The 57,671-nt window shown below is 63.0% G+C and carries 48 protein-coding genes (1 of these 48 only partly in view); 13 read left to right on the top strand and 35 right to left on the bottom strand.

The window, feature by feature from the left end; translation table 11 throughout:
* A protein-coding gene (locus IDH44_RS17140; RefSeq protein WP_190919741.1) for an ABC transporter ATP-binding protein crosses the window boundary here: on the bottom strand, positions 1–736 show its beginning. It extends 1,010 nt beyond the left edge of the window; only the first 736 of its 1,746 coding nucleotides appear in the window; it begins with the start codon at positions 734–736; the stop codon falls past the left edge of the window.
* A gap of 64 nt (positions 737–800) precedes the next feature.
* A complete protein-coding gene (locus tag IDH44_RS17135) occupies positions 801–1,268 on the bottom strand; it encodes a MarR family winged helix-turn-helix transcriptional regulator (protein ID WP_190919738.1) in 468 nt (155 codons plus the stop codon).
* Between the two features lie 238 nt (positions 1,269–1,506).
* Here IDH44_RS17135 and IDH44_RS17130 point away from each other — a divergent pair, with 238 nt between their 5' ends.
* The gene (locus IDH44_RS17130) at positions 1,507–2,340 is read left to right on the top strand and encodes an AraC family transcriptional regulator (RefSeq protein WP_190919737.1); all 834 of its coding nucleotides are present in this window, start codon (positions 1,507–1,509) and stop codon (positions 2,338–2,340) included.
* Positions 2,341–2,416: 76 nt separating this feature from the next.
* On the opposite strand, the gene IDH44_RS17125 is transcribed toward IDH44_RS17130, so the two are convergent.
* The 6 genes from IDH44_RS17125 to IDH44_RS17100 form a co-directional block, all read right to left on the bottom strand.
* Positions 2,417–2,650, bottom strand: coding sequence for a hypothetical protein (locus IDH44_RS17125; RefSeq protein ID WP_190919810.1), 234 nt, complete (start codon positions 2,648–2,650; stop codon positions 2,417–2,419).
* A 116-nt stretch (positions 2,651–2,766) separates the two neighbouring features.
* Positions 2,767–4,179: a HEAT repeat domain-containing protein gene (locus IDH44_RS17120; protein WP_190919735.1), complete on the bottom strand. Its 1,413-nt coding sequence runs from the start codon at positions 4,177–4,179 to the stop codon at positions 2,767–2,769.
* A 104-nt stretch (positions 4,180–4,283) separates the two neighbouring features.
* A complete protein-coding gene (gene pdaA, locus IDH44_RS17115; RefSeq protein ID WP_190919806.1) occupies positions 4,284–5,066 on the bottom strand; it encodes a delta-lactam-biosynthetic de-N-acetylase in 783 nt (260 codons plus the stop codon).
* 288 nt (positions 5,067–5,354) lie between these two features.
* The gene (locus tag IDH44_RS17110; protein ID WP_190919733.1) at positions 5,355–6,041 is read right to left on the bottom strand and encodes a Na-translocating system protein MpsC family protein; all 687 of its coding nucleotides are present in this window, start codon (positions 6,039–6,041) and stop codon (positions 5,355–5,357) included.
* A 79-nt stretch (positions 6,042–6,120) separates the two neighbouring features.
* Complete coding sequence (locus tag IDH44_RS17105) at positions 6,121–7,038, bottom strand: ATP-binding protein (RefSeq protein WP_223869775.1); 918 nt, start codon at positions 7,036–7,038, stop codon at positions 6,121–6,123.
* Between the two features lie 336 nt (positions 7,039–7,374).
* The gene (locus tag IDH44_RS17100; RefSeq protein ID WP_190919729.1) at positions 7,375–8,064 is read right to left on the bottom strand and encodes a metal-dependent hydrolase; all 690 of its coding nucleotides are present in this window, start codon (positions 8,062–8,064) and stop codon (positions 7,375–7,377) included.
* Between the two features lie 184 nt (positions 8,065–8,248).
* Between IDH44_RS17100 and add the strand changes: the two genes are divergently transcribed.
* A complete protein-coding gene (gene add, locus IDH44_RS17095; RefSeq protein WP_190919727.1) occupies positions 8,249–9,301 on the top strand; it encodes an adenosine deaminase in 1,053 nt (350 codons plus the stop codon).
* A 154-nt stretch (positions 9,302–9,455) separates the two neighbouring features.
* Here add and IDH44_RS17090 read toward each other — a convergent pair whose 3' ends face one another.
* Both IDH44_RS17090 and IDH44_RS17085 read right to left on the bottom strand, forming a co-directional pair.
* Positions 9,456–9,989 carry a YceI family protein gene (locus IDH44_RS17090; protein ID WP_190919725.1) on the bottom strand — a complete coding sequence of 178 codons (534 nt, stop codon included), beginning with the start codon at positions 9,987–9,989 and terminating at the stop codon, positions 9,456–9,458.
* A gap of 211 nt (positions 9,990–10,200) precedes the next feature.
* A complete protein-coding gene (locus tag IDH44_RS17085) occupies positions 10,201–10,746 on the bottom strand; it encodes a GNAT family N-acetyltransferase (RefSeq protein WP_190919723.1) in 546 nt (181 codons plus the stop codon).
* 154 nt (positions 10,747–10,900) lie between these two features.
* Between IDH44_RS17085 and IDH44_RS17080 the strand changes: the two genes are divergently transcribed.
* A complete protein-coding gene (locus tag IDH44_RS17080; RefSeq protein WP_190919721.1) occupies positions 10,901–12,862 on the top strand; it encodes an ATP-dependent DNA helicase in 1,962 nt (653 codons plus the stop codon).
* A gap of 38 nt (positions 12,863–12,900) precedes the next feature.
* Here the strand turns inward: IDH44_RS17080 and IDH44_RS17075 are convergent, their stop codons facing one another.
* From IDH44_RS17075 to IDH44_RS17065, 3 genes are all read right to left on the bottom strand, one after another.
* Positions 12,901–14,454 (bottom strand): putative bifunctional diguanylate cyclase/phosphodiesterase, encoded by a 1,554-nt coding sequence (locus IDH44_RS17075; protein ID WP_190919719.1) that lies wholly within the window; start codon positions 14,452–14,454, stop codon positions 12,901–12,903.
* A gap of 301 nt (positions 14,455–14,755) precedes the next feature.
* The gene (locus IDH44_RS17070; protein ID WP_190919717.1) at positions 14,756–15,400 is read right to left on the bottom strand and encodes a metal-dependent hydrolase; all 645 of its coding nucleotides are present in this window, start codon (positions 15,398–15,400) and stop codon (positions 14,756–14,758) included.
* A 390-nt stretch (positions 15,401–15,790) separates the two neighbouring features.
* Positions 15,791–16,645 (bottom strand): phytanoyl-CoA dioxygenase family protein, encoded by an 855-nt coding sequence (locus IDH44_RS17065; RefSeq protein WP_190919715.1) that lies wholly within the window; start codon positions 16,643–16,645, stop codon positions 15,791–15,793.
* Positions 16,646–16,878: 233 nt separating this feature from the next.
* Here IDH44_RS17065 and IDH44_RS17060 point away from each other — a divergent pair, with 233 nt between their 5' ends.
* Positions 16,879–17,700 carry a helix-turn-helix transcriptional regulator gene (locus IDH44_RS17060; protein WP_190919713.1) on the top strand — a complete coding sequence of 274 codons (822 nt, stop codon included), beginning with the start codon at positions 16,879–16,881 and terminating at the stop codon, positions 17,698–17,700.
* A gap of 22 nt (positions 17,701–17,722) precedes the next feature.
* Here IDH44_RS17060 and IDH44_RS17055 read toward each other — a convergent pair whose 3' ends face one another.
* Both IDH44_RS17055 and IDH44_RS17050 read right to left on the bottom strand, forming a co-directional pair.
* Positions 17,723–19,510: an ABC transporter ATP-binding protein gene (locus IDH44_RS17055; protein WP_190919710.1), complete on the bottom strand. Its 1,788-nt coding sequence runs from the start codon at positions 19,508–19,510 to the stop codon at positions 17,723–17,725.
* A complete protein-coding gene (locus tag IDH44_RS17050) occupies positions 19,507–21,573 on the bottom strand; it encodes an ABC transporter ATP-binding protein (protein WP_190919708.1) in 2,067 nt (688 codons plus the stop codon). The genes IDH44_RS17055 and IDH44_RS17050 overlap by 4 nt, the downstream gene beginning before the upstream one ends.
* A 196-nt stretch (positions 21,574–21,769) precedes the next feature.
* Here IDH44_RS17050 and IDH44_RS17045 point away from each other — a divergent pair, with 196 nt between their 5' ends.
* Both IDH44_RS17045 and fumC read left to right on the top strand, forming a co-directional pair.
* Entirely contained in the window at positions 21,770–23,515 is a 1,746-nt protein-coding gene (locus tag IDH44_RS17045; RefSeq protein WP_190919706.1) for a hypothetical protein, read from the top strand.
* 141 nt (positions 23,516–23,656) lie between these two features.
* Positions 23,657–25,048, top strand: coding sequence for a class II fumarate hydratase (gene fumC / locus IDH44_RS17040; protein WP_190919705.1), 1,392 nt, complete (start codon positions 23,657–23,659; stop codon positions 25,046–25,048).
* Between the two features lie 95 nt (positions 25,049–25,143).
* Here the strand turns inward: fumC and IDH44_RS17035 are convergent, their stop codons facing one another.
* The 3 genes from IDH44_RS17035 to IDH44_RS17025 all read right to left on the bottom strand — a co-directional run bounded on the left by IDH44_RS17035 (position 25,144) and on the right by IDH44_RS17025 (position 30,606).
* A complete protein-coding gene (locus tag IDH44_RS17035; RefSeq protein ID WP_190919703.1) occupies positions 25,144–26,313 on the bottom strand; it encodes a response regulator in 1,170 nt (389 codons plus the stop codon).
* A complete protein-coding gene (locus tag IDH44_RS17030) occupies positions 26,294–29,464 on the bottom strand; it encodes an ATP-binding protein (protein WP_190919701.1) in 3,171 nt (1,056 codons plus the stop codon). The genes IDH44_RS17035 and IDH44_RS17030 overlap by 20 nt, the downstream gene beginning before the upstream one ends.
* A gap of 140 nt (positions 29,465–29,604) precedes the next feature.
* Entirely contained in the window at positions 29,605–30,606 is a 1,002-nt protein-coding gene (locus IDH44_RS17025; RefSeq protein ID WP_190919699.1) for a GNAT family N-acetyltransferase, read from the bottom strand.
* A 125-nt stretch (positions 30,607–30,731) separates the two neighbouring features.
* Between IDH44_RS17025 and IDH44_RS17020 the strand changes: the two genes are divergently transcribed.
* Entirely contained in the window at positions 30,732–30,980 is a 249-nt protein-coding gene (locus tag IDH44_RS17020; RefSeq protein WP_190919697.1) for a hypothetical protein, read from the top strand.
* 91 nt (positions 30,981–31,071) lie between these two features.
* Here IDH44_RS17020 and IDH44_RS17015 read toward each other — a convergent pair whose 3' ends face one another.
* The 5 genes from IDH44_RS17015 to IDH44_RS16995 form a co-directional block, all read right to left on the bottom strand.
* Positions 31,072–33,105, bottom strand: a complete 2,034-nt coding sequence (locus IDH44_RS17015) for an ABC transporter ATP-binding protein (protein ID WP_190919695.1) — start codon at positions 33,103–33,105, stop codon at positions 31,072–31,074.
* 5 nt (positions 33,106–33,110) lie between these two features.
* Positions 33,111–34,874 (bottom strand): ABC transporter ATP-binding protein, encoded by a 1,764-nt coding sequence (locus IDH44_RS17010; protein ID WP_190919693.1) that lies wholly within the window; start codon positions 34,872–34,874, stop codon positions 33,111–33,113.
* A gap of 504 nt (positions 34,875–35,378) precedes the next feature.
* Positions 35,379–35,558, bottom strand: a complete 180-nt coding sequence (locus tag IDH44_RS17005; protein WP_190919691.1) for a hypothetical protein — start codon at positions 35,556–35,558, stop codon at positions 35,379–35,381.
* Between the two features lie 217 nt (positions 35,559–35,775).
* Entirely contained in the window at positions 35,776–36,606 is an 831-nt protein-coding gene (locus IDH44_RS17000; protein ID WP_190919690.1) for an SDR family oxidoreductase, read from the bottom strand.
* Positions 36,607–36,707: 101 nt separating this feature from the next.
* Positions 36,708–37,127 (bottom strand): MarR family winged helix-turn-helix transcriptional regulator, encoded by a 420-nt coding sequence (locus IDH44_RS16995; RefSeq protein WP_190919804.1) that lies wholly within the window; start codon positions 37,125–37,127, stop codon positions 36,708–36,710.
* 778 nt (positions 37,128–37,905) lie between these two features.
* Here IDH44_RS16995 and IDH44_RS16990 point away from each other — a divergent pair.
* From IDH44_RS16990 to IDH44_RS16980, 3 genes are all read left to right on the top strand, one after another.
* The gene (locus IDH44_RS16990) at positions 37,906–39,480 is read left to right on the top strand and encodes an MDR family MFS transporter (protein WP_190919688.1); all 1,575 of its coding nucleotides are present in this window, start codon (positions 37,906–37,908) and stop codon (positions 39,478–39,480) included.
* 249 nt (positions 39,481–39,729) lie between these two features.
* Positions 39,730–40,128, top strand: coding sequence for a hypothetical protein (locus IDH44_RS16985; RefSeq protein ID WP_190919686.1), 399 nt, complete (start codon positions 39,730–39,732; stop codon positions 40,126–40,128).
* On the top strand, positions 40,068–40,493 hold the full coding sequence (locus tag IDH44_RS16980) for a hypothetical protein (protein ID WP_190919684.1): 426 nt from the start codon (positions 40,068–40,070) through the stop codon (positions 40,491–40,493). Before IDH44_RS16985 ends, IDH44_RS16980 begins: the two co-directional genes overlap by 61 nt.
* A gap of 78 nt (positions 40,494–40,571) precedes the next feature.
* Here IDH44_RS16980 and IDH44_RS16975 read toward each other — a convergent pair whose 3' ends face one another.
* Positions 40,572–41,321 (bottom strand): AAA family ATPase, encoded by a 750-nt coding sequence (locus IDH44_RS16975; RefSeq protein WP_190919682.1) that lies wholly within the window; start codon positions 41,319–41,321, stop codon positions 40,572–40,574.
* Position 41,322: 1 nt separating this feature from the next.
* The gene (locus IDH44_RS16970; RefSeq protein WP_190919681.1) at positions 41,323–41,628 is read right to left on the bottom strand and encodes an antibiotic biosynthesis monooxygenase family protein; all 306 of its coding nucleotides are present in this window, start codon (positions 41,626–41,628) and stop codon (positions 41,323–41,325) included.
* A gap of 526 nt (positions 41,629–42,154) precedes the next feature.
* On the opposite strand from IDH44_RS16970, the gene IDH44_RS27000 reads away from it, so the two are divergent.
* Positions 42,155–42,289, top strand: a complete 135-nt coding sequence (locus IDH44_RS27000; protein WP_263364395.1) for a hypothetical protein — start codon at positions 42,155–42,157, stop codon at positions 42,287–42,289.
* 70 nt (positions 42,290–42,359) lie between these two features.
* Here the strand turns inward: IDH44_RS27000 and IDH44_RS16965 are convergent, their stop codons facing one another.
* The 8 genes from IDH44_RS16965 to IDH44_RS16930 all read right to left on the bottom strand — a co-directional run bounded on the left by IDH44_RS16965 (position 42,360) and on the right by IDH44_RS16930 (position 52,737).
* Entirely contained in the window at positions 42,360–43,607 is a 1,248-nt protein-coding gene (locus IDH44_RS16965; protein WP_190919679.1) for a nitric oxide synthase oxygenase, read from the bottom strand.
* A 433-nt stretch (positions 43,608–44,040) separates the two neighbouring features.
* Positions 44,041–44,424 carry a hypothetical protein gene (locus tag IDH44_RS16960; RefSeq protein WP_190919677.1) on the bottom strand — a complete coding sequence of 128 codons (384 nt, stop codon included), beginning with the start codon at positions 44,422–44,424 and terminating at the stop codon, positions 44,041–44,043.
* A 153-nt stretch (positions 44,425–44,577) separates the two neighbouring features.
* Positions 44,578–46,290, bottom strand: coding sequence for a response regulator (locus IDH44_RS16955; RefSeq protein ID WP_190919675.1), 1,713 nt, complete (start codon positions 46,288–46,290; stop codon positions 44,578–44,580).
* A 15-nt stretch (positions 46,291–46,305) separates the two neighbouring features.
* Entirely contained in the window at positions 46,306–47,649 is a 1,344-nt protein-coding gene (locus IDH44_RS16950; RefSeq protein ID WP_190919673.1) for an ABC transporter substrate-binding protein, read from the bottom strand.
* Entirely contained in the window at positions 47,646–49,334 is a 1,689-nt protein-coding gene (locus IDH44_RS16945; RefSeq protein WP_317890202.1) for a sensor histidine kinase, read from the bottom strand. The genes IDH44_RS16950 and IDH44_RS16945 overlap by 4 nt, the downstream gene beginning before the upstream one ends.
* 133 nt (positions 49,335–49,467) lie before the next feature.
* The gene (locus IDH44_RS16940; protein WP_190919800.1) at positions 49,468–50,277 is read right to left on the bottom strand and encodes a carbohydrate ABC transporter permease; all 810 of its coding nucleotides are present in this window, start codon (positions 50,275–50,277) and stop codon (positions 49,468–49,470) included.
* A 104-nt stretch (positions 50,278–50,381) separates the two neighbouring features.
* Complete coding sequence (locus IDH44_RS16935; RefSeq protein ID WP_190919671.1) at positions 50,382–51,335, bottom strand: carbohydrate ABC transporter permease; 954 nt, start codon at positions 51,333–51,335, stop codon at positions 50,382–50,384.
* Between the two features lie 25 nt (positions 51,336–51,360).
* Entirely contained in the window at positions 51,361–52,737 is a 1,377-nt protein-coding gene (locus tag IDH44_RS16930) for an ABC transporter substrate-binding protein (RefSeq protein ID WP_190919670.1), read from the bottom strand.
* 261 nt (positions 52,738–52,998) lie between these two features.
* Here IDH44_RS16930 and IDH44_RS16925 point away from each other — a divergent pair, with 261 nt between their 5' ends.
* Positions 52,999–54,078: a response regulator transcription factor gene (locus IDH44_RS16925; protein WP_190919668.1), complete on the top strand. Its 1,080-nt coding sequence runs from the start codon at positions 52,999–53,001 to the stop codon at positions 54,076–54,078.
* On the opposite strand, the gene IDH44_RS16920 is transcribed toward IDH44_RS16925, so the two are convergent.
* Both IDH44_RS16920 and IDH44_RS16915 read right to left on the bottom strand, forming a co-directional pair.
* Positions 54,069–55,439 (bottom strand): aldehyde dehydrogenase, encoded by a 1,371-nt coding sequence (locus tag IDH44_RS16920; RefSeq protein WP_190919666.1) that lies wholly within the window; start codon positions 55,437–55,439, stop codon positions 54,069–54,071. The two genes, IDH44_RS16925 and IDH44_RS16920, sit on opposite strands and share 10 nt — an antisense overlap.
* 45 nt (positions 55,440–55,484) lie before the next feature.
* Positions 55,485–56,513 carry a ThiF family adenylyltransferase gene (locus IDH44_RS16915; protein WP_223869768.1) on the bottom strand — a complete coding sequence of 343 codons (1,029 nt, stop codon included), beginning with the start codon at positions 56,511–56,513 and terminating at the stop codon, positions 55,485–55,487.
* Between the two features lie 819 nt (positions 56,514–57,332).
* Here IDH44_RS16915 and IDH44_RS16910 point away from each other — a divergent pair.
* Complete coding sequence (locus tag IDH44_RS16910; RefSeq protein WP_190919664.1) at positions 57,333–57,521, top strand: hypothetical protein; 189 nt, start codon at positions 57,333–57,335, stop codon at positions 57,519–57,521.
* The last annotated feature ends 150 nt before the right edge of the window (positions 57,522–57,671 follow it).

Below are 57,671 nucleotides of genomic sequence, written 5' to 3'. Positions count from 1 at the left end.
TCAGCATCATGACCGGCATCATCGCGGCCATGATCTTGTTGACCTTGATCGCCGTATCGGTCAGATCGCGGTTGGCGTCGTCGAAGCGCCGCTCTTCATGGGTCGTCCGGTTGAAGGAGCGGATGACGCGTATGCCGGTCAGCCCCTCCCGCAGCACGAGATTCAGCTTATCCAGCTTGACCTGCATCACCTTGAAGTACGGGATGCCCTTGCTCGCGATGATCGCGATCGCCGCCGCCAGCACAGGGATGACCGCTACGAGCACCCATGACAGGGAGGCGTCCTGCGAGACGGCCATGATGATGCCGCCGATGCACATCAACGGCGCCATCACCATCATCCGCAGCATCATATTGAGCACCTGCTGGACCTGCGTAATGTCGTTGGTGGTGCGATTGATCAGCGACGCCGTGCCGAGCCGGTCGAATTCATGCAGGGAGAAGTTCTCCACATGCCGGAAGACCCGCGCGCGCACGTCCCGGCCGAATCCCGCCGCCACCTTCGCCGATAGCAGACTGGCCAGCACCGAGAAGGCTGTGCCGCCTGCTGCAACCAACAGCATGAAGCCGCCGATCTTCCAGATATACGGGATGTCCATCCCGACCACCCCGATATCGACGATATCGGCCATCAGCGTCGGCAAGTACAGCTCGGAGAGCGTTTGCAGGAAGGTGAAGAGCAGCACGCAGGCAACCAACGGCCAGAACGCACTCAAAAATCGAAACAGCTTGAGCATGAAGCTTCCTCCTCTGGACGCGCTTGACAAGTGAAGCGGAGCGCATGTGGTATGTGATCGGGCATCATTTATGCGAACGGTCGCGGAAATAGCCGGCCGAGCGGCTCAGCAGTTCAGCCAGCTTGTCGCTGTCGGCTTCGCCCAGATGCTCGACCAGGCCGCCGAATGTGGCGAGCATGACGCGTTCCATCGCGGCGACCTTGCGCTCGCCCTCCGCCGTCAAGCTGACGCGAATGGCCCGCCGATCATGCGGATCGGGCAGACGGCGCACCAGTCCCTCCGCCTCCAGCCCCTTGATCTGCTGGGTAATGGTCGGCGAGGTGACGCCGAGGCGCGCGCCGATCTCCGATACCATCATGCCGGGCGAGCCGGCCTCGCGATGGCGGCGAATGACGAACATGAGCGCCAGGTCGGCGCGCTTGCCGGCGATTTCGGGCGCATCATGCCAATCCATGCGGCGAAAACGGCCAAACGCTTGCATCAGACGGCGCGCGGCAGCCTGGTCCCCTTCGGAGCAAGGGCCTTCTCTCATGCCAAGTCCTCCCTTTTTCATTTAGCACCAAATAATTTGGTTATTAATTTAATAGGCTACCTAATTATATGTCGCATACATTTCCGTTGTCAACCGGCTGTTCACGGCGGAATGCGGCAGCCGCTTTTTTAGACGCGGGCAGGTAGGCGCGCGCCGTATTCTTTGGTACGATAATGGCAACCTGAGAATAGCAATTGAAGCCGTGCGTATAGGGCGGATCATCGGAGGGGCGAGCGGGATGCAGAAGGAAGGCTACGCGTTCTGGAACAAGTACGCCGCGCAGGCGCAACTGGACGTGCTGGTCGCGGCGTATTCCAAGGTGGGTCAGAACTGGCGCGACGAGGACTTCACGCCGGACTACAACAAAATGTATTATATCCGGGAGGGCAGCGGCTACGTCAAGCTCGACGGCCGCACCTACTACCCCCGGCCCGGAGAGCTTTATTTTCTGCCTGCGGGCAGGCAGCAATCGTACGGCACGCTGGAGGGGCGCGAGCCGTTCGGCAAGTACTGGTGCCATTTCCGTGCGAATGTCGGCGGCCTGGAGCTGTTCCAGCTCGTGGAGACGCCGACCTGCGTCTCGCTCGGCGACCGCGCCGACATCAAGCAGCTCTTCGAGCAACTGATCGCGCGTAATCGCGACGCCTCGCTGGCAAGCGAATTCCGCGTGCGCGCCCTGATGTTCGAGCTGCTCGCCAACTACCTCGAAGCAGGGGGGCCGCCCAAGTGGAACACCGGCGTCTCGGCCTCGTTCGAGAAGATGAGCCAGGTGCTGCGCTATATCGAGCTGCATTTGGCGGAGTCCCTCAATGTAGAGACGCTGGCGCGGATCGCCCACTTTCACCCCAATTATTTCATTAATGTGTTCCGCAGCTTCACCGGCTATTCACCGATTCAGTACATCAACCGGATGCGCCTGGAGAAGGCCAAGCATCTCGTCGCCACGACCGAGCTCAGCGTCTCGGCCATCGCCGCTACGATCGGCATGGAGCTGCCGTATTTCTCGCGCATGTTCAAGGAGCATACCGGCCTCGCTCCTACCGCCTACCGGGAGATGGTGCCGCGCGGCTAGAGACGCACAAGCAGGGCCGCCGGTTGCGACCGGCGGCCCTGCTGCGTCTAACGGATCGGATCTGTCGGCCAGCTGCTTAAAAGATGGCCCGCGAGATAATGACCAGCAGAATGAACAGAACCAGGATCATGCCGCACATGTTATATGACGAAGGCCCATAGCCCGCGCCTGCGACCGGCATCGGACCGCATACATAGTTGGCCCCCGCTACCTGTGCCATCGGCTGCATGCCGCACGGCTTCATACCGCTCTCTGCACCCGCCACTCCTGCTTGCATACCCGTTCCCATGACATTGTTGTATCCTGACATTGCATTGCCACTCCCCTTGCTCTCAAGTTGGTGTGCTACACAATGACAGCTTATGTCCCGGGTACGCCTGCCGGACTGGCAAACACCCAGACATCCGCAAAATGGGCCGCTGCGGATCAGGGGTAGAACGTGCTCTCCGGCGTCGTCGTCGGACACCAGCGCGCAGCCAGCAGGTACTCGATGAGCGCATCCTTGGCCTCGGGCGTCGCAATATAATGCAGCGCCTCGGCGGCGTGCGCCCGCACGTAACGATTGTCGTCGTCCAGTGCGCGGCACAGCTGAGGCACGGCCGCGCCGGCGGCGGAACCGAGTCGCGCCAGCGACAGGCCGGCCATGAAGCGCGTCTGCACATCCTCGTCCTGGAGCGCCCGGATCAGGCCGCCTGTCGCCGTATCGGCCGGCACGCCGATCATCGACAGCGCCTCCACGACCGCATGGCGCACGCTCGGCGCCGGATGCTCCATCAGCGCAGCCACCTTCGCTAGCGCCGGAGACGCCAGCTCGCGCAGCTCGCCCAGCGCGAAGACCGCATGGGCCACCGTCTCCTCGCGCTCGCTCGCCAGCGCTGCGCTCAGACCCGGCACCGCGGCTGCGCCCGCTGCCGCGAGTCCGTAGCCGGCGCGGCTGACGACGCGCCCGGCGCCCTGATTCAGGCCGCTCAGCAGCGCCTCTACTCCGGCCGCGCCGTAGCGCGCCAGCCCATAGGCCGCATTCAGCGCGGCCGGCTCATCATCGGATGCCAGCGCCTCGGCCAGCTCGGCTACGCGGCCGGCGTCCGCCGCGGCCGTATCCGCCAGACTGCCGACCTTCCCGGACAGCCAGTTCCACGTCTCGCGCCACATGTCCGCATGCTGCGCGATCGGAGTGTTCAGCGCTGTCGGCGCCTGCCATTCCGGCGTCTGATTGTCCCAGCTCGGAGCCGTCGGCGCCTCCGTCCGCATGAATTCGAATTTCAGCATATAGCGGTGTTGCCCGAGCACATTCGGGGTCGATCGATGCCAGATGTCGTAGTGAATGAGCGCGAACGTGCCCGCCTTGCCGCTGGCCAATGCCTCCTCTGCGTTCTCTTCTTGCTCGAAGACGCGCGATTCGTAATTCTGCGTACCGGGAAAGACGCCCGTCGGCCCGAGTTCGACCGGCGTGTCCTGCGGGAAGTACATGATCATCGCCCACCATGGGTGATGGTTGCGAATTTTGCGATAGCCCCAGTAGCTATCCTTGTGCCAGCCGCCGGCCTTGGGCGACGCATTATGATGCCCGTGCCGATGCGCGTGCAGCATGTAGTGCTCGCCCAGCACGCTTGTGAGCGCGCCCGTGACGGTCGGATGATCGAAGACCTGCTGCATCTCGCGAATACGCGGTAGCAGGTTATTGCCCGGATTGCCCTCTTTTTCGTAGACGGCATTGAGCTGCTCGACCAGGGTGCGGTGGAAGGCTTCGGAAAAGTCGGTCTGCAGAATCAGATAGCCCTGCGTAATGAATTGGCGCATCTGCTCGTCATTGAGCAGGCGCGGTTGACGGGGTTGCATCTCGTTGGTTCCTCCCTTGAGCTTCAATATCGGTTGCTACCGCTTATTGTAAGGAAGGAACTCGCCTCCGACCATAGAGGAAGCTAATCAACGTTTGCACATTCCTAAGATTCGTGTGTCAGTCGGTCCAGACTGCGGAACTCGTAGCCTTGACGCCGCGCCTCCTCGATGATGCGGCCGAGCGCCTCGGCATTGTCTTTGGAGACGGCATGCAGCAGGATGACCGCGCCCGGATGGAGCTGCGCGACAACGTTGTCGTAGGCGTATTGTCCGCCTTTTTGCTGCTTCGTATCCCAGTCCTTATAGGCGACCGACCAGAATACATTCGTGTACCCCGCCGCATGACTGACCGCCAGCGAGCGGTCGCTGAAGATGCCGCGCGGCGGCCGCAGATAGCGCATCTCGCGCTGACCCGTCACCTCCTGCACCGCTTGCTGGACCTTCGCCAGCTCCTCGCGGATGCGGGCGTCGCCGATCGTCGTCATATCCGGATGGCTCCAGGAGTGATTGCCGATCAGATGACCTTCCCGGGCCATGCGTCGCAGCAGCTCCGGTTGATCCTTGACATAGTGGCCCGTCACAAAAAACGTCGCCGGCACCTGCCGCTCCTGCAGCACATCCAGGATCGTCGCGGTATAGCCGTTCTCATAGCCGTTGTCAAAGGTTAAATACAGGTCCTTGCGCGAACCGTCGCCTTTAAAAATCGCCCCGTGCCGCTCCAGCAGCGACTTGAAGCCTTCCTGCTCGATGGAGGCGGGCTGGCCAGCCCTGCTTTTTTTGAATCCGAAATGATACGGCGCATCCCCGGTCGCGCCGGCCGTACTGCCCAACAGCAGCCACAGCGCAGCTGCCGCACCGGCAGCCAACAGGGCATACCTGCGTCGCATTCCCATGGCGCACTCCTCCTTATACTTGTTTGGAGTACTATGCCACAAGAGCGGCATTTTCATCCGCTGCGGCTGCATGGAGAGAGACTATGGATTAGCAGTCGAAGAAAAAAGAGGTGCGAAAGGTCAATCATGCGGGGCATGGAAGGGGATGTTGCGAGGGAGAGAGCGCCTGAGCATTCGTCAGCGAAGCATAAGACGCCGTCAGTGGGCGGTGCCGCCTCGCCTTGCGATTGGCAGGGTCTCTCCCGGTTGCTTGGATTGAATAATAGCCGCATGTGATGTTCACTATGCGAGCAGGAGCAGCATGACACTGCGGTCGCGCGAAAAGTCCCAGTCGGCGAAGGCATCTACGATGCGACGGCCGAGAATGCCCTCCACAGCGCTGCTGCGCAGCAGCTCGCGCTTGGCCAGATCGCGCTTGGCGCGACGCAGCAATTCGCTCTGCCCGAGCCGGATCAGCTCCTGCTCGATACGCACCAGCACGCCGGTGCGTACGACGAGCAGCGTGCGAGCGTTGATCTCGTAGGAGGCAATCTGCGACGAGGCGGCTTCCTCGCTGATCCGGCTGATCTCGCGCTCCAGCTCTTGCTTGCCGGCGTAGCCGGCTGCATCCGATTCGACTTCCAGCATCGATTCGCCGGTCAGTCCGAGTATCATCAGCGTCCGACTATCCACGTTCCAATCGCAATAAATTTCCTCCGGCCTGACGCCGGTTACCGTGGCGATGTAATTGGCAATTTCGGGGGCCATGCGCTCCAGGAGCAAGCCGCGCACCTGATCGACGATGGCCCCCTGCTTCTGTTCCAGCAGTACCCGCTCCGACGGGGTCAGAAATTTGCGCGCATAGATGGCAATGCATGACGATCCGATCGACACAAATACCGATTCGGGTCCCTTCCCGAAATAATCACGCAACAATTTTCCGGTAAAGCTCGAAATGAGCTGCTGGTAATGATTCATAGCTTCCTTCATCTAGTTGCGACCTGTGCCGGGCGATTCCGCCGTCATGCCCATCGGAGCCGCTGCCGACCAAGTCTCGATGTCCTCCAATCTAGCGTAGTATAGGCAAGCTGACCGTCACCACCGTGCCGCCGTGCTCGCGGCCGTCGAATTGAAGGTCGCCCTTGTGGCCCTCGATAATGCTGCGGCAGATCATCAGTCCCAGGCCCATGCCATTCTCCTTGGTCGTGACAAACGGCTGGCCCAAGCGGTCAGCGAGCTGCACGTCGATCCCGGAGCCGCGGTCCGCCACTTGCAGGCAGACCCGCTTCCCCTCGCAAAAGCAATGAAGCTCAATTTCGCCGCCGTCTGGCATCGCTTCAATCGCATTTTTGACCAGATTGATGAAGACCTGCTTTAGCTTGTTCTCCTCGCAGACCACGACCGCGACTTCGGCCGCCTCATCGGTCTCTATACGCATGCGCACGTTCATCAGGTTCGCCTGACCCTCGAGCAAGGTAACGACGCTCCGCACGAGCGGCAGCAACGGCTTCTGCTCGGGCTCGCGCGGCTTCGGGTCCGCCAGTCGAAGCAGTTCATTGACAATTTCATTGATGCGATCCACCTCGGCCAGCATAATATCCGAGTAGCGCTGCTTGTCCGCGCGCAGCAGCTGAAGGAACCCCCTCAGACTGGTCAGCGGATTGCGAATCTCATGGGCAATGCCGGCCGCCAGCATGCCGGCCATCGCCAATTGGTCGGATCCGGCAGGCTCCGGATCAGGGGGCGGCATTCGCTGCTTTTGGACCACGCTTCCCACCTGCCCCGATGCCGCGAGCGGCGCCCACGAATCATGGAAGGCGCGATAGACGCGAAGGACCGCCAGCAGCACCAGCAATCCGCCTGCGAGAGTAACGGCATGCAGCAGCCATTCCGCCGCGAACAGCAGAAGTACGCCCTGATGAAGCACAAGAAGGACGATTCCCGCCACCGCAAGGGCTTGTACAGACGGAAGACGCCGCCGCGACATTTCCACCGCATGCCGCCCCCAATCTTTCAAATTATTGTAAACCGAAAAAGACCTAACTGCCCTGTATTCAGGAGAGTTAGGCCACGAGAAGACTTCCGACATTGTAAGCAGACGGATTCCCTCATTTACCTGACAACATTGCTTATGTATAGGTTAGAACCGCCATGCGAAGGCACGCCGATGGCGACCGGGTCGCTTGTCCGCAGCGCTGCGAGGACGGCGTCGCTTCCGGTCATTGTATGATTATACCATACGCAATCGTGCAAAAAAAGGTGCGAGTTGCATTCGCTTGCGAACAATATCGCCCGCACCCTGATCCGGGGGAAGCGCTTCGGCTTACAATTCCAGCCAGTCCCCGGGCGCCAGCGCCTTGCCGTCCATGCGATGGGCGGCCAATGCTTGCACGAAGGCGTCTCCGTCCTGCTCGATCAGCGGGAAGGTATTGTAATGCACCGGCACGACTTGCTTGGCGCCGATCCATTGCGCCGCCAGCAGCGCATCCTCCGGCCCCATCGTGAAATTGTCGCCGATCGGCAAAAAAGCCAAATCGATCTGCTCGCGATCGCCGATCAGCTTCATATCGCCGAAGAGAGCCGTATCTCCCGCGTGATAAATCGTGTAACCATCGGCGCTTAGCAGCAGCCCTCCGGGCATGCCCATATAGACAATGCGTTTCTCGTCTGCCAGCTCGTAACCGGATCCGTGGAGAGCGGGCGTGAATTTGACGCGGCCAAAATCGAAGGCATGCGCGCCCCCGATATGCATCGGATGGGTGCGGCATCCCTGCCAGCCCAGCCAGACGGCCAGCTCGTTGGGGGCGACGACCAGCGCGTCGTTGGCCTTGGCGATCTGCTCCGCGTCTCCGACATGATCGTTGTGTCCGTGGGTCAGCAGTACGACATCGGCGCGTATGCTGTCCGCCGAACGGCTGGCGGCGGGATTGCCGGTCAGGAACGGGTCGATAATAATCGTATGCTGCTTCGTCTCTACCAGCACACAGCTATGTCCGAGAAAGGTTGCCTTCATAGCGCTCTCACTCCTTGATCGGGATTGCAGCGCAAAATGAAATCGCGCCTATACCCTCAGGTTACCCGGATCGATTCCGTATGAAACGACGGGCAATGATGGAGGGGCGATCGCGGCCACCGGGAGGAATGGTCTTGCGTGGTGTCGTATAGTATAAACAGAATAAAAAAGGAGTGAGGCACGGGTGAAGGATACGGCGATGGAGGATCAGCAGCTGGCGGCACGCCTGCGCCGTCTGCCCAAGGTCGAGCTGCATCTGCATCTGGACGGCGCGGTCCGTCCGCAGACGCTGCTCGCGCTGGCGGCCGCCGAGGGCAGAGCATTGCCGGCGGCCGAGCCGGAGGCCCTGCGCAGGTACATGCAGGTGGAGCCCGGCTGCAGCAGCCTGCCCGAATACTTGCGCACCTTCGATCTGGTGCTGCCGTCCATGCAGCGCGGCGCCGCGCTGGAGCGCATCGCCTGCGAGACCGTCCTGGACTGCGCCGCGGACGGCGTGCGCCACGTCGAGATTCGCTTCGCCCCGCAGCTGCACCGCAGGCAAGGGCTGTCTGTGCGTCAAGCCGCAGCGCATGTCCTCGCCGGCATGCGCCGCGGCGAAGCCGCCAGCAAGACGACGGCTAGCGCGATCGCGATCTGCATGCGGCACCACGAGACAGCTGTTAATCTCGAGGTGATCGAGGAGGCGGCCCCGCTGCTCGGACATGGACTGGCCGCGGTCGATCTGGCCGGGGACGAGACCGCTTATCCGGCGAGCCGGTTCCGCGAAGTATTCGCCGCTGCCCGCCGCCACCGGCTGCCGGTCACGATTCATGCCGGCGAGGCCGCCGGGGTCCACAATATCCGCGAGGCGATCGAGCATCTCGGCGCGTCGCGGATCGGGCACGGCGTCCGTCTGCGCGAGGATCCGGCGCTGCTGGAGCTCGTGCGCGCCCGCGGCATCGCGCTGGAGATGTGTCCGCTCAGCAATATGCAGACCGGCGCCGCCGCAAGCTGGGACCGCTACCCGTTGCGGACCTATTGGCAACAAGGCCTGCGCGTCTCCGTCAACACCGATAATCCGACCGTCTCCGGCACCACCCTGTCCGCGGAGTACGCCCGGCTGGTGCGGCAAGGCGGCCTGCCGATATCCGCGGTGCCCGAGCTGGCGCGCAACGCAATCGATGCCGCGTTCCTCTCTACTGCCAGGCGGGCGGCGCTGCACGAGGAGCTGGAACAGGCGCTTCTGGATTGGGATTGACGGGCGCGCGCGACAACGGTGGAAAAAGCGGCAGCGAGGCCGCCGCCCGCGAATCGGACGGTCCTCGCTGCCGCTTTCCAGTTCACTATACGCTCCGATTCGCCAGTCACGGCCTGTCAGACCTTGCTGCCGGAAAAGAAACGGGCCCGGCGCATTACGCGCTCGCCGCCGCCTCCAGTTCGATGGCGATCTTTACCTCGTCGCCGATCAGCACCCCGCCTGTCTCCAGCGCCGAGTTGTAGGTGAGGCCGTAGTCGCTGCGCAGGATCGCGCCCTTGGCGCTGAAGCCGACCTTGTCGTTGCCCCATGGATCCTTGCCCGAGCCCTCGTAGGTGACGACAAAGGTTTCGGTGCGCGTCAATCCATTCAGCAGCAGGTCTCCGGTGACGCGGTAGTCGCCGCTGCCGGTCGAGACGATCTGCTTGGCGGTGAACACCATTTGCGGGTTCTTCTCCACATTGAAGAAATCACCCGAACGCAAGTGATTGTCGCGATCCGCATTGCGCGTATCGATGCTGCCCAGGTCGACGCGGAACTCGATGCTCGCCGTTGTCAGATCCTCCGGATTGGCCTCGATGTCCGCCTCGAACGTATGAAACGTGCCCTTCACCCGCGCAATCATCATATGCTTGATCGAAAAATCCACGCTGCTGTGACCCGCATCCACGGCCCATTTTTGTACAGTCATGCCTTCCACTCTCCTCGTCTCAATTAAATAACTAACTATTAGTAAGTTTATATACTATATTTATTTACAGAGCAATTGTATAACGCTAAGCTTCGAATGTCAACGTAGATTTAAAAAAGACCGCCATCCGTATAAAGCCGGAAGGCGGTCTTGCTATGGAGCCGCTTCTTAGAAGCATGGTGAAAGAGTTGCCAGAGCTTTCACCATACTTTTAGACCTGATCGGTTTTAAGCCGCAGCACTTCCTCGGGATCAGCCAACACGCGGCCGTAGTAGCGCTTGCTCCGATAATTGTGGATTTCCTTGCAGGCCATCGCCATCTTTGTCAAGATTTCCTCCTGGGGCAGCGCAGCCGGCGCCCAGTACAAGATGTGCATGCGAAAGGATTCCCCTTCGTCGTTTTCGCGCTCGTAGACAATCTGATCCGCCTGCTTGAACCCGTTGCGCGCATAGAAGTTGAGCCGCCGCTGGGCGTCGTCGTTATCCGGATCCTTCGGCTCCGCCTCCAGCAGCACCAGCTTGCCTTTGGCCTTGAACCCGTCCAGTACGCGCGTGCCGATGCCCTTGCCCCGCTGCTTGGACGTGACGAGAAGATAGTCGATGAACACAAAACTGGGAAACTCCGCATACAACGTAATGTACTCCGAATTTTCTTCCTTGTGGTAGATGTCCTTGTCTGCGATCAGATCCTTCAAGTGCTGGGGGTTCTTCATCTCGTGCTCCGGGAAATAATCGCTCAGCTTGTCGTACCAGTCCATCGCTCAACCTCCCGTTTTTTTTCGCTGCTCTCTTATATTAATACCCACTCCCCATTAAAAAAACTCGCCTGCCCGTCCGCCGGCCGCGGCTTGAATGCCGGGCCCAATCCCGGTATGATGGAGGAACATCTTCACAGAGAGGACTGGACGGCTAATGGCACGCTACCCCTTCGCATACGACCGTTCGCGTCCCTACATGGAGCAGGCCGGCGAGTGGATCGCAGACGTGCTGTACGAACGGCTTCCCGCTGCCGGCTTTGAGGTGCGGGAGGAGCAGATCTATATGGCTTACCAGTTGGAGCGCGCCTTCACACAGCGCAAGACGATCTTCGCCGAAGCCGGCGTCGGCACCGGCAAGACGATCGTCTACCTCCTGTATAGCCTGTGCTACGCCCGCTACACCGGCAAGCCGGCGATCGTCGCCTGCGCGGACGAATCGCTCATCGAGCAGTTGCTCAAGCCGGGCGGAGACCTGGCCAAGCTCGAGCGGCATCTGGGTCTCTCCATCGACGCCCGCGCCGCCAAGGCGCCGGAGCAGTATCTGTGCCTGGACAAGCTGGACTATGCGCGGCTCGACGAGCAGTACGGCACGCGTTTCGAGGCGCTGCGCGAGCAGCTGCCGCCCTTCGCCCGCCAAAGCGCTACAATGCAGGCCTTCTACCCATACGGCGACCGCAAGGACTATCCCGAGCTGGACGATGCCCAGTGGGAGATGGTCAATTGGGACGCCTTTCACGACTGTCTCGCCTGTCCGCAGCGTCACCGCTGCGGTCAGACGCTCTCGCGTGCGCACACGCGCGCCGCGGCGGACCTGATCATCTGCTCGCACGACTTCTATATGGAGCATGTGTGGACGCGCGAAGCGCGGCGCCGCGAAGGCCAGCTGCCGCTGCTGCCCGAGCATGGCGCGGTCGTCTTCGACGAGGGACACCTGCTCGAAGCGGCGGCGCAAAAAGCGCTGACCTACAAGCTCAGGCACGACGTCTTCGAGGAACTGATTACTCGGCTGCTGCATGGCCGAGTACGCAAGTCATTGGCGCTGCGCGTAGACGAGACAATCGCCCAGAGCGAGACCGTGTTCGGCTGGCTGCAGTCGCAGTCCCGCCCGGTCGCGGGCTCGGAGCGGATGCAGGTGCTCGTCGACGAGCGGCTGCGCACAGAGATGAGGCGCTTCCGGGAGCTGCTGGCGGTGATCGAGGAGGAGCTGGTGTACGAGAGCGGTCTGTTCACGCTGGACGACTACCAATTGCGCATCGTCGAGGAGCATCTGGAGATGATGCAGCATGCGCTGGGGCTGTTCGAGCGGCAGGAGGAGCTGATCTGCTGGGTGTCCGGACAGGGTCCGGGCTTGTCGCTGGCGATCATGCCGATGACGGTGCGCGAGCTGCTGCAGTCGCGCGTCTTCGACCGGCCGATGCCCGTCGTCTTCTCCTCCGCGACGCTATCCGTCGAGGGCTCGTTCGACTATATGGCGCACAGCCTCGGGGTCGGCGCGAGCTATCTGAGCTTCTCCGTTCCGCCTCCCGATCCGTACGGCTCCCGCATGACGCTGGTGGCGCCGCAGTGGACAGAGCGGAGCGATCACGACCGGTCCAAGATGAAGGCCGCCGAGCGGCTGCTGATCGATGCCGGAGGGCGCACGCTGCTGCTCTTCCCCTCGCGCGAGCAGCTCGCCCGATTCCGGCAAGAGCTCATCTACTGTCCGGACTGCGCCGGACTGCTCTTCCTGTTCGAGGGCGACCGGGAGATCAGCCATCTGATCGACGCCTTCGAGCGCGACGAGTCCAGCGTGCTCTGCGCGGTCAGCCTGTGGGAAGGCCTGGACATCCCGGGCCCCTCGCTCAGCCAGGTGATTGTCTGGTCGCTGCCGTTCCCGCCCCACGATCCGGTCTTCATCGCCAAGCGATCCCGCGCGCGCGATCCCTACGCCGAGGTCGACCTGCCCTACATGCTGCTCCGGCTGCGTCAGGGCATCGGCCGACTCATTCGGTCGCGGGACGACCGCGGGACGGTGGCGATCCTGAGCGAGGAGCTGCAGGAGAGCCGCCATCCCGTACGGGCGTCGATCGAGGCCGTGCTGCCGCCCGGGGCCCGGCTGCGCTATGCGCTCGCTTAGGGCGTAAGATGACGCCCTGAGCGAGATTGCCTGCACTCCTAGTCTGTAACGACGGCAGCCGGCGCGGCGGTCCGCGCGGCTGTGCCGTAATAAAGCCGCTCGATCTCCGGCGCAGGCTGCGGACGGCTGATGTAGTAGCCCTGGACCAGATCGCAGCCGCGCTCGCGCAGCGCCGCCGCCTGCTCCGCCGTCTCCACGCCTTCGGCAATTACCCCGACGTCCATCGATTGCGCCATCGCGATGATCGCGGAGACAATGACGCCGTCCCGGGTGCCGGTGATGATGTCCTGAATGAACGACTTGTCGATTTTGATCGCGCTGACCGGCAGCTCCTTGAGATAGCTAAGCGACGAATAGCCTGTGCCGAAGTCATCGAGCGACACCTGGATGCCGAGGTTGCGCAGATCGCCGAGCTTGATTTTGACGCGTTCGATATGCTGCAGCACCACAGATTCGGTCACCTCCAGATGCAGGTAGCGCGGCTCCAGCCCGGTCTCCTCCAGCACCTCATACACGACGCCGACGATATTCGAGGCGTGCATCTGGCCGGGGGACAGATTGACCGAGACCGGGGTCACCGGGTGCCCTTCGTCCTGCCAGCGTTTGTTCTGCCGGCATGCCTCGCGCAGCGCCCACTCGCCGATCTGCACGATCAGTCCCGATTCCTCGGCCACCGGGAGGAAGGCCCCCGGTCCGAGCAGTCCGAGCCGCGGATGATGCCAGCGGATGAGCGCCTCCAGTCCGATCAATTGACCGGTGGCGAAGTTGAGCTGCGGCTGGTAATACAGCTCGAATTCGCCGCGTCCCAGCGCGAAGTACAGCTCGCTCTCCATGTCGTGCGGCGCGCTGCTCATCGACGCCTTGTACAGCATGACGCGATTTTTGCCCTTCTCCTTGGCTCTGTACATCGCCACGTCAGCGCAGCGCATCAGCTCCTCGCCGCTGTCGCCGTGCTCCGGATACAGCGCGATGCCGACGCTCGTCGTCATCCGCAAGCCCTGGCCGTCCACATAGACCGGCTCCTCCAGTAGGCGGACGAGCGTGCGTCCCGCGCTGAGCGGCTGCTCCTCGCTCCATACGTCCCGCATCAGCATTACGAACTCGTCGCCCCCCATCCGCGCGACGAACACCTCCTCCCCGAGCCCCGCCCGGAAGCGTCGTCCCACCTCCTGCAGCACCTGATCGCCGACGAGATGCCCCATCGTATCGTTGATGTTTTTGAAGCGATCAAGATCGAGAAAAAACACCGCCAGCCGTTCCTGTGCCAGCCTTGCCTGCATCAGCCATTCCTCCAGCTCCGACTTGAGGTAGCGCTGATTGGGCAGCGACGTCAGCTCGTCATAGTGCGCCAGAGAGTAATAGCTCGCCATACTCGCTTGCAATTGCCGCTTCGTCCGGCCGACGACGTAGAGCAGCGGAATCGACAGGGCGAGGAACAGCACGACATGCGCCAGCTCAGCCATCGGGTCCGCCCAGCTCCCCGGCCAGATTAGCTGGATCGCCAATCTAGTCACCACAAACACGACAATGGCGATACCGCCCCCTTCCATGAGCACCTTCCAATGCGGGCCCCGCCCGCTTGACTCCCCCATATTCCGATCCCCTTTTGTCTGATAGCGGAAAGTAACCTGACACTGCGTTTGAAAATTCTGACGATTGCCTTCATTCGTAGACCTATCGTACTATTTCTTACGTAGGACTTCAATATATTTTACATAGGACTTCAATAAATTTTGCATTCGAGGGGGAAATTTCTTGGCATTTCGGGGTATTCCTTACACAAACCTAACATTTAGAGCGTTTCATAACTATACAGGCCAAGTGCGTACGACATCAAAAAAAGAACTGCTCGCTAAACGGCTCCGCCGATCGCTGTGAAAAAGCCCCGCATCATCAGCGGGGCAGGCGGAACGAGAATCGAAGCAGCGGGTAGAGCCATCTTACGCCCGCCGGCGTCAGCGAGTCGGCGAGCAGGTGGGAGAGGTAGCCGTAGAGCGCCATCACCATCAGCCCGTCGACCTGCAGCTCGCTCTCCAGGCCGTAGCCGATCGCCGTCCATGCCGCGAGCGCCCAGACGGAGTGTGTCAGGCCGCGATGGGCGAGCCAGGGGGCCCACGCCACGAACAGTCCGAAGCCGAGCAGCCAGCCGGCCGATTCCAGCCAGCCGACGTAGAGCAGCACCGCGCCGATCAGAGAGACCAGCAGATTGCGGATGCGACCTTCGCGGGCAATGAAGCCCAGCAGCAGGAGCGACACCGCCACGACCACGAGCCAGTCCTCCACAGGCTGCTGCCGCGCATACCGATACGCCAGTCCGCCCGCGAGCAGGAGGCCAGACCAGACGACCAGCCCGCGCAGCAGCCTGGCCAGCTTGCCGAGCTTGCTGCTCAGCACGCTCGGTCCGTCCAGATCCGCCGCCAGCGCCGAGAAGGCGGCGGTGACGACATACAGCGCGGCATTGGTGGCGGTGAACGGGTAATACAAGGCGGCGCCGCAGCCGATCGCGACGCCGATCGCGAGGTGCGTCGTGCCTTTCATGAAGCCTCCCGTATAATCGAATGTATGTTCCCGTTCTATTATACTCGTCCGGCCCTCCGTCGGCAACCCTGCGGTGGCGGTGGAGACTGATTTGAAATATTAGCGGATTCTATCCGCTTCACCATACGCCAACAAACCTGACGGTTGCCACAGGTCTTATTTTCGTAAACTTAATCGAAAATCGAGTCCAAATAAGCGCTATGGCAACCACTAGATTAGAAATCACTCGAAATCGATCGAAATAAGCGCGCTGGCAACCATTAGCCTAGTAGATTCATGAAGGAACCTAAGGGTAGCATGCGGTATCAAACAAACGACCTGGCATCGCATTCCGCGATGTCAGGCCGTTTGTTTCACTGCTTCGCGCTCTTCCGCTCGAAGTGCGCGCGTTCAGCACTCGGCGCCTGTCATTTCATTCGTAAAAAAGCGCTTGTATTCCTTCGGCGACAGCTTCGCCGCAGAGCGGGGCGCGTAGTGGAACTGCAGCGCCCGACGGCGCTTGGCCGACAGATTGAACGGCGTGCCGTGCTTGAGCAGGCCGTGGAAGAACAGCAGCCCGCCGGGCTGCAGCGGCACTGCGACATCCTGCTCGACCGGGACATGCGCGTCGCATAGCTGCAGATCGCGAATCGCATAGTGCGGCACTGCGCCGTCCGCGTGCGAGCCCGGGATGATATGCATGCAGCCGTTGTCGAGCCCCGCTTCGTCCAGCGCGATCCAGACGCCGACGACGGCCTTCTGGAAGGCCAGCGGCCCGTAGGCCATATCCTGGTGCCACGGCTTCTCGCCGCCGCCGTTGGGCGGCTTGAGCAGGGCCATGTCCTGCACCAGCACCGCCTCGTCGCCCAGGATCGCCTCGACCCGCGCCAGCAGCTGCGGATCGTACGCAATCGCGCGCAGGCGGTCATCGCATTCGACGTAATCGCTTACCTTGCGCACCGCGCGTTCGCGTTCCTCGTAACTCTTGAGCTCGCTGCTCGGCTTCGTCAGTTGAATGCGCGCGCCCTTGGCATCCTCGAAGACGAGCGTGTGCAGCGCCGCCAGCGCATCGTCGATCTGCCGCTGGCTATAGGCTCCCTCGACTGCGACATAGCCGGCGCTGCGATATTGCGCGAGCGCCTTCTCGCCCCAGGCCGCCCAGCCGTCCAGCCGGTCGGCGATTTTGTCGTATCGGTACAGTCGCTGCGAGATTTCCTCTGGTGTCCACTCCGTCTCGTTTTTCCGCTGCGTTTCGTTTTGTGCCATCCGAATCACCTCGTCATTTGACGTATTTGAATGCTGATGGCTTTATCATACCGGGATTTTGCTTTAAAATAAATGCATCGGCACGCATAATGGTTTGCATTATTCTACATATACGATAGTCTCAAGGCGGCTTGCTCGCAGGAGCAGGCCGGTCGCACATCACATGACCGCACCAGACATTGCAGGTATAGTAGTGACAGTGATGTTAGGTACAATAAAGGAGGCGACAGCTCATGAAGGCGCATACCGATAGCCGCACCGCGCCCAGCAATTCGGGGCCGGCGCTCAGCGCTTTTTACGGCAAGGTACTGTGCGAAGCCACTTGGAAGTGGAATCGGCTGGACGCGCCGTTCGAGGATTGCGACCTGTGGTACGTGTGGAGCGGATGCGGCGAGGTGCAGTTGAACGGCCTCCGGCACGAGGCGCGCAGCGGAGACTGCTTTTTGTTCCGGCCGGGCGATCGGGTCGCCGCCGCGCATGATCCGGATCAGCCGCTGACGGTGACGTTCGTCCACTTCGAAGCGAACGCGTGGGCGCGCCGCCGCCTCGCAGCGCTGCCCGCCAAGGCCGCCTTTGCGCCGACCGAGCTGCACGAGCTCTACCTCGAGCGGCTCGTACGGACCCGGCTCGGCGGCGAATACGCGCACGAGCGCGAGGCGCAGCTGCTGCTGGAGCTGCTGCTGGAGCTGTATGGGCGGCAGGCGCACACCGCCGAGGAGGCGCGCGAGGAGACCCGGCGGCGGCAGAGCGAGCGGCTGATGCTCGACGCGGCGGCGCTGATCGCCCAGGACCCGGGGCATCCGTTCACGGCCGAGGAGCTGGCGGCGCGCATGCAGCTGTCGCCGCGCTATTTCGCGCTCAAGTTCAAGGAGGTGATGGGCCAGCCGCTTGGCTCCTACATCATCGCCCGGCGCATCGAGCGCGCCCGCTACCTGCTGCAGCTGGGCATGACGGTCGGCGAGACGGCCGAGGCGCTCGGCTACAGCAGCATTTATTTCTTCAGCCGCCAGTTCAAGCAGGTGACCGGCACCCCTCCCTCCGTGCTGCGGAGCTGAGCCGACAGGCTGCGGGCCGGTCTCAAGCTCCGGCCTCGCGCTCGCCGGCATGCACGAGGTCGTAGTACCGCCCACGCGCCTGCAGCAGCGACTCGTGCGAGCCGCGCTCCACGATCTGCCCGTCCTCGACCACCGCGATCTGATCGGCCCGGCGAATCGTGCCCAGCCGGTGGGCGATGACGATGTTGGTGCGGCCCTGCATGAGCCGATATAGCGCCTCCTGGATCTTGATCTCCGTCACCGTATCGACGCTGCTCGTCGCTTCGTCCAGGACGAGGATCGACGGACCGGCGAGCATCGCTCGCGCGATCGACAGCAGCTGCCGCTGCCCCTGGCTGATCCCGCCGCCGTCCTGGCCGAGCACCGTGTCGTAGCCGCGCGGCAGCTTGGCGATGAAGCCATGCGCATTGGCCAGTCTGGCCGCTTCCTCGACCTCCGCATCGGTCGCCTCCAGCCGTCCGTAGCGGATGTTCTCGCGGATCGTATCCTGGAACAGGAACACATCCTGCAGCACGAAGCCCATGTGAGACCGCAGACTATGACGCCGGATGCCGGCGATATCGCGCCCGTCGATCAGGATGCGTCCCCGATCCGGCGCATAGAAGCGCGAGATGAGCTGCACGATCGTTGACTTGCCGGCGCCGGTCGAGCCGACCAGCGCCAGCGTCTGACCCGGCGCCACGTGCAGATCGATGCCGCGCAGCGTGCGCACGCCCGGCTCGTAGCTGAAGTCGACAGCCTCGAAGACGATCTCCCCGCGCACCCGCTCCAGCTCCACCGCCGCCTGCTCGTCACCGGACTCCGGCGCCTCCTCCAGCACCTCGAACACCCGCTCCGCCCCGGCGATCGCCGCGAGGATCGTATTGAATTGATTGGCCAGATCGTTGAGCGGCCGCGTGAATTGGCGGGCGTACTCGGCGAAGGTGACGATCACGCCGATGGAGACGAGCTGCTGCATCGCCAGCAGGCCGCCGATGCCCGCGATCAGGGCGAAGCTAATGTTATTGAGCATGTTCATGAGCTTGGGAATGAAGCCGGTGTACACCTGCGCCCAATAGCCGGAGACGCGCAGGCGCGCGTTGCGCTCCGCGAAGGCCTCGATCATCGCCTGCTCCCGCGAGAAGGTCTTGACGATCTGCTGCCCGGACAGCGTCTCCTCCACGAAGCCATTGAGCTCGCCGAGGTTGCGCTGCTGCTCCCGGAAGCGCGGGCCGGTGCGACTCGTGATCCACTTCATGCCGAGCACCATCAGCGGGATGATGGTCAGCGTGATCAGCGTCAGCCACAAGCTGAGCCACAGCATCATGCCGAGCATGCCGGCAAAGGTCAGCACGCTGGTGAACACCTGGACGAACGAGGTGTTGAGCGTCTGGCTCACGTTCTCGATGTCGTTGGTGAGCCGGCTCATCAGCTCGCCGTGCTTGCGCCGCGAGAAGTAGGCGATCGGCAGTCGATGCAGCTGACGGAACAGATCCTCGCGCAGCGTCGCGACCGTGCGCTGGGCGATGCCGATCATCCAGTAATTCTGCAGCCATGTCGCGGCGGAGAAGAACACGTAATTGCCGGCCAGCAGCGCGATGAACCACAGCAGGCCCTCGCGCTCGCGCGGCACGAGGTAGGCGTCGATGGCGCGGCCGAGCAGGTACGGGCCGAGCAGGCCGAGCGCCGAGCTCAGCAGCACCATGACGAGCACGAGCGTGAGCAGCCGCTTGTGCACAGCCAGATACGACCACAGCCGGCGCAGCGTGCCGCGCCAGTCCTTGGCCCGCGCCTTCGGCCGGCCGACCTGATGCGGGGGACGGGGTCTCATGTGGCGCTCACCTCCTCTTTCATCTGAGACTCGACAATGCGCGCATACAAGGGCGAGGTCCGCAGCAGCTCCGCATGCGTGCCCGCGCCGAGCAGCCGGCCGTCGCCCAGCAACAGGATGCTGTCCGCGCGCTGCGCGGTCGCGATCTTCTGCGTGATGACGAGCGTCGTGCCGTTCAGCTCTGCGATGCCCGCCAGCAGCCTTGCCTCGGTGTGCGCGTCCAGCGCGCTGGTGCTGTCGTCGAGCAGCAGCAGCCGCGGCCGCCGCAGCAGCGCGCGCGCCACGGAGAGGCGCTGCTTCTGCCCGCCGGACAGATTGACCCCCTTCTGCCCGAGCATCGTGTCGTATTGCTGCGGCAGCCGCAGGATCGTGTCGTGAATCTGCGCGCGCCGCGCCGCCAATGCGACCTCCGCATCGGTAGCAGACGCCGCACCCCAGCGAATATTGTCGGCGACGGTGCCGCTGAACAGCAGCGACTCCTGCGGCACGTAGCCGATCGCGCCGCGCAGCGCCTCGGGCGCATAGCGCCGGATGTCGATGCCGTCGATCTCGATCCGTCCCGCGTCCGCCTCGTACAGCCGCGGGATGAGCTGGAACAGACTCGACTTGCCCGAGCCGGTCGCCCCCAGTACCGCGACTGTCGCGCCGGCGGGCACCTCGAAGGTGATCCCCTGCAGCGCGGGCTCGGCCGTATCCGGGTAGCGAAACGTCACGTCTGTGAAGGCGAGGCTGCCTGCGGTCACGCGCGGACCGCGCGGCACAGCGCCGGGCGCGGCAGTCGCATCCGGCGCGCTGGCAACTGCGCGCGAGACAGCTGCGCGCGGAGCAGCCGCGCTGGCGGCGCCGGGCGCAGCTTCGTCCTCGCGATGCTCCGGATGCTCTGCGGCAGCGTGCGCCGGGTCGCCTGGGGCTTGCGCTTCATCCGGGGCTTGCGCTTCGCCTGGTGCGTGCCCCTCGCCTGAGGCGTGCTCCACACCTGGTGCGTGCGCCTCGCCTGGGGGGCGCAGCCCAGCCTCCCCCTGCGCAGCGGCCGGCGCGCTCCCGGGCGTGGCTCCCGCATGCTCGGCGGCCGGCACCACTGCATGCCCATCCTCGACTGGCTGGGTCGCCGCCGGACTGTCGTCGCCCTCCGCCTCCAGCACCTCGGCCAGCCTGCCGCCCGAGGCGCGGGCGCGCGAGACGCCGGTCAGGATGAGCGAGATGATGGAGAAGGCGCCGGTGATGCGCAGCGTGTAGTTGATGATCGCCACCACGTCGCCGAGCTGTCCGCCGGCGCCGATCCAGGCCTGCCCGACCCAGAGGATATACAGAATGCTCAGATTCATGACGAGCAGCAGCAGCGGCAGCGTCAGCTCGACTAGCCGCAGTGCCGAGATCGTGCGCGTCATCAGGTCCTCGCTCGCCCGGGTGAAGCGGCGCGTCTCGTGGGCGGAGCGTACGAACGCCCGGATCAGACGCATGCCGACGAGATTCTCGCGCAGCACGCCGTTGGCGCCGTCGAGACCGGCCTGCACCTGCTTGAACAGGCCGAAGCCGCGGCGCATGACCCAGACCAGGAGACCGAGCAGCAGCGGCGTCACGCAGAGCGTGACCAGCGCCAGCCGGACATTGATGAGCAGCGCCATCGTCAGCCCGCCCGCCATCAGCAGCGGCGCCCGGGCCATGATGCGCAGCCCCATGAAGACGACGTTCTGCAGCTGCGTCACGTCGCTGGTCAGCCGCGTGATCAGCGATGCGGTCGGGAAGCGGTTGAAGGCGGCGTATGAGAGCGATTGTAATTTGGCGAATGCCGCCCGCCGCACATCGTGGCCGAAGCCCTGGCTCACCTGAGCCGAAAAAAACGAATTGATCATGCCCGCCGCAAAGCCGAGCAGGGCCACCCCGATCATCGCGGCGCCCCATGCCAGGACGGCGTCCCGATCGCCGGCGACGATGCCGTCGTCGATTACTTTGGCCATCAGCAGCGGGTGCACCAGCTCGACGACGAGCTCGATCAGCATCAGGGCAAGCGCCGCGGCCGCCGCCAGCCGATACGGTTTCAAAAAGACGAATAGCTTGCGCATGCGCTCCTCCGATCCGTTTAGCAAGAAATAATTTAATTATAAACAGTTTACGAAATTCTGAACAGCATTTCCCGCCAAGGGTTGAAAAATTGGCGATCATTGCCTATTCTATAACAGGCTGCCTGTTGCTGTTCGGATCCTTTCGAGCCGTTCGGGCCGCCTGTTCGCCCAATTTATTCAGTGAGGAGCGTATCGCATGCCTTCAAACCCGGAACGTCCGGAACACCCCGCTTCTGGTACCGCTTACACGGAGGTCGAAGGGCTTTCCTTTGGTCAGCGCATATGGAAGTACAAGCTGCATTATTTCATCGTTTTTCCTCCCTTGGCGCTGCTCTTTGCGCTTCAGGTGTGGCCCCTGATTATGGGCGTGTTGATTGCCCTCAAAGATTACAACCTATTCAAGGGAATCGCCGGCAGCGAGTGGGTCGGGCTGGGCAATTTTAGCGCATTGTTCGACCGCCCCGAATTCATTCGCTTGCTGGGCAATACCGTGTCGATCAATCTCAGCCACATGCTGCTCACCGGCATCGGCGCGCTTGTGCTAGCGCTGGCGCTCGCCGCCGTGCGGCCGCGCTGGCTGCGCGGCGCCTTGGAGACGCTGCTGCTGCTGCCGTTCTTCGTCCCGCTCACGGTCGTCGCGGCGCTCATGGTGTACGTGTTCTCCCCGTCGCAGGCGCCGTTCTTCGCCGTCGAGACGCCGCTGCTCTTGCAAGCGGACGCGTTCCGGAGCGCCATCGTCCTGCTGCGCACCGCGCTCGTCTGGGGCGTGCCCGTCGCGCTGGCGCTGACCGCGATCGGCATCCGGCACGCGGCCGCCGAGGCGCAGCCGCAGCTGCCCGGGGGCTATCTGCGGCTGACGCTGCTGCCGGCGCTGCGCGCCGTCGCCGCCTTCATGCTGATCCAGCTCACGCTGCTGCTGGCCGAGCCGCTCGATCTGATGCAGGTGCTCGTCAATCCCATGGTCTACGAGACGGCCGACACGCTCGGATTATATGCCTTCCGCACGGGAATCATCACCGCGGAATTCAGCATCGGCGCAGCCGCACAGGTGCTGCAGAGCGTCGTCCAGCTCGTGCTCGTCGCACTCGTCTATCTGCTGCTGCGCGGGCTGCTGCGCCGCGACCTGGTGCGCCCCCGTGCGGACGCCGGAGCGGAGGCGATCCGCGGCCGCGGAGGCGCCGCCGGCACGACGATCGGGAGCCTGATCGCGCTGCTGCCCGCCGCACTTGTCCTATTCGGCCTGTATGTGCTCTTCATCCACCCGTGGCTGGCCGGGATCGATACGGGCCCCGCTGCGCAATCGGAGCTCAGCGGCCTGCTCGGCGGCGCGATGCTGCGCTACGGCCTGCTGTATGCGCTCGCGGCCGTCCTGTTCATGGCGCTGACCGCGCTGCTGGCCTACCCGCTCACCGCCCGGCGGCTGCCCGGCCGCGCGCTCTATGTCTGCGGGCTGCTGCTGGCACTTGGACTCGGTACGCACCCGCTCGGCGAATACCTGATGCTCCGCGAGCTCACCGGACTCAGGCCGGCCGCGCTCGTGATGACCGGGCTGTTCAATCTGGCCGCGGTGTTCGTGCTCGCGGGCGTGTTCAACCGCCGCTGCGACGAGCGCAAGCGCGCCCACGAAGCGAGCGGCCGGGGCGAGCTGCACGCCTTCTTCACGCTGTTCCTGCCGCAGACGTGGCGCACGCTGCTGGCGCTCGGCGCGCTGCACTTCGTCACGCTGTGGAGCGGACTGATGCGCCCGTTGACGTTCCTGCCCGATCCCGAGCAAGCGCCGCCGATGCTGCTGCTGTATCAGAGCATCCACGGGCAGCAAGAGAGCATCTGGCCAATGCTGCAGGCCTGTATCTGGGTGAGCCTGCCGCCGCTCGTGCTGTTCCTGCTGCTGCGGCGCTGGATCGTCTCGGAGACGCTGCTCAGCCAGTGGCGGCGCTTCTAAGTTTACTCGTGATCATTACAATAATTGCGAATCGCGCCCACGCGTGTCGAATTTGACAAGCGCGGGCGCGATTTGTCATGCTAGGGCGTGTATGCCAGCCTGCTAAGGGGCAGATTCCGATTGAGGAGGCGTGTGAAGAAGATGGATTATCGGATTGAGAAGGATACGCTCGGCGAGGTTAAGGTGCCGGCGGACAAGCTATGGGCCGCCCAGACCCAGCGCAGCCTGCAGAATTTCAAGATCGGCGGCGAGACGATGCCGCTGGAGATCGTGCATATGTTCGCCGTGCTCAAAAAAAGCGCCGCTCTGGTCAACGCCAAGCTGGGCAAGCTGGACCGCCGCAAAGCCGACGCCATCGTCACCGCCTGCGACGAGATCATCGCCGGCCAGTGGGACGAGCACTTCCCGCTCGTCGTCTGGCAGACGGGCAGCGGCACGCAGTCCAATATGAACGCCAACGAGGTCGCCGCCAGCCGCGCCAATGCGCTGCTCCAGGCGCAAGGCGCGGACCTGCGCGTGCATCCCAACGACGACGTCAACATGTCGCAGAGCTCCAATGACACCTTCCCGACGGCGATGCACATGGCCGCGCTGCTGGCGGTGCACGACCGCCTCCTGCCTGCGATCGCCCGGCTCCGGGAGACCCTGCGGACCAAGAGCGAGCAGTACGCCGATCTCATCAAGATCGGCCGCACCCATCTCCAGGACGCCACGCCGCTCACGCTCGGCCAGGAGATCAGCGGCTGGGTACGGATGCTGGACAAGTCGGAGGGGATGATCCGCGCGAGCGCGGAGTCGCTGCGCGAGCTGGCGATCGGCGGCACCGCGGTCGGCACCGGCATCAATGCCCATCCGGCCTTCGGCGACGAGGTGGCCGAGCAGATCAGCACCTTCACCGGACAGCGCTTCGCCTCGGCGGCGAACAAGTTCCACGCGTTGACCAGCCACGACGAGCTCGTCTACGTGCACGGCGCGCTCAAGGCGCTGGCCGCCGATCTGATGAAGATTGCCAACGACGTGCGCTGGCTCGCCAGCGGACCGCGCTGCGGCATCGGCGAGCTGACAATTCCCGCCAACGAGCCGGGCAGCTCGATCATGCCGGGCAAGGTCAACCCGACCCAGAGCGAGGCGCTGACGATGGTCGTCTGCCAGGTCATGGGCAATGACGCGACGATCGGCTTTGCCGCCAGCCAGGGCAACTTTGAGCTGAATGTGTTCAAGCCGGTGATCATCTACAACTTCCTGCAGTCCGCGCGGCTGCTCGCCGACGCGCTGCACTCCTTCAACGACAATTGCGCGGTCGGAATCGAGCCGGACGAGGCGGCGATATCCGCCAATCTGGAGCAGTCGCTGATGCTGGTGACGGCGCTCAACCCGCATATCGGCTACGAGAATGCCGCCATGGTCGCCAAACAGGCGCACAGCGAAGGATTGACGCTCAAGGAGGCGGCGCTGCGCAGCGGGCTGCTGACGGAGGAGGAATTCGACCGGTACGTGCGCCCCGAGCAGATGGTGCGGCCGCGCGGCGACTAGCACGGCTCCGAGCAGATGCAGCGAGCCGCTTGAATCCAGGCCATCCAGAGGCGATACACGCGTGTTGCAAGAACGGGCGGCCGCCGGCGCTGCGCCTAGCGGCGCGAGGCCATCAGCTGCTCGTAGTAGGCGACGGTCTGCGGCTCGAGCCCCTCGCCCAGATCGTCGCGCATCGTCGCGGCGAAGGAGGCGTAATGCTCCTCCATCGCCTTGTAATCCCGTAGCTCGGCGCACAGGCCGAGAATCTGCCGGCACGTATCCTCGGCATACGGGTCCTTGACTTGCACCAGGATCAGCCGCTGGAGCGCCTGACGCAACCGGCCTGTACGCTGCTCGTAGTGCGCGAGCGCCGTCATGTGCTCGGTATAGAGCTGCAGAAGTTCGCGCTGCCTGGACTGGGCCCAGGCATAGTCGTAATCCTCCAGGTACTCGCCGCGGTACAGCCCGAGCAAGCGATCGATGCGGCTCCAATCGGGCTGCTCCCGCTGCGCTTCCTCACGCAGCCCCGACTCGAACAGCCGGTCATCGGTGACGATCTCGCCGCTCAGCCGGTAGCCGCTCTGCGCATATTCGATAGTCCCCGCGGGGACCTGCTCCTTGAGCATTTTGCGGATCTGATAGATCGACGTGTGCAGCAGATTGACGGCGCGCTCGTGAGGATGCTCGGGCCATAGCGTCTCGATCATACGATCCTTGGACACCCACTCTCCCTTGTGGTGCAGCAAGTAAGCAAAAAGCTCCTGCGACTTCATCGTCCGCCAGCGCAGCTTGTCTCCGCTTCCGCCCGCATCCCACAGCGCCAGCCACTTGAAGCACAGCACCTGCGGCTGCGCTGCAGCGCCGGACACCGCCTCCGCCGACTCTGCCGCCTGCGCAGCCGCCGTCTGGGCCTGCGGTTCGCGCAGGCGCGAGTAAGCGCTGATCCGGTCGAGCATTTTGGCGAACCGCGCCGGCAGCACCGGCTTCAGCAAGTAATCCAGCGCATTGAGCTCGAACGCCTCGAGCGCGTATTCGGAATAGGCGGTGACATAGACGATCCGGATACTGCCATCGAGTTGTTGGATGTATTCGCCCGCCTCCAGCCCGTTCATCTCCGGCATCCCGATATCGAGGAATACCAAGTCAACACCGTTAGCGTCCAGATAGGCGAGCCCCTCCTTGGCCGAGGTGAATTTGCCCGTCACTTCAATGCGTCCGTCGGCCCGCAGCAAGCGTTCCAGATGCTGCAGCGCCGGTTTTTCGTCGTCAATCAAGATTGCGCGCATCTTCGCGTCCCTCCCCTTGTTGCCCTCGCGTCCGCATCTGCTGCGGCGCCGCGAAGCGGACCACGGTCCCTTCGTCCGGGCGACTCTCGATCCGCAAGCCCTTGCCGTAGATCGCCAGCAGTCTGCGATGTATGTTGAGCAATCCGACGCCGGTGCCGGAGTCCGAGGCGTTGGCCCCGTCCGCGCCTTGCAGCAGCGCCGCCGCACGCTCCGGATCCATGCCGACGCCGTCGTCGGCAATCTCGACCTCGACCATCCCGCCCTGCTCGACGATCCGCACCCGGATGCGCCCGCCGTGCAGCCGCTGCAGGATGCCGTGACGCGCCGCATTCTCTACGAGCGGCTGGATGCACAGCGGCGGCAGCAGACTGCCCGGCTCCGCCTCGACGTCGAAGTCGACCTGGAGCCGCTCCTCGAAGCGCGCCTTCTCCAGCGACAGGTAGGAGCGTACCAGCTCCAGCTCCTTGTCCAGCGTCGTCAGCTGCTCTCGATTCTGAAAGTCGAAGCTGCTACGCAAATATTGGCTCAGCTCCAGCAGCAGTTCCATCGTCTGCTCCGCCTCGACCGGACAGGTCGAGATGATGGTGTTCATGGCGTTGTACAAAAAATGCGGCTTGATCTGCGCCTGCATAAAGGCCATCTCGGTCTGTACCGTCTTCTGCACCGAACGGCGCAGCGCTGCCAGCGTACCGACGCGGGCCCGCAACTCGTCGGCGTCGACCGGCTTGCCGAGAAAGTCATTGATGCCGGCGCGAAAGCCCGCCACAATATCGTCCGGACGCGTCCGTGCCGTCAGCATCAGGATCGGCAGCTCGGAGAGCCGGTAGCGCTCGCGGATCGAACGGCTCAGCTCCAGGCCGGACATGCCCGGCATCATCCAGTCCGCAATGACCAGATCGATGTCAGGACGCTCTTCGAGCGCCGCCAGGGCCCGTTCGCCGTTGTCGACGGCGATGACTTCGTAATGGGCCATGGCGAGCAGGTTGATCAGCACCTGCAGATTCACCTGATCGTCGTCGACGACCAGGATCGTCGACTCCGGCGCGATGACCGGCCCGGCCGCTTCCACGTCCTGAGCCTCCGCCAGCACCGGCACCTGCGGGGCCGGCTCGGCTGCCGCGGCGCTCTGATCCAGCCGCGGATTGACGCGCGCCTGCGCATCGGGCAGCATCGGCAGCGTGAAGGTGAAGACCGAGCCCTCACCGAGCCGCGAGCGCACGCGAATCGTGCCGCCGCCGAGCTCGACGAGCTTTTTGGTGATGCTCAGCCCGAGCCCGGTCCCGCGCAGGGCACCCGAGGTCTCGTGCTCCCGTCCGCCTTGATCGTAGCCCTTGAAGATTCCGTCCAGCTGCTCGGGCGCGATGCCGATGCCCGTGTCGGACACCGACACGGCGACCAGTCCTCCGGCCGCCCGGGCCGCCTTGACCCGGATCTCTCCCCGATGCGTGAACTTGACCGCATTGCCCAGCAGATTATACAGAATCTGCTGCAACCGGTCCTCATCGGTATGCAGCAGGGGCAGATCATCCGCCCACTCCGTATAAAAGCGCAGCTCGCGTTTGCCGCTCATCATGCCGACGACACCCAGCACCGCTTTGACGACGGCGCGCAGATCGACCGGTCTGCGCTGCAGCGTGAGCTCGCCGTTTTTGAGCTTGGAGAAGTCCAGAATATCGTTGACCAGCGCCGAGAGACGCTTGCCGGTGGAGACGATCATCGCCATCTGATTCGCCTGACGGACGCTGAGCGGACCGGCCGCCCCGGCGAGCACGGTATCGGCGATATTGATCATGCCGTGCAGCGGCGTGCGCAGCTCGTGCGAGGTATTGGCCAGGAATTCGTCCTTGAGCCCGTCCAGCGTCAGCAGCCGCTCCGAGAGATCCTCCACCTCCTGAAAGCTCGTCGCAAACCGCTGCGCGATGAGCAGCGCCTGCGCCATCACAAAAATCAGCATCTCGTAGGAGACCAGCGTCTGATCCTCCAGCAGCCCGAGCACCGTCAGCGTGCTCGCCAGGATCGACACCGCGATGCTCTGCACGCTGACGGCCAGCGGCAGCATATTGGCCGATTGCTGGCGCAGCGCGCGGACCATCACATACAGCACGTAGCCCACGGTCAGCAAGCCGACGGTCAGCACCGGGATCTCCAGATAAGAGAAAATGCGCATCGGCAGCACGAGACAGACTGCGAGCAGGCTGAGCGTCGCGAGCTTGAGCGCCGCGAGCATCTGCCGATGAATCGTCTGCGGGAAAGAAACGGCTACGTATTGCAGGAAGCCGTACCAGACGAGCGCGGAAGAATAGAACTGGAGCTTGCCGAGCAGCTCGTAAGGCATGGAAGGCACGAGCTCAGCCAACAGCTTCTCCCCGTGCGTCATGACATAGACGAGCCCCGACAAGCCCAGCAACGTCAGATAGAGCAAGCTGCGCTCCGACGACCGTAGCCGGTACAGCACGATAAAAAACAAAGCCGGAATCAAAAAACCCGCCGCCATGATCAGATCGAGCAGCAGCGCCCGGTCACGGTGACTCAGTATGGCTTGCTGATCGCCGAAGCGCAGCGGGTAGATGATGCCGCCCGAGGAATAATTGTAGTTGGAGACCTGGACGAGCAGGTCTACGGTCGGCCCTTGGACGGCTGCAAAGCCGACGTACGGCACATTGTAGGGCACCTCTGCCTCACGCCCCTCGGACGACGGCACGCCGCCGCTGCCGACCAGCACATCCCCGAGATAGACCCGATTGGCCATGCGAATATTCGAGGTGCGCACGCCGTAAATACTTGTCGCATCCTCGGGCAATTGAATGCGCAGCCGGTAAGTGCCATAGCCTTCGCCGGAAGCGCCGCGTGACGCCAGATAGCCGTTCCAACTGCCGGGCAGACGGACGAGGTCCGGCTGTGCAAGGTGGCCTCCGCCTTCGTCTGCACCTCGAAAATCCTCCGGTGTCAGCAGCCGGCCGCCATAAAACTCCCACTCTCCGCTGAGCCGAATCGTCCCGTCCTGAGCGAACTGCCACTCCGTCAGATCGAGATAGCCGCTCCTGGCTTCGGGCGAGCGGAGCTGGTCCATGACGGAAGCGCCGACCCAATAGACCGGCAGCAGCACGAGCAACACAATGCCGACGACGGCAGTCATCCATTTTTGCCTCATGATCGAACTCCCCGCAGACGCCGTGATGTCTTGAACCCATTACTTCGCGATGGAGGGAAAGAATTCCTGTTTGGACGAGCAAAATGTCGATGGACAGCAGATTTTCGGTGCCGGCCGCCTCTTACGACGAGGCCGCCGGATCAGTCCCGCGGCAGCAGCTTGCACATGCGGTATTCGCCAGGCATAGCCTTAAATCCGAGGCGATCCCGGTTAATCGCGAGCATCGGCGCGTTGTGCGAATCGTTATGGGTACGCAGGGTCCGTACGCCACAAGCACGCGCGTGGCGAATGCAATGCCGCTTCAGCGCCGTGGCAATGCCTCTGCCGCGATACGTGCGCAGCACGCCTGTAAATTCACAGTAGAGCTCTGAGGATTCCGGCTCAATCAGGACATGCGCCACTCCGACAGGGATGTCCCCGACGAGAGCAACGAAAAGATGCTCCGGCGCCGAACCGGCCATGCCGAGCACATGTATGCGCCACTCCGATAACGGGAGATAATCCCCGCTGAATCCCGGAATATCCAGCTGTGTGTCCCGATATACACCGTACACCGACGCTTCGCGACTGTCTTCGGGAAGTTTAGCATATGGCACAATTGTCCATTCCGGTGCCTGCGCAGCAGTCTCCGGCTCCAGCGCGCCTGCGGATCCAGAATCGCCGGCCAGTTGCAGCACCGATTCGTGCATATGTCGATCAATCTCAAACCCCTGACGCCCGGCAAACGAAAGGGCGGCGGGGTCATCCTCGCGAACGACGTAATTGAGCCGATGCGCCTTATGCTCACTCGCCCACCCTTCAAGCTGCGCATACAATGCGCCGCCGCAGCCTTGACCGCGTGCTTGCGGCAGCACCGCAAGCGTATGATTCAACTCCCCTGGCGCGGTCCAGGGCGCTCGCCACGCCAGACCGTAGCCAACGACATCTCCATCGGGATTTGCTGCGACGAGACGCAAGCGACCGTATCCGCACAGACGGCCTTGATTGTCATATTTGAAAGCGTTCTCTTTTGGGAGCTTGGCATCCTCCTCTTGCACATCCTCCCCCTTGACCGACTCGCGCAACACAACGCGTAGTATCGCTGCGACGCCTTCGTAATCGTCAGCGGCCATTGGACGAATAGCAATTGCTTCGTTGGACAAGTTTTGGTCCTCCTCGCTTTTTAGGTATGCCTCCTCCACACGCTGCACCGATTGATGCAAATTGACGCTTGTGTCCTTCGTCCCTTACGATAGGGGCAACGATTTTTTGAAGGAGGCCTGTATTTTTGGATCCGATGCTATTTCCGATTACGAGCATTATTGTGTTCGTCGTTTTGCTGCTCATCATGCTGAAGCCGCTTGCGCGCCGTACGTATATGGAACTGCTGGCCTTCGCTTTCCTGCTCGTGCTGGCCGGCGGCATCCTCATTTTTGCAAATCATGCGGAGGGAAGTGACTCCACAGGCGCATTCATGGGCTACAACCTGCTCTGGATCGGGCTGTACACCGGCGCGGCCGCGTTGTTCAAACGCTAGCCCGCGCCGGTCGGCCTTTCTCTTGCTCAGGCTGGCTGCTTGCAGTCGCCGGGGCGCGTCCGCCGAATGCAGTCGCCGCAACAGTCGCCACTCAGGACGCCGAGGAGACGCCCGCTCCTTGCTGCAGCTCGTACATCGCATAATACTTGCCGCCCAGCGCCATCAGCTCGGCGTGCGTGCCGCGCTCGACGATCCGGCCCCGGTCGAGCACGAGGATCTGGTCGGCGGCGCGGATCGTCGACAGACGGTGCGCAATCACGAACGTCGTACGGCCGCGCTTGAGCACGTCCAGCGCATCCTGGATGATCGCCTCCGTCTCGGTGTCGATGCTGGCCGTGGCCTCGTCGAGGATCAGGATCGCCGGATCGTAGGCGAGCGCCCGCGCGAACGAGATCAGCTGGCGCTGCCCCGCCGAGAGCGTGCCGCCCTTCTCTCCGACCGGCGCATCGATGCCGCCGGGCATCCGCATGAACATCTCGTAGGCGCCCACTTCGCGCAGCGCCCGCTCCACCCGCTCGCGGGAGATCGCCGGATTGTCCAGACTGACATTGGAGGCGATCGTCCCCGTGAACAGGAACGGATCCTGCAGCACGATGCCCATATGCTCGCGCAGCTGCTGCTTGGACAGCGCGCCGATGTCCACCCCGTCCACCGTGATGCGGCCGTGGCGAATGTCGTAGAAGCGAAACAGCAGGTTGAGGATCGAGCTCTTGCCCGAGCCCGTATGGCCGACGAGCGCCACCGTCTCGCCCGGCGCCGCATGCAGCGAGATGTCCCGCAGCACGTAGTCGTCCTGCTTGTACGCGAACGTCACGTCCTCGAACACCACCTCGCCCTTGTAGCGCGGCATACGCTCGTCATCGACATCGACGCCCGGCTCATCCATCAGCGTGAACACCCGCTCCGCCGAGACGCGCGCCGTCTCCAGATTGGCGAGCTGGCTGACGACGCCGACGATCGGCTGGAACATCCGGTTCATGTAGTCGACGAAGGCATACAGCAGCCCGATCGTGATCGCGTCGCCGAGCCGGTCGCCCCAGAATAGCCAGATCACCGCGAGGAAGATGAGATTGCGCACGACGTTGACCAGATTGTGCGAGGTCAGCGAATTGAGGCTGAGCAGCTTGTTCTGATTCGTGAAGTAGTGCGCATTGAGCGCTTCAAAGTCCTCGGTCGTCTCCTTCTCGCGGCGAAAGGCGCGGATAATCGTCATGCCCTGGATCGATTCGTTGATCATGCCGTTGATCTCGCTCAGCTTGGCGCGGATGATGCGATTGTAGCGAGCCGCGAAGCGGCGATACAGCACGACCCACACCCACAGGATCGGGATGAGAGGCAGCGCGATCAGCGCCAGCCGCGCATCCATCAGCAGCAGTGCGCCGTAGATGCCGATCATATAGATGAAGGCGGTGACGAAGTTCGCCAGCACCGATACGTACAGCTCGCGGATCGCCTCCGTATCGTTGGTGATGCGCGAGACGACCTGTCCTGCGGCGAGATTGTCGTAATACTGCACCGGCAAGCGCTGCGTATGGCCGAAGACGTCGTTGCGCAGCTGACGGACGATGCGATTCGCCGACGTCTGCAGCATGAGGCGCTGCCCGTAGGTGAAGACCGCCGCCACCACGAGCAGAGCGAGATAGATCAGCGCCAGCCGGATCAGGCCCGGCATCTCGGGCGCGTAGAAGCGATACGCCTCCTCCACGCCGAGCCGCGACACCTCGTACGTCGCGGTGAGCGCGCCTCCATCCGCGCTCACCGTCATTACACCGTTCTCCACCGTGCGCGCGCCGTCCTCGAATGCCAGCTCCCCGTCCAGCCAATACAGGCTGCGTCCGGCCTGCAGCACGCGCACCTCGCGGCCGCGCGGCTCGCCCGGGGCGAAGTGGTCGGCGCGCTTGTACCAGCCGCCATCGTACGCCACCGCGTACGGCTGCTCGTCCTCCACGGCGTACCAGGGCTTCTCGATGCCGAGAATGCCGTCGTCGATCATCTGCTTGGCGATGAACGGCCCGACCAGCTCCGCCGCGACGGCGAGCACGAGCAGGATCAGCGCAATCAGGATCGTTTTTTTGAATTGCAGGGCATAATTCAACAGGCGTCTGCCTGTCGCTACGTTGTTCATCGTGTTCACCTCGCTTGTTCACCGTCCTCGTCCAGCTGCGACTCGAGCTGTTGACGGTCGTATTGCTTCTTGTACCAGCCGCCCAGCTCCAGCAGCTCGGCGTGCGTGCCGCGCTCGACGATCGCGCCGTCCTCCAGCACGAGGATGAGATCGGCATGCTGGACCGCCGACAGCCGGTGCGTCGTGATCAGCGTCGTCTTGCCGGCGCGCGCCTCGCGGATGCCGTCCACGATCTGCGCCTCGGTCTTGGCGTCGACCGCCGAGAGCGCATCGTCGAGCAGCAGCACCTCCGGCTGCGCGATCAGGGCGCGGGCGATGCTCACCCGCTGCTTCTGCCCGCCGGAGAGCGCGACGCCGCGCTCGCCCACCATCGTCTCCAGGCCGTCCGGCAGCTGCGCGATGTCGCGCAGCAGCGCCGCTCGCCGCAGCGCCTCCTCCAGCTCGGCCTCGCTCGCCTCGGGGCGGCCGAAGCGGACATTGTCCCGCACCGACCGGGAGAACAGCACCGGCTGCTGCGGCACGTAGCCGATCCAGCCGAGCAGCCGCTCGAGCGGAATGTCGGCGAGCGGCACGCCGCCGATGGTCACGCTGCCGCTGCCGCCGGGATATTCCCGCAGCAGCTGGCGCAGCAGCGTCGTCTTGCCGCTGCCGGTGCGGCCGACGATGCCCAGCGTCTGACCGCGCTGCAGGGCGAAGGTCAGCGCGCGCAGATTGTCTGTCGCCGCGCTCGGATAGCGGAAGGTCCAGCGCTCGAAGGCGATGTCGCCCGGCTCGGCATCCTGCCGCGGGGCCGGCGCGTCGGTGATGTCGGGCTGCTCGCCGAGCGTCGCCAGCACGCGGTCGAGCGAGGCATTGCCGCGCTGCATGATATTGATCAGCTCGCCAATGGCGAACATCGGCCAGATCAGCATACCGAGGAACACATTGAAGGAGACGAGCTCGCCGAGCGTGATCTCGCCGCGGAACACCAGGTACGCGCCGAAGCCGAGCCCGATCAGGTAGCTCGCGCCGACGAGCACCTTGATCGTCGGCTCGAACAGCGCCTCGATCCGGGCGACGGCGATATTGCGGCCGTATACCTCGTCCGTGGTGGCGCGGAAGCGGGCCATGCTCGCGCGCTCCTGGACGAAGGCGCGGGTGACGCGCACGCCGGACACCTCCTCCAGCACCTGATCGTTGAGCCCGCCGAACGCCTGCTGCGCATCGGTGAAGCGCTCGTGGATCCGCTTGCCGTAGCGGCTGATCGCCAGCGCGATGAAGGGTAGCGGCAGCAGCGCCGCCAGCGTCAGCTTCCAGCTGATCGCCGCCGCCATCACGATCAGCAGCGTCACCATGAATAGCGTGGAGTCGACGAGCGTCAGGATGCCGAAGCCCGCCGTCTGCGCGATCGCGCTGAGATCGTTGGTCGAGCGGGCCATCAGATCGCCGGTACGGTTGCGTTCGTAGAACGTCGGCGTCATGCGAAGAAAGTGGCGCATCAGCCGCGAGCGCATCAGCCGCTCGAGTACGAACGCTCCGCCGAACAATTGATAATGCCAGACATACATGATCGCATAGCCGCCGATAATCAGCGCGCCCCAGAAGACCATCAGCTCCATGAAGCGCGACGGCGTAATCGTGCCTTGGTGGATGCCATCGATCATATGGCCGATCAGCCACGGCGGGATGATGTCGATGATGCCGGTCAGCAGGAGCAGTACGACCGCAATCGTGTACCGCTTCCACTGCATGGCGAAGTACCAGTTTAACTTTTTCAACACGACGAACATGCCAGTTTCACCTTCCTGTCTCTCTCTACTTCCATCTCTTGCGGACTGCCGCTCGGCCACGCCAAAAGGCGCACAGCCAGTAAGTCTGACCGTGCGCCTCTTTGGGGTCCCGCGAAGCCCGCCCTTCCTTCGAATGAAGAAAGACGCAGGTCGCGCAGGAATGCCTATAAATAAAGGCGCACGGCTACGTGAACCGTAACCGTACGCCCTTGAGAACCAAGCGAGATTGCAATCGCTAGCAGCGATGCATCAGAAAAGGGCAGATTACGTTCGGGGTGACTGGGTATGCGGCTGCGATGTAGTGCTGGGTATGCTGTCTCATCGAACGTAATCCTCCTTTCACTGAAATACTATTTGTCACTTTACCATTAACGGGAGTGGCTGTCAATGGCGGGTCTGGCATGATTTTGTGCTGGGCCGAATCCCGGGTGCCATGCGTGAATGGCTATTGCGACAAGAGATCGCGGCTCACCAGATGGCCGTAAGCCGATCTCTGCCGCTTGTTTACTCATCCTTCGACACGTACTCGTTGGGGAGCTCGCGCTCCCCCTTGGGGTTGTTGTTTTTGAACGGACTGAGCCGGCCGTTGCCAAGCTCGCCGCCGCGTACGCCGGATGTGCTCTGGCCGTTGTTGTCGCTGCGTCCGCGGCCGCCGTGCAGACGCTTGTCGTTGGATTTGCCCATGTGAAATGCGCCTCCTTGTATGGAATGTCGGCTTATTGTCGCACGCAGCAGCCATGCTTATACATCGTCAGGCCAAGGCTGCCCGTACCGACCGCCGTCATGCCGCCGGACCCCGCGCGCTGGGAGCTCCCAGGGGGCCCGACCTGCGCATCTCACGGCGCTCCCATTCCGTATGGCTTGTTCGGTGTGGCTTGTTCGACATGCGCGACCGCTCCCGCTACTGGATCGCCCGCACCATGCCGCCGTCCACCTGCAGCGTGGCGCCGGTAATGTACGACGCCCGATCGGAAGCGAGGAAGGCAATGGCTTCCGCGAATTCCGCCGGCTCACCGTAGCGGCCGAGCGGAATCGCCTGCAGGCTGCCGCGCTCGATCTCCTCCAGCGGCCGGTCCTGCGTCTTGGCCTGATGCGCGTCGAGCTCCTTGATCCGCTCGGTGGCAATCCGTCCGGGCGCGGCGTTGTTGACCCGAATGCCGTAGGGCGCGAGCTCGTCGGCCAGCGACTTTGCCAGCCCGACAATCGCGGCGCGATACGCATTGGAGAGAATCAGTCCGCCCAGCGGCTGCTTCACCGAGATCGAGACGACATTGACGATGCTGCCCCCGCCCTGCTTGAGATGCGGCAGCGCCTCGCGCACGAGACGCACCGCGCTCAGGAAATTGCGTTCGTGCGCCTGCTGCCAGTCTTCGTCGCGTAGTGCTTCGAAGCTGCCGGCCGGCGGCCCGCCCGCATTGTGCACGATGATGTCCAATCCGCCGTATGCCTCCGCCGTCTCCGCGACGACACGGCGCACGTCATCCGCTATGCGAATATCTCCGGTCAGCGCCAGCGGCCGCTGCCCCGTCGCCTCGGCGATGCGGTCCGCGGCCTGCGCAATTCGCGTCACCGAGCGGCTGAACATCGCCACGTGCGCGCCCCCGGCGGTCAGCCGCAGCGCCGTCGCATACCCCAGTCCCTGGCTCGCCGCGCTGACGAGTGCGATCTTGCCCTCCAGACCGTCGCCCGCAGCCACGCCTCCGAGTCCCGTGCTGTTCCTCTGTTGTGTCATTTGTTCATCGCTCCTTTTTCTCCCCTGTTGCTCTGTGCAGGAGAGCTTGGCCATTCCCGCAGCATTCACAGATCGTTAGCCATACTTGCTATATACGATGCTTACTCACGCGCAGTCAGACGCTGCATTTCGTCCTCGTATACCCCGGAGATGCGCCGCACGAAATCCTGCAGCAGAGCCAGCTCTTCCTCGTTGTATTGCGCACCCATGTGCTGGACTGCCGCTGCCAGCGGCGCATAGACCGCCTGAATGTCCGATTGGCGCGTATCGACCGGCACGATGATGACCCGGCGCCGGTCCGCGGTGTCGCGCTCCCGGCGCACGTAGCCGGCCGCTTCCAGCCGATCGACGAGCGCCGTCACCGTGCCGGTCGTGAGCCCGGTGATGCGGCTCAGCTCGCCCGCCGTGATCGGTCCGGTCTCATGCAGAATATCCGCCGTCTTGATGTCCGTGTGGATCAGACCGAGCGCATTGGCCGCGTGCTGCTGGAACAGCACGATCCGCGTGCTCAGCCGGCGCATCGCCTCCTGCAGCTCGGCGAGCGCGTCGCCGCCTCCCTGCTCGTCCCTTGACAACAGCCCCACCTCCCCATACAATCGATTTATCTTGAAGATCAAGGCGAAACGAGTCATGTCTATATTACGGACATGATTCGTTTCGTTCCGCGCAAGCTAGACAAGGAGCCGCATTTCCGCTCCTTTCTATGGTGGCAAGGCGAAATGTATGCGCGCTTCTTATTTGAGCGCGATACATTTCGTTCCGAGAAATCTGGCAAGTATAAAAAGTGAAACTTTTACCTGCTGGATTTCAAGGCGAAATGTATGCGCGCTTCTTATTTGAGCGCGATACATTTCGTTCCGAGAAATCTGGCAAGTATAAAAAGTGAGACTTTTACCTGCTGGATTTCAAGGCGAAATGTATACGCGCTCCTTATTTTGAGCGCGGTACATTTCGTTCCGAGAAATCTGGCAAGTATAAAAAGTGAGACTTTTACCTGCTGGATTTCAAGGCGAAACGTATACGCGCTTCTTGAACCTAACGGTTGCCACAGAGGCTAATCGACCTGAAAAGGCATCGATCAAATCGTAACGGTTGCCACAGGGCTTATTTCTGTGAAATCAATTGAAAAAACGCGATTGGGGGCAAATAAGCGCTGTAGCAACCGTTAGCCAGGAAATCGCCTGAAATGGATCGGAATAAGCACGCTGGCAACCGTTAGAGCCGAATAGAGTCCGTTAGGCCGCTCGCTAACTTTAGTATAGCAAAAGTACAAACCATCGCAAAGGAGTCCTCATTTGCATGAACGCCAAGGATAGCAATCTCAAATTGGTCGTCACCGGGCTGCTGCTCGGCATTTTGATGGCGGCCATGGACAACACGATCGTCGCCACGGCGATGGGCACCATCGTGTCCGACCTCGGACGCTACGATCTGTTCGTCTGGGTCACAGCGGCCTATATGGTGGCGGTGATGGCCGGCATGCCGATTTATGGCAAGCTCTCCGACATGTACGGGCGCAAGCGCTTCTTTTTGTTCGGGCTGATCGTCTTTCTCGTCGGCTCGGCGCTCTGCGGCATTGCCCAATCGATGGAGCAGCTTATTTTTTATCGCGTCATTCAGGGCATCGGCGGCGGCGCGCTGCTGCCGATCGCCTTCACGATCATCTTCGACATCTTCCCGCCCGAGCGCCGCGGCCGGATGACCGGACTACTCGGTGCCGTGTTCGGCGCATCGAGCGTATTCGGCCCGCTGCTCGGCGCGCTCATTACCGATTCGATCGGCTGGCACTGGGTCTTCTATATCAATGTCCCGATCGGCATCGTCTCCATCGTGCTGATCGCGCGCTGCTACAAGGAATCGCTCGCGCATACCAAGCAGCGCATCGACTGGGGCGGCGCCGTCACCCTCGTGCTGGCGATCGTGTGCCTGATGTTCGCACTGGAGCTCGGCGGCAAGACCTATGGCTGGGATTCGGTGCAGATCATCGGCCTGCTGGCCGGGTTCGTTGTCTTCTTCGCAGCTTTTTTCATGGTCGAGCGACGCGCAGCCGAACCTATCATTTCCTTCTGGATGTTCCGCCGCCGCTTATTTGCGACGGCGCAGCTGCTCGCCTTCTTTTATGGCGCGACCTTCATCATTCTGGCGGTGTTCATTCCGATCTTCGTGCAGGCGGTATACGGCGGCTCTGCGACCAACGCCGGATTGATCCTGACGCCGCTGATGCTCGGCTCGGTCGCCGGCAGCATGATCGGCGGCGTGTTCCAGACGCGCGTACCGTTCCGCACGCTGATGCTGATCTCGGTCGTGTGCTACTTCGCCGGCATGCTGCTGCTGGGCGGCATGTCGCCGGAGACGAGCCGCGCGCTGCTGACCGTGTATATGGTAATTGCCGGCTTCGGGATGGGCTTCTCGTTCTCGCTGCTGCCATCGGCGTCCCTGCACAAGCTCGAGCCGCGCTACCGCGGCTCCGCCAACTCGACCAACGCCTTCCTGCGCTCGCTCGGCATGACGCTGGGCGTCACGGTGTTCGGCACCATCCAGGGCAAGCTGTTCGCCGGCCGGCTCGAGAGCGCGCTCGGCGCTGCGGCAGGGGCCGGCGCCGATGCAGCGCCGCCGCTCGGCTCGCTCGATCCGCAGCAGCTGTTCCAGCCGGAGCAGCGCGCCGCGATTCCCGAGGCCGTGCTGGAGCGCGTCACCGCCGCGATGTCCTCCTCGATCACGGACATCTTCCTGTGGGCGCTCGTCCCGATTGGCCTGGCGGCAATCACGATCCTGTTCATGGGCGGCGACCGGGTGCAGACTTCGCAGGAGGAAGCCGCCGACCGGGCGGCCGACCGGAGGCCCGGCGAGGTCAAGACCGCCGGTACGAAATAGTGCAGCAGGCCGGAGACGCAGCGGTCTTGTCCCATTCGGGCCAAACCTTCTTTGACCGAGTGGCGGCCCGCGCCTAGATGCAATTTTATTGCGATGAGAGGAAGAAGCAAGGCCAGGTGGCAACGCCCACCTGGCCTTTTTGCGCTCCCAGCCGGACCGCCAGACTTAGGCTGCGGCCACTCCTGCTCTGATAGAGTGGTCGCCCGACCGCCGTCATGCCGCCGGACCCCGCGCGCTGGGAGCTGCGCTTTGTTTTTCCTGCTCAGCGCCTCCGCAATTGCGGCAGGCGAGACGATCCGCGCGCTCGTATTTGACGGACGCGTGATCGTGAACAATCGAATCCACGACGGCGGAGAAGAAGGCGCGCCGCTGTATGCAAACGGGCATGTGTACGTCCCGGTGCGCGAGCTGGCCCGGCAGATGGACGGTTATACCAGCTACGATCCGGGCAGCCGCACCGTCTACATCGACCAGCCCGCCAGCGGCCAGGCCAAAGCCAGCGTGCATGCCGCCGACCAGAACGAGTCGCTGAAGCTGCGCCTCTTCTCGGCACAATCGACGTACGCTATCGGCGAGCCGCTGCGGGTATGGGCCACGCTCGCGAATACAGGGGGCAGACGCTCGCCCTCCTGCACGGTTCGCCGCTGATCGCCTATACGCTGACCGACGCCGAGGGTCTGTCGAGCCGACTGTTGTCGGACTACGCGCTGTACCGCAGCGTGTATAAGCCGGGGGACGAGCTGTCCGCGCCGCTCGAGACGGCGGATCTGCTCCAGTACAACCTGGCCATTCGCGATTATTTGCTCGAGGCGGTCCGCCCCTCCACGCTGCCGCCGGGCACGTACACGGTGACCGCGACGGCCGATTACCGTCTGGAGGACGAGCGTCAGGAGGCCGCCGGTCCGGAAGAAGATGCGCGAGAGGCCGCTGGGCGTGCGACCGATCGGCATTCGGCCGCCGGGCGTGAGACAGCTGCAGCGCTGGAGGTCTCGCTCACCTTCACCGTGCGGTAGAGGCAGCGCTCGCCCCCTGCACACAGCGACTTGCCGCCACCTTGTGCCAAGCTTTAAGGAAGCCGTAGCAGCTCGGCCTTACTCGTCCTGGAGCAGCTCGCCGAGCATGCGGTCGGTGTGATTGAGGAATTGCTTGGTGATCACGTAGTGCTCGGTCTCCTCCCACGGCGTCTGGACGATGCCCTCCGGCGACAAGGTGTAGATCGCGGCATCCGGATAAGCCATCAAGATCGGCGAGTGCGTGGCGATGACGAATTGCGAATGGCGCCGCACCAGCTCGTGCACCTGCGAGAGCATCGCCATCTGCCGCAGCGGCGAGAGCGCCGCCTCCGGCTCGTCCAACAGGTACAGTCCGCGGCCGCCGAAGCGGTGCATGAACGTCGCAAAAAACGACTCGCCATGCGACATCTCGTGCAGCGACCGACCGCCGTACGCATTGCGAATCGGCGCCCCGAAGGACGGCTCCGCGTCCAATTCATCAATGCGGGTCGCGACATTGTAGTAGCTCTCCGCACGAAAAAAATACCCGTCCCGCGGCGTGCGAACGCCGCGGGCGAGCCGAAGATGGGCGTGCAGCTCGGAGTGCGTCGCCCGCGTGGCAAATTGCAGATTGCGGCCGCCGCCCTCCGGATTAAAGCCGCATGCCACCGCAAGCGCCTCCATCAACGTCGACTTGCCGATCCCGTTCTCACCGATTAGATACGTCACTTTCGGGTGAAAAGCGAGCCGCTCCAATTGGTGGAGGACCGGCAGGTCGAACGGGTATTCCGGCTGTGCCGGAAGGCCGCTGCGGTCCAGCTCCACCCATCGCAAAAAAGCTGTATTCATCTTAGTGCGCAACCACCTTATATCTCCGGACGGTCGGCTTGATGCCGGACAGCTCCTGATCGGGATAATTTTTCTCCAGCTCGTGCACCTTGCGGAATGCGTCGCTCTGCACCCATTTTACATAGGAACCTTCGTCCTGCCAAGTCATATGCACGGTCAGTTCGCCGGGATCGCGTTCATTCTGCAGCAGTTGGAACGAGACGAAGCCGTCGTAGGCGTCAACCATGCGCGAGCGTCCCTGATAGAGTCCAATGACCTCGTCTGCCTTCTCCTGAGGCACGTTCACCACCGATTGTACAATATACATCTGCATCCCCTCCTTTGTATCCACCCTGCACTTTTGGATTCCTGACTGCACTTCCGCCTTCGCATTTCACTTCCGATGCCGTTGCTGCACTTCTATCGCCGCATGACCTGTGTAGGACCATACGAGCCTTTCATCTCCCGATTACTGAGAATATACCCCATCGTGATCAATCTGAATAGTTTGGACGCGTGAAAGGCATAGCCAAACAGGCCCGCCGCGGCGAAGACGTTCACCCGTCTGCTCATGTGCCGTTCGTCCGCACACGAGCCGCTTGCGGCAAGGCCTGCATGTCCACTATACGGCATCCCGCTTGTCGAAGTCCCTCATTTCGTCTGGGTGAATGCGCAACATTTGTCGAAGCGCGACGATATGCCATTCATCCTTTGCAAGTAAGGTGTACCGGCTGTGTTCTAGCTATGTCCCGCTATATCCCCTCTGCGCCACTGTCGGGAACCCCCGCAGAGAGCGAAGCCGGTATACATCGCCGACGGGCGGGCCACAATGGGGCTATGAGGAGGAGATCACGATGAATGAATGGATTGGACTGGCCTTTACCCTGCTGCCTCAAGCTCTCGTCTGCGCAATCGTGCACGAAGCCATCCGCTTCCGGATGCAGCGTCAGCGCGAGCGGATCGAGGAGGACGAGCGAGAGCAGCCTTGACTCCCCCTTGCACGCCTTCACCCCTGCGCCCCTGTACCAGGCCCGCGAGATCGAGGCCGCCTCGTCACGATCAGTCAAGTCGCTTGCCTGTCGCCGGGCAGAAGGCCTCTTCTTCCAATGCTCGCTCGAAACCTTCCGACCGCTCAGCCTGTCCCGAAGCCGGGCAGCCGCCCTGCCGCTCGACCGTGTCCGAGATTGACTGCGCCTCGCCCGGACAATCGGCGCGTGCATACGCAGGAGCCTGATACGTAAAGGCCGGACGACGCTCGATGTCGGGATAAGAACGATGAAAAACATCTGTCGTCGCCGGCGACAAGGGCGGGACGAGCCACGACCAGCGCCCGGTGACCTCGCGCCCGCTGCGCTGCTCGCGCGCCTCGAAATGCGCGAACTGCCGCGCCGCCGTATGATGATCCACAATCGTCACGCCCGCCTCGCGAAAGCCATGGAGCACGGCCACATTAAGCTCCACGAGCGCGCGATCGCGCCATAGCGTCGTCTCCGAGTCCGTGCGCAAGCCCATCGCCCGAGCAATTTCGGGCAGCTTGTCGTAGCGCTGCCGGTCGGCCAGATTGCGCGCACCGATCTCGGTCCCCATGTACCAGCCGTTAAACGGCGCAGCCGGGTAAACGATGCCGCCGATCTCCAGCCGCATGTCGGCGATGATCGGCACCGCATACCAGCGCAAGCCAAGCTCGGAAATTGCCGGGATCTCGGGATGCACGAGCGGTACCTCGAGCACCGCATCCGCGGGCAGGGTGTACCAGCGCGGATGGCGGTCCGGCGCGGCCTGCAGCACGAGCGGCAGCACATCAAAATGACCGCCCTGGCCCTCCCAGCCGATCGCGGTGCAGATGCGCGTCAGCTCCGCGGAGGCAGGATCGCCACGGACTGTGCCATCCTCGCTCGCGTAGCCGGCGTAGCGGATCAATTGATGATTCCAGATGCGCGGCCCGCCGCCCGCTCGGTCCGCCGGCGCGAACACAGTAATGACGGGACGAATCGCTCCTTCTCCCGTAGCTTGACGCAGATGCGCGAAGCAAGCCTCGGCCATCGCGTCCTCTTCTGTGAGATGTCGCGCGTCGCGCACGACGAGCGATTCCCAAAAAAGCCTTCCGATGCAGCGATTGCTATTGCGCCAGGCCAGCTTGGCGCCGTAAGCGAGCTCTTCCGCTGTGTGCGTGTACGTGCCGCATGCCCGCGTCTCACGCTCGATCTCGGCAATGCGGAGGACCGCCTCCTCCTCCGAAAGGCCCATTTCATCATAGCTTTGCCTGATAAAGGCCCGCGCCTCCTCCAGCAACTGTGTTTCGATCATGCTCAGGACTCCCTGTCTTTGTCGTTCTTACTAGTATATCGAATTTGAAGCGTCGAGCATAACCTTCATCCGGCGCGCCCCCGCCCGCGCAACAGATCGTCGGCAGCTTGGGCCGCGAACGGCACGCCTTTTTCTTCATGCCGGTTGCAGCAGGCCTCCCCTCATCCATGGTCGATACCGCTACTGTCCTACGGGACAGCGCAGCTGGCTCCGTGCGCCTGCCCGCTGCTTTTTCCGCAACAAAAAAGCTCCCGGCGTCGAGCAAGCCGGAGAGCTTTTATTCGTCATGCAGCTTATACCATACATACAATTCATGCATGGTGAAACCTTCGCATCATGTTGCAACTGCATCACACCGTCTTCGCATCCTACCGCTAACATCATACAGCCTTTGCAATTACATAGCCATTGCACCATTGTGCCTTTCTTTTTATCACTTGGCTTTCGCCCGCTTCATTGTCCCCCTCTCGGCCCGTCCGCGCAGCATCCAGTAGCGAATGCACGCAGTCAGCAGCATCACTGCCATGAGCACGCCCGCCCATAGGAGCGCATTGTCCTGAAGGGCAAGCGGCACGTAAGTTACCGCTAACGCCTCCTTCTCTGCTGTTGTCGATGGTTCGTCGGTTGCGCCGGCTTCTACTGCCTCGTTTTCCACGCCCGCTGCGGCCATCGCAGCGTGCGCACCATAGAGCGGAACGGCATGCGAAGCCGTCGTCGCCGGCCAGGCGAGCGCCAGCGCCATGGCCACTACTGCAATGAACCACATGACCCCACGCCGGCTCGTCCGGCTGCGGGTTGTTGCAGTATCATTTCTCATCGGCAATCACCTCACTATGTAGACGTTAGGGAATGCCAAAAAGTTCCGTTCCTTTACCACATTACCTATAATTATCCACCTTTTGTCCCTGTATGTTGCCCTTCGGCCCCTGCTTTCTGTGCAATTCGACCGATTGTTTGGCACGTTGGCTTTTCACTTTGCACCTCGGCCCGCCTCCTTGCCCCTCGTCCCTTCCGCTGTCACCTCGAAGTGTGGTGTGACGCCGCCCTTGTCGGAGCCGGCCAGCGCAGCCGGCTCCGACTCTCCTTGCTCTCTGTATTCCGTCGGCGTCAAGCCCGTCAATTTTTTGAAGACCTGCGTGAAATATTTGGGGTCCTGATAGCCGACGAGCGGCGCGATTCGATACACCTTGACCTCGGTCTGCCGCAGCAGCGCTTTGGCCTTGGCGATCCGGCAGCGCGTCAGATATTCAAGAAAGGTCAAGCCCGTCTCCTGCTTGAACAAGGCGCAAAAGCGGCTCGTGCTCAGCTCGACCAGCTCCGACAGCTCGTCGATCCCGAGGTCCTCGTGATAGCGGACGGCGATATACTGCTGCGCCCGCTCGATCAGGGCAGCCGCATCCTCGCGCGGCGGACCGACAGAAGCGGCGGCAACCCAGGAGGAGAATGTGCGCGCGGCGGCGTCCAGCATCTCCTCGAGCGTGCTCGCCTCGTCGAGCTGACGCAGCAACGGCTCCGCCGCGCCCTCGACGGCGGGGCTCCAATCGGCGAGCTGGCGATGCACCAGTATGGCCAGCTCGCTCATATACCGCTGCGCCGTCTCCTGCGGCAACAGCGCGCGGCCGAATTCCGCCCGCAGGCGGGCGAGCAGCCCCGCCAGACGGCGCTCGTCGAGCATGCGCGCCGCCTCCACCAGCTCGCGCTCCAGCGCCTTCGGATAACGCGTCTCCGAGGCGGTCGGTTCGGCTCCGGGATCGGCATAGACGCCCGCGCCGCTGCGGCTGAAGCGCTCGCGCAGCGCGCGGCGGCAGCTCTCGTAGGCCGCGCCGAGCCGTTCCATGCCGCAGGCGTCGCCGCTCAGCCCTACCGAATACCGCAGCTTGGTGCAGCGCTCCAGATGGCCGAGCAGCTCCTCGGCCAGCGCCGTCTTGCGGCCGCCCGGCCGGGCCGGCAGCAGCAACACCCATTCGCCGCTGTGAAACGGAAACACCGTAATCGCCCCGCTGCCCTGCGCCCACTCCTCCACAATATTGCGCACCGCAAAAAACCATAGCCGCTGCTCGCCGGCCGCCCAGCGCCGGGCCAGCACCATCAGGCGGTCCAACTGCACGAGCGCCATGAAGTACGGCTGCTCCAGCTCGCTATGCTCCAGCCACTGCATCTGCCTGAGCGGCGCAGGATTGCCCTCGATCAGCTCCGCATACAGCCGCTCGCGCGCCAGCAGCGACAACGCTTGCACGGAATGCCGCAGCCGCTCGTCCATCTGGCGCTGCAAGCGCCGGTCATCGAGCCGAGCGACCGCCCGCGCGAGCATGCCCTCCAGCTCATCGTGATCGATCGGCTTGAGCAGATAATCAAAGGCGCCCTGCCGCAGCGCCTCCCGCGCATAGTCGAACTCGCCGTACCCGCTGATGACGAGGAACACCAGCTCCGGACGCTCGCGCATGACCTCCCGCATCAGCGCGATGCCGTCCAAGCCGGGCATCCGGATATCGCTGATGATCAGGTCGGGCCGGACGCTCGCCGCCAGCTCGAGCGCTGCCTCGCCGCCGCGCGCTTCGCCCGCGATCTCGAGTCGCAGCTCCGTCCATGGGATCGCCGCCCGCAAGCTGCGCAGGATAATCGGCTCGTCGTCGACGAGCAAGACCCGATAGACCGGACGCTGCTCAGGATCGGATCGTGCCATCGCCCCTCCCTCCTCTCACTCGATATATGGAACCGCCAGCCGCTGCTCCCAGTAAGCTGCTGATGAAGCGTCCATCTCCGCCAGCGCGCCTGCCGCGTCCGTCCGGCCGTCGATCAGCTCCGCCGCCTCGCGCAGGAAGTCGCGCTTCACCTCCGGCGCCAACACGTTGTCATACGCCAGGAAGTCGGGCGGCCGCTCCTGCAGCAGACCGAGCACCTGGGCGAATACCGGGTCGGTCCGGCGGGCGTCCAGCGGCATCTGCAGCGCCGGGATGCGCAAGCCCTCGTAAGCGATACGCGTCTGCACCGCCTCGGTGTAGAACGCCTCCATCAGCTCCAGCGCGGCCGTGCGCGCCGCCCCTTGCAGATTGGCGGAGAGCCCGATGCCAATCGTGTAGCCGCCGGCCATCGTGCCCGGCGTCTCTGCCGCGCGCGACGGGAACGGCATCACGCCCACCGCCTCAGGAAAGTCCGGATCGTCCTTGCCGAACAGCGTGATGTCCCAGTTGCCGCTCGCGTACATGGCCGCCTCGCCGCGCGTGAACAGCTCGACCGCCGCCTCGGCGCTGAGCGTATTGGGATCGCCGGCGAATGCGCCCTGCTCGGCCCATCGCGCCAGATGCGCGAGCGCCTGCCGGTAGCCCGGATTGGCGAAGGAGGCCCCCTCCTCGCCGCGAGCCAGCGCCAGGATCTGCTCCGGCCCGGCGTAGCGGTCCATCAGATAATGGGCGTAGATGCCCGCCGGCCAGCGCTCCTGATTGCCGAGTGCAAATGGCGCTACCCCGTCCTCCAGCAGCCGCTCCACCACCGCATCCAGCTCATCCAGCGTGCGCGGCGGCTGCAAGCCGTGCGCACGCAACAGCTCGCGATTGTAATAGAGCGGCTCCGCATGCCCTTCGACCGGCAGTCCGTACACGCGATCGTCGAAGCTCCACTCGCCCAGATCGCGGAAGCGCTCCGCCAGCTGCGTCTCGGCCAGCCAGTCCGTCAGGTCCAGCAGCCGCTCGGCCCGCACGTAGGGCTCGATTTCGGCGCCGCCGAACAGCACGAACAGGTCGGGCGGCGTCCCGGTCACCATCTCGCTCTTGAGCTTCTGCTCGCGATGCACCGTCTGGTCGATGCCCTCGAAGTTCACCTTGACGTGCGGGTGCTCCCGCTCGTAGGCGCGGACCACATCCTCGAAGATCGCCAGCACCTGGCGGTCATGCGCCTGAATCCAGAAGTGGCGCAGCGTCAGCGTCAGCTTGGCTGCCTGCTCCGGCTCGGACGGCTCGGGCCGCGAGGCGAGCCCGACGAGCGCCGTCCCGCTCAACACGACAACATACAGCAGCAGCCAGCCCCATAGCCTCCAGCGGCTCATGCCTCGTCCCCTCCTTCGCGCGCTGCCGCGACCGGCAGCTGCGGCAGGGTCATGCGGATGCGCGAGCCGCCGCCGGTCTCGGAGCAGATCATCAGCCCGCTGCCACCGCCGTATCGGATGCGCAGCCGCTCGTGCACATTGCGCAGCCCGACGCCGCCGCCGCGGGGCGCGGGCGGGGCCGACTCGCCTGCGGCCAGGCGCGCCAGCGCGTCCGGATCGAAGCCCGGGCCGTTGTCGCGGACCTCGATGCAGATCCGGCCGCTGTCGGCGAAGGCTTCCACGCGGACCGCGCCCTTGCCGCGCGCCGGATCGACGGCGTGGTGCAGGGCGTTCTCCACAAGAGGCTGCACGATCAGCTTGGGCACGGGGTAGCCGCCCAGCTCCGCCGGCAGCGCCAGCTCCCAGTCGAAGCTGTCCTCGAAGCGGTACTTCTGAATGTGCAGGTAGTGCCGCACATGCTCGAACTCCGCCTCCAGCGGGATCAGCTCGGCCTTGCCGCTGATGCTGATCCGCAGCAGCTTGCCCAGCGAGACGACCATGCGACTGATGTCCCGGTTGCCCTGGAGCACGGCCATCGAATTGATCGCTTCGAGCGAATTGTAGATGAAGTGCGGGTTGATCTGCGCCAGCAGCGCCTGCAGCTCGGCTTCCTTCTTGAGCCGCTGCTCGGCCTCCACGCGTTCCAGCAGCCCGCCGATCTGCGCGCCCATGCGATTGAAGCCCTCGATCAGCAGATCCGTCTCATCCTCGGCCCGGCGCGGCACCGGCAGCGGCTCGAAGACACGCCGCTGTACGCGCTTCATGCCGCTGACGGCGCTGCTGATCACGCCCACCAGCCGCGCGATGAACAGCCGGTCGAACAGCACCGCCGACAGCAGCGCGAATAGCAGCAGCGCGGCGGCCGTATTGCGAATCGGCTCGAGCTCGGCGCGCAGCAGGGCGGACGGCGTGATCGCCGCCAGCATCCAGCCCGGCTGCTGCGACGGCAGGTACGTCATGAGCGACGACTCGCCGTAGTAGTCGGCTGTCTCGTAGCTGCCGGCGGCGCGGCCGTTCGCCGGGGCCGCCGGCAGCGCCAGCCGCTCGCCGACGTGGTGCCCCGACTTGGCGAATACGACGTCCCCGCTCGCATTGACCAGCAGGATGTCCCCTTGCTGCAGCGTCGCGCTGTCCCAGAATACCTGGTCGAGCAGGTCCGGCTTGACGTGCATGACGAGCACGCCGATATTCGCCAAGGAGTCGAAGTCCTTGATCAGCCGGGCGTGGATCAGCACATCCGTGCCGGCTGCCACGCCGTTCTCCCCGGGTCCGGACCAGACCGGGCGTCCGCCCGCCGCCTCCATCGCGGCATACCAGGATGCCCGCTCGGGCGCGTCGGCTGCTGCGGGCATATTGTAGCCGTACAGCAGCGTGCCGTCCTGGCCGTAGAGGCCGAAGCCCCGCACCATCGGATGCTGCACGAGCAGATGGTTGATCTCCTGACGGCGGTCGTAGCTCATCGGCCTCGCGCCCTGCTTCAGCGCCTGCTGCACGACGGGCTGGGTGATCGCCGCGTTGGTGACGGCGGTGATCTCGCCGAGCGCGTAGCCGAGCTTGCGGTCGGTCTCCAATAGCGATACGCGGTAGAAGGAGACGGACTTCTCCGTAATTGCGCTGGAGAAGGTGTAATACGACACCGCGCCCATCCAGGCGACCGGCAGGAAGATGAGCAGCGCGATAGCGATCCAGTATTTGCGTCTCAGCTTCAGCCTGCTCCCCTCCCCGCCGCGGTTGCAACCGTTTACTCACAGTATACAGCACATCCACCGGTTATTGCCATCAGCTCTTGATCGCGCCGGAGGTCAGTCCGGCGATGAACCAGCGGCTCAGCAGCAGGAAGACGAGCAGCAGCGGCAGCGTGGCCGCAAAGGTCGCCGCCATGATCATGCCGTAATCGAGTCCGTCGCGGGTCGTGAACAGCTGCTGCAGGGCGATCTGGATCGTGTAGCGGCTCTTGTCCTTGAGCACGACGAGCGGCCAGAAGAAGTCGTTCCACGTATTCATGAAGGTCAAGATGCCAAGCGTCGCCATCGCCGGCGTGATGACCGGCACGGCAATCGTCCGGAAGATGCGAAAGTGGCCGCAGCCGTCGATCCGGCCCGCCTCGATCAGCTCGGGGTGGACCGCCGCGCTGATGTATTGCCGCATCCAGAAGATCCCGAAGGCATTGACCATCGCCGGCACGATCAGGGCCCGGAACGTATCGATCCACTGCAGCTCCGCCATGATGACGTAGGTCGGCAGCACGCTCAGCTGCGTCGGCACGAACAGCGTGCCGAGCACGAGTGCGAACAGCAGCCGCTTCAGCGGAAAGCTGTACTTGGCGAAGGCATAACCGGCGAGCGTGCAGAAGAACACGACCGAGAGCGTCACCGTCCCGGAGACGAACACCGAATTGCCGAGCGCCTGGAAAAATTCCGACCGCTCCAGCGCGCGCTCGAAATTGGCGAACAGTTGATCCGAGAGCGTGAGCAGCGGCGGCACGTGGAACACCGCGCCCGCGTCATTGGTAGCGACCACGAGCATCCAGTAGAACGGGAAGGTCGAGACGATCGCGCCCAGGACGAGCAGCCCGTGCATCCACAGCATCGCAGCCCGGTCGCGGCGCGGCAGCCGGGCGGCGCGCGGCGCCCGGCCGGGCTGCGGGCGACCTCCTCCTCGTGCGGTCGTACGAGCATCGAGATTCGCAGCCATCAGCGTCCCCCTCCCGTATCGCCGCCCAGCCGATTCGACACCCACATGTTGACGAGCGAGAACAGGATCGTGATCCCGAGCAGGATCACGGCCGTCGCCGCCGCTGTGCCGAAGAAGCTGTTGCGGAATGCTTCGCTATACAGATAGATGACCATGGTGATGCCCTCCTCGCGGGTAGAGCCCGTGCCCGACTGACCGAGATACACGTACGGCTCGGTGAATAGCTGCAGGCTGCCGATCGTCGAGAGCAGCACCGTGAAGATAATGAACGGCTTCAGCAGCGGCAGCGTGATCGAGAGCAGCTGCTGCACGCGCCCGGCGCCGTCGATGCGGGCCGCTTCGTACAGATCGGCCGGGATGCTCTGCAGGCCGGATAGATAGATGATCGCGTTGTAGCCGGTCCAGCGCCACATCACCATGCTCGCGATCGCCAGCTTGACGCCCCACCAGCCCGAATTCCAGGCGACCGCGCCCAGGCCGGTCTGCTGCAGCAGCCAGTTGGCCATGCCGTTGTTGCCGAAGAAGGTGCTGAACAGCAGCGTCACAGCTACGATTGAGGTGATATTCGGCAGGAAGAACAGCACGCGGAAGATCCGCTTGGTGCGGCCGATCGCCGTATGGAGCATGACGGCGATCAGCAGCGCCAGCACGAGCTGCGGCACGGTGCCGAGCACGCCGATGAGGAGCGTATTGACGAACGACGTCCAGAAGATCGGATCGCTCGTGACGAAGCCGTAATTCTGCCACCCGACGTAGCGCATCGGCCCGAGCGCGTCCCACTTGTAGAATGACAAGTAGATGGTGAACAGGATCGGATACAGGCCGAAGACGGCGAACAACACAAAAAAAGGCGAGATGAACAGGTAGGCGGTCAGGTACCCGCGCCGGGTCTCGCTGAGCCGGCTCCAGCCGGCCCGCGCGGACCCTCCCGCCTGATGCAGCGGTCGTGCCAATGGGCCCTCCCTCCTTTACGTGATTTTAGCTGCGCGCCGCAAGTGTTTTTGCTTTTTGCACGGCGTTTTCCCATTCGGCCTGCGGGTCGCTGCCCTTTTCCATGACATTTTGCAGCGCGTCTTTGAAATAGGTGTCCGTCTGGTCGTGCAGCGGGCCGTAGTAGACCGGCTGCACGCTGACCGCGGCTTCGCCGTACGCCACCGAGATCGCCTGACCGCCGAAGAAGTCGTCGGTGTAGCTCGTGAAGGCCTCGTCCTCGAACAGTGCCGGCGTCGACGGCATCAGCCCCTTGGACTTGAACGTCTCCAGCTGATTCTCCTCGTTGACCAGCCATTCGATAAAGGCATAGGCCTCCTCCGGATGCTCGCCCTCGCGCGGCAGGCTCAGGAAGGAGCCGCCCCAGTTGCCCGCTTGCTCCGGCAGCTGCGCGATTGCCCAATTGCCCGCCGAGTCCGGACCGTTGCTCTTGATGTTGCCGTTCATCCAGGCCGGTCCGAACATGACTGCGAAGCCGCCGTCGTTCGTCGCCTGGCCCCACTCCGGCGACCAGAGCGCCCAATTGCCGATCCAGCCCTCCTGGATGCCTTTTACGGTGTAATCGTAGGCCTCGCGCACCTGCGGATTCGTATCGCCGATGAACGAGCCGTCTTCCTTGCTGTAGTAGATTTCGCCGTCGGCCTGATCGCGCAGGGCGTTGTAGACGAGATCCTTGAGATCGGTGAACGGCTTGCCCGTCCGGGCCGTGAAGTCGGCGGCGACGGTTGCGAATTTGTCCCAGGTGTCGATCATGGCGCCGAATTCGGCGGGATCGGTCGGCAGTCCGGCCGCTCCCGCTACGTCCGTGCGGTAATAAGCGACTGTCGGCGCGATATCCGTAGGCAGTCCGATCTGGAAGTCCCCGTCGACCGACGAGGCCTGCTGCCACTTCCAGTCGAGGTACTTGGACTTGATCGCTTCTGCGCCGAGCTCGTTCAAGTTGTAGAATTTGTCCTCGGCCCCGATGAAGCGCTCCATGAAGCCGATCTCCAGCATGAAGATGTCCGGCGCGCCCGAGCCGGCCGACAGCGCCGTCGTCAGGTTGTTGTGGTGCGCCGTCTGGTCGCCCGTGTTCTGAATGCTGATCTTGACATTCGGATGCTCGGCCGTCCATTGCTCAGCCAGCTCCTCGTAGTTCGTATTGCCGAGCGTCCAGAAGGACAGCTCGATCTGCTCCTCCGGCTCTTCCGGCGGCGCAGGCTCGTTATTCGTACCGCCGTTTGCGCCCGTCGCCGGCGTCTCTTGGTTTGCGCCTCCGTTGTCCCCGTTGGCGTCATTGCCGTTGTCGCCGCTCGAGCAGGCTGCCAGCATGATGACCAGCAGCGCGCCCAGCAGCAGCATTCCGAATCGTTGTTTGCCCCGCATTCCCAGTTCCCCTTCCCTTTTTTACGATTTGGCCCTGCCTTGATTGGCTTGCTTCTTCACTTTAGAGCAGGGAGAGGGGAAGCTAAAGGCGGTATTCTTCCACGATGAGGTTGAAATTTTTCCACGCTTGTATCGGATTCCCAAGCGACTGCAACTGTAGCGCATTGACCGTGCACGGCGATTTATGAGACAATTTTGCGTAAGAGATTGAAGGAGCGGAAGCGGCGGCATGCGCGGCGCGGACGCTGAGAGGAGAAGGCAGTGATAATATGCGTAGCCAAAAGTAACGGGCCGGAGCGGGAAGGGCTGATTCGCAAGCTGAGGCAGCTGCAACCGGAGCCGGAAATCGTGGACGCCCTGTATGGCGAGCAAGCGCTGACGACGATCGTACGGGTGCGCCCTCACCTGGTGATCGCCGACTGGCATATGCCGGAGCTCGGCGGACTGGAGCTGCTCAAGCAGGTCAAGGCTCGGCTGCCGGCTACCGCGTTCGTGCTGTTAAGCGGTTACCGCGAGTTCGACGATGCGCAGCTGGCACTGCGCTGGGGTGCTGCGGATTGCCTGCTCAAGCCGGTCGACAGCCGCCAGCTCGCAGAAGTGGTGGGCCGGCTCATGTTCGAGGCGGCGGCCGAGGCCGGCGGTCCGAGGCCCGCTATGGAAGCGCTACGCAAGCATGTGCTGCATGCGGCGCAACAGTTGGACGCCTCGAGTACCGCCTTCTATCTGGAGCACTGGATGAACCGACTGGAGCGGCTCGACCTGGCCCAGGTCAAGCACGAGGCCGCCTCGCTCATGGCCCTGCTCGACGACGGATTGGTGGGCGACCGCCGCGAGCCTGCGCCAGACCAGTTGCGGGTGGATTATTGGCTCGACTGGGTGGGCGCCGCATCGCACTGGCCCGAGCTGCGCAGCCAGCTGAGACGTTTTATTCTCAAGGGGATCGGCGCACTCTCTTCGCTTGCCTTCCGCAAGGACGTGTCCAAGGCCGGACTGATCCGCCAGGCCGAGACGACGATTGAAGATAGCGGCGGGCTGGCCGTCCTGGAGGAGGTGGCCGGGACGCTCGGCATCCATCCGGTGACGCTCAGCCGTCTCTTCAAGCGGGAGAAGGGCGTGCCGTTCGTCCATTACGCCGCCGCGGTGCGGCTGCGCCATGCCGCCCGGCTGCTGGGCGAGACGGAGCGCTCGATTGCCGCCGTCGCCCAGCAGGCCGGATACCAGGACAGCAAGTATTTCGGACAGCTGTTCAAAAAAGCGTACGGCTGCACACCGAGCGAATTCCGCAAGCGCAGCCTGGCCAGCGGTTACCGGACGCGTCCGGACGGACCGGCTTACTTGTAAAATCTGCGCAAAAAGGAAAGCGCTCGCTTGTGATGGGGATACCGCAGCGGCATATCGAAGGCTGTGCTTTGCCTCAGCACGCTCTTGCGGTGACTGAATGCCTCGAAGCTCGCCCTGCCGTGATAGGCGCCCATGCCGCTGTCCCCGACTCCGCCGAACGGCAGATACGGCGTCGCCAGATGGAACATCGCGTCGTTGACGCAGCCGCCGCCGAAGGAGAGCCGCTGCAGCACCTGCCGCTGGACATCGGCCGATTCGGCGAACAAGTACAATGCCAGCGGCTTGGGCCGCCGCGCGATCTCGCGGATCGCCTCGCCGAGCTCATCGTAGACGAGGATCGGCAGGATCGGGCCGAAGATCTCTTCCTGCATCACCTCATCCTCCAGGTTGACCTCGCCGAGCAGTGTCGGCTCCAGCAGCAGCGTATCCCGATTCCCCTCGCCGCCGTGCAGCAGCTTGCCTTGACCGAGGTAACGCTGCAGTCGATCGTAGTGCCGCTCGTTGACGATATGCGTGAATTCCCCCTGCTCGATCCGCTTCCGATGCATCGTCTCGATCGCGCGCACGAGCGCCTCAATGAACGGCTCGCGCACCGAGCGATGCACATACACATAGTCCGGCGCCACGCAGGTCTGCCCGGCATTGAAAAACTTCGCCCACGCGATCCGCATCGCCGCCACCTCGAGCTTGGCGTCGGCGTGGACAATGCATGGGCTCTTGCCGCCCAGCTCCAGCGTGACCGGCGTCAGGTGGCGGGCCGCCGCTTCCATCACCTGGCGGCCGACCGCGGTCGATCCGGTATAGAAGATGCAGTCGAAGCGTTCGGCGAGCAGCGCCTGCGCCGTCTCGATGCCGCCCAGGACGACGCGGACCGTGCCGTCGTTCAGACAGCCCTCTACGACCTCGCGAATGACGGCCGCCGTCGCCGGCGTTAGCTCCGACGGCTTGACCACCGCGCAATTGCCAGCGGCGATCGCGCCGATCAGCGGCGCGATCGCGAGCTGGAACGGATAATTCCAAGGCGCGATAATGAGCGCGACGCCATACGGCTCGGAATAGACATAGCTGCGCGAGCCGATATGGGTCGCCGGCGTCCGGACGCGCTTGGGCCGGCTCCAGCGTTTCATCCGCTTGACGACGAAGCGAATCTCTGCGAGCAGCGAGCTGACCTCGGACAGATAGGCTTCATATTCCGTCTTGTTCAGATCGGCGCGCAGCGCCGCCAGGATGCGGGGCTCCGCAGCCTGAATCGCATCGTGCAGCGCGCGCAGTCTGGCCACGCGACGCCCGAGCTCGCGGGTCGCACCCTCTTCATAGCCCTGACGCAGCTCCTGGACCAGCGCTGGAATTGGTTCGTTCATAAGATCGCCCCTTTCGTTCCAGTCGATTATTTCCCGGGCAATGGCTCACGAGCCAATGTAGCGGTCGTACAGCGCCTGTGCTCGGCCGAGATCGGTCGTACCCTGCACCAGCACGCGACCGTCGGGGAACAGCACGAGCCGCTCGTCTTGTCCGAGGGACACCCGCAGCAAGTACGGATTGCGCTGGACATCTCCGATTGAGGCCAATCGTTCTGCCCATGCAGCCAGATCGAGCGGCCGCCGACCCGCGATCTGCACGCTGTCGCGCCCGCACAAGGTGACCGCACCCGGCTCTGCCTCCTCTAGCGCCGGGTATGCATGCCTCGCGCATACCGGACAGTCTTCCCGTGCCGGGGGAAGTTTCATATCGAAGCGCTGATCGTGCCAGACGTCCAGGGTGAGCAGCTTCTCGCGCACGGCGCCGTGTCCGGCGACGATATACTTGAGCGCCTCAACAGCCTGGAAGGACGCGATGATGTCGATGATCGGCGATATGACGCCGACCGTGTCACAGGTCGGTCCACCGCCTTCCTGGGCGCCGACCAGACAGCGATAGCAGCATGTGCGGCCCGGTATAAAAATAGCCGTCATGCCGTGCGCGCGGACCGCACCGCCGTAGATAAAAGGGATGCCGCAACGGAAGCATGCATCGCTCAGCAGCAGTCGTGTCTGGAAATTATCCGTGCCATCGAGCACCAGGTCCATCCCCTGCAGCAGCTCGCCTACATTGTGCGGCCCGACATCGGCGATGTGCGCCTCCAGTGCAACCTCGCTGTTGACAGCGCCCAGCTTGTCCCGTGCCGCGACAACCTTGGGCTGGCAGGCGGCGGCATCTGCCTCGTCGTAGAGCATCTGCCGCTGCAGATTGCTCGGCTCCACGTAGTCGCGATCGACCATCCGCACGGTTCCGATCCCCGAGCGCACCATGTGATTGGCGAGCACCGTGCCAAGCGCGCCCATTCCGACGATCAGCACGCGCGCCTGCCGGATACGCAGCTGGCCCACTTCCCCGATCGGCGCGAACAAGCGCTGTCTGGAGTAGCGATCGTCCATTGGTTTATCTTCTTCCTTCATCCGCTCTCGCCTCCGGGACAGATTCTTGTTCTCATTATAGCTCAAGCTCGTCTTCGCCCCAAGGCGAAACGCGCACCGCCGTGCTTTGGCGGCGGTGCGCACATCCTCGCCTGCCTCCCACACACGCAGTAGCGTTACTTTCTCGCTCTATTGCCAGTCAACTTGGCATCTCGAAGAAATGAAGCGCCTTATGACCGTCAGTAGTTGCAGCGCACAGCAGTGAACCGCTTATTATCGTGACGGGTCTGCGGCAACTCTAAATTCCATTTCATTTAGACAAAAAGAAAAGCTCTTGAGCCCCCTAATTCACTCATTAATTTTTTGCATTTTTTCACACAAAAATCAAAATTGCTTTGAAATCGGATAATGCAAGAACATATCTCTTGATTTTTGTGAAATCCTCATATCCCGAGGGAATGAAGGCAAAAAAAAGCGGACTTGAAGATAGCATTGGTTGTAATAAAGCAAATTTGAGTTGCGCGACTCATGCGACCCAATTGATGGATTTTGATGAAGGGAATACGAACGGAAGGAATACGCCTGACAGAACAGGCCAAAGGACTGACGTTTAGAAGTGTGGTGGAAAAGTGCTAGGGTGGCCGAATATGAGATGAAATTCGCCCAAGGCGAACCGTCTGTCGCTGTCCTCTGGCGACGGCACAAGTTACGTTCCGAGAAATCCAGACAAGTATAAGGCCAGCAAAATCGAATTTCGAGCACGGCGGCTTTATTTTTCATCGCTTATTTTTCATCGTACTTTATAAAGACTTTCTAGAAGAGTAGCGGAATTGTACCGAGTTGGATCGAATGGAAGACTCGATGATCCAGCCGAACGAACTTTCGCTCGAAAATGATATGAAAATGCCGTTTTCACAAGAAAAAGAGGGAGGGCATGTTAGAATTACGATAGGAATCGTCAATTTTCGAGCTCAAACCTACCATAGTGACGGTAACCCACAACAAAGAGTGGCGATTCGCGCATCCTCTGTCGATCAGATCGCAATCTGATTTTGTCCACAGACTTATCCACAAATATAGAGTTATTATCCCCAATTGTTGATAACCGGTGGATGAGGGAATCACAATTGAAGGATGAGAGGTGAGGCCAAACAGGCCGGCCGCTCTGCGCAAGAGGCAGAGCGGCCGGCCTGAAAAGGA

Origin of the sequence: Paenibacillus sabuli (assembly GCF_014705605.1) — a bacterium.
Lineage (GTDB): Bacteria > Bacillota > Bacilli > Paenibacillales > Paenibacillaceae > Paenibacillus_D > Paenibacillus_D sabuli.
Note: the sequence above shows the minus strand (reverse complement) of the source record. Positions and strands in the feature narration are given on the sequence as shown.

Bases quoted from the DNA above. Each gene is read 5' to 3' on its own strand.
- IDH44_RS16960 (WP_190919677.1), bottom strand. From the start codon at position 44,424: ATGAGAAATGATACTGCAACAACCCGCAGCCGGACGAGCCGGCGTGGG.
- IDH44_RS17050 (WP_190919708.1), bottom strand. From the start codon at position 21,573: ATGCGCAAGCTATTCGTCTTTTTGAAACCGTATCGGCTGGCGGCGGCC.
- IDH44_RS16950 (WP_190919673.1), bottom strand. From the start codon at position 47,649: ATGAGCCGCTGGAGGCTATGGGGCTGGCTGCTGCTGTATGTTGTCGTG.
- IDH44_RS17105 (WP_223869775.1), bottom strand. From the start codon at position 7,038: ATGTCGCGGCGGCGTCTTCCGTCTGTACAAGCCCTTGCGGTGGCGGGA.
- IDH44_RS17000 (WP_190919690.1), bottom strand. From the start codon at position 36,606: ATGACACAACAGAGGAACAGCACGGGACTCGGAGGCGTGGCTGCGGGC.
- IDH44_RS17065 (WP_190919715.1), bottom strand. From the start codon at position 16,645: ATGGCACAAAACGAAACGCAGCGGAAAAACGAGACGGAGTGGACACCA.
- IDH44_RS17045 (WP_190919706.1), top strand. From the start codon at position 21,770: ATGCCTTCAAACCCGGAACGTCCGGAACACCCCGCTTCTGGTACCGCT.
- IDH44_RS17135 (WP_190919738.1), bottom strand. From the start codon at position 1,268: ATGAGAGAAGGCCCTTGCTCCGAAGGGGACCAGGCTGCCGCGCGCCGT.
- fumC (WP_190919705.1), top strand. From the start codon at position 23,657: ATGGATTATCGGATTGAGAAGGATACGCTCGGCGAGGTTAAGGTGCCG.
- IDH44_RS17030 (WP_190919701.1), bottom strand. From the start codon at position 29,464: ATGAGGCAAAAATGGATGACTGCCGTCGTCGGCATTGTGTTGCTCGTG.
- IDH44_RS17080 (WP_190919721.1), top strand. From the start codon at position 10,901: ATGGCACGCTACCCCTTCGCATACGACCGTTCGCGTCCCTACATGGAG.
- IDH44_RS17015 (WP_190919695.1), bottom strand. From the start codon at position 33,105: ATGAACAACGTAGCGACAGGCAGACGCCTGTTGAATTATGCCCTGCAA.
- IDH44_RS17010 (WP_190919693.1), bottom strand. From the start codon at position 34,874: ATGTTCGTCGTGTTGAAAAAGTTAAACTGGTACTTCGCCATGCAGTGG.
- IDH44_RS17110 (WP_190919733.1), bottom strand. From the start codon at position 6,041: ATGAAGGAAGCTATGAATCATTACCAGCAGCTCATTTCGAGCTTTACC.
- IDH44_RS16980 (WP_190919684.1), top strand. From the start codon at position 40,068: ATGGGCCACGCTCGCGAATACAGGGGGCAGACGCTCGCCCTCCTGCAC.
- IDH44_RS17035 (WP_190919703.1), bottom strand. From the start codon at position 26,313: ATGCGCGCAATCTTGATTGACGACGAAAAACCGGCGCTGCAGCATCTG.
- IDH44_RS17060 (WP_190919713.1), top strand. From the start codon at position 16,879: ATGAAGGCGCATACCGATAGCCGCACCGCGCCCAGCAATTCGGGGCCG.
- IDH44_RS16955 (WP_190919675.1), bottom strand. From the start codon at position 46,290: ATGGCACGATCCGATCCTGAGCAGCGTCCGGTCTATCGGGTCTTGCTC.
- IDH44_RS16970 (WP_190919681.1), bottom strand. From the start codon at position 41,628: ATGTATATTGTACAATCGGTGGTGAACGTGCCTCAGGAGAAGGCAGAC.
- IDH44_RS16945 (WP_317890202.1), bottom strand. From the start codon at position 49,334: ATGGGCGCGGTGTCGTATTACACCTTCTCCAGCGCAATTACGGAGAAG.
- IDH44_RS17125 (WP_190919810.1), bottom strand. From the start codon at position 2,650: ATGTCAGGATACAACAATGTCATGGGAACGGGTATGCAAGCAGGAGTG.
- IDH44_RS16990 (WP_190919688.1), top strand. From the start codon at position 37,906: ATGAACGCCAAGGATAGCAATCTCAAATTGGTCGTCACCGGGCTGCTG.
- IDH44_RS17120 (WP_190919735.1), bottom strand. From the start codon at position 4,179: ATGCAACCCCGTCAACCGCGCCTGCTCAATGACGAGCAGATGCGCCAA.
- IDH44_RS17085 (WP_190919723.1), bottom strand. From the start codon at position 10,746: ATGGACTGGTACGACAAGCTGAGCGATTATTTCCCGGAGCACGAGATG.
- IDH44_RS17005 (WP_190919691.1), bottom strand. From the start codon at position 35,558: ATGGGCAAATCCAACGACAAGCGTCTGCACGGCGGCCGCGGACGCAGC.
- IDH44_RS27000 (WP_263364395.1), top strand. From the start codon at position 42,155: ATGAATGAATGGATTGGACTGGCCTTTACCCTGCTGCCTCAAGCTCTC.
- IDH44_RS17100 (WP_190919729.1), bottom strand. From the start codon at position 8,064: ATGAAGGCAACCTTTCTCGGACATAGCTGTGTGCTGGTAGAGACGAAG.
- IDH44_RS17075 (WP_190919719.1), bottom strand. From the start codon at position 14,454: ATGGGGGAGTCAAGCGGGCGGGGCCCGCATTGGAAGGTGCTCATGGAA.
- IDH44_RS16995 (WP_190919804.1), bottom strand. From the start codon at position 37,127: ATGCGCCGGCTGAGCACGCGGATCGTGCTGTTCCAGCAGCACGCGGCC.
- IDH44_RS16930 (WP_190919670.1), bottom strand. From the start codon at position 52,737: ATGCGGGGCAAACAACGATTCGGAATGCTGCTGCTGGGCGCGCTGCTG.
- IDH44_RS16965 (WP_190919679.1), bottom strand. From the start codon at position 43,607: ATGATCGAAACACAGTTGCTGGAGGAGGCGCGGGCCTTTATCAGGCAA.
- IDH44_RS16915 (WP_223869768.1), bottom strand. From the start codon at position 56,513: ATGAAGGAAGAAGATAAACCAATGGACGATCGCTACTCCAGACAGCGC.
- pdaA (WP_190919806.1), bottom strand. From the start codon at position 5,066: ATGCGACGCAGGTATGCCCTGTTGGCTGCCGGTGCGGCAGCTGCGCTG.
- IDH44_RS16940 (WP_190919800.1), bottom strand. From the start codon at position 50,277: ATGCTGTGGATGCACGGGCTGCTCGTCCTGGGCGCGATCGTCTCGACC.
- IDH44_RS16920 (WP_190919666.1), bottom strand. From the start codon at position 55,439: ATGAACGAACCAATTCCAGCGCTGGTCCAGGAGCTGCGTCAGGGCTAT.
- IDH44_RS17055 (WP_190919710.1), bottom strand. From the start codon at position 19,510: ATGAGACCCCGTCCCCCGCATCAGGTCGGCCGGCCGAAGGCGCGGGCC.
- IDH44_RS17130 (WP_190919737.1), top strand. From the start codon at position 1,507: ATGCAGAAGGAAGGCTACGCGTTCTGGAACAAGTACGCCGCGCAGGCG.
- IDH44_RS16975 (WP_190919682.1), bottom strand. From the start codon at position 41,321: ATGAATACAGCTTTTTTGCGATGGGTGGAGCTGGACCGCAGCGGCCTT.
- IDH44_RS17090 (WP_190919725.1), bottom strand. From the start codon at position 9,989: ATGACTGTACAAAAATGGGCCGTGGATGCGGGTCACAGCAGCGTGGAT.
- IDH44_RS16910 (WP_190919664.1), top strand. From the start codon at position 57,333: ATGATCCAGCCGAACGAACTTTCGCTCGAAAATGATATGAAAATGCCG.
- IDH44_RS17070 (WP_190919717.1), bottom strand. From the start codon at position 15,400: ATGAAAGGCACGACGCACCTCGCGATCGGCGTCGCGATCGGCTGCGGC.